The 57,671-nt window shown below is 61.1% G+C and carries 47 protein-coding genes (1 of these 47 only partly in view); 21 read left to right on the top strand and 26 right to left on the bottom strand.

What is annotated here, in order from left to right:
• The 3 genes from Q5H92_RS17910 to Q5H92_RS17900 all read right to left on the bottom strand — a co-directional run.
• Positions 1-641: the 5' portion of a hypothetical protein gene (locus tag Q5H92_RS17910; RefSeq protein WP_305012927.1), read on the bottom strand. 406 nt of this gene lie to the left of the window's left edge; the window shows 641 of its 1,047 coding nt (coding positions 1-641); it begins with the start codon at positions 639-641; the stop codon falls past the left edge of the window.
• Between the two features lie 91 nt (positions 642-732).
• Entirely contained in the window at positions 733-1,035 is a 303-nt protein-coding gene (locus Q5H92_RS17905) for a helix-turn-helix domain-containing protein (protein ID WP_305012926.1), read from the bottom strand.
• Positions 1,007-1,372: a type II toxin-antitoxin system RelE/ParE family toxin gene (locus Q5H92_RS17900; protein WP_305012925.1), complete on the bottom strand. Its 366-nt coding sequence runs from the start codon at positions 1,370-1,372 to the stop codon at positions 1,007-1,009. The genes Q5H92_RS17905 and Q5H92_RS17900 overlap by 29 nt, the downstream gene beginning before the upstream one ends.
• A 502-nt stretch (positions 1,373-1,874) precedes the next feature.
• Here Q5H92_RS17900 and Q5H92_RS17895 point away from each other — a divergent pair.
• The 3 genes from Q5H92_RS17895 to Q5H92_RS17885 all read left to right on the top strand — a co-directional run bounded on the left by Q5H92_RS17895 (position 1,875) and on the right by Q5H92_RS17885 (position 7,896).
• Positions 1,875-2,960: an efflux RND transporter periplasmic adaptor subunit gene (locus Q5H92_RS17895; protein ID WP_305012924.1), complete on the top strand. Its 1,086-nt coding sequence runs from the start codon at positions 1,875-1,877 to the stop codon at positions 2,958-2,960.
• Positions 2,961-3,104: 144 nt separating this feature from the next.
• Entirely contained in the window at positions 3,105-6,296 is a 3,192-nt protein-coding gene (locus Q5H92_RS17890) for an efflux RND transporter permease subunit (RefSeq protein WP_305012923.1), read from the top strand.
• Between the two features lie 151 nt (positions 6,297-6,447).
• Positions 6,448-7,896 carry a TolC family protein gene (locus Q5H92_RS17885; RefSeq protein WP_305012922.1) on the top strand — a complete coding sequence of 483 codons (1,449 nt, stop codon included), beginning with the start codon at positions 6,448-6,450 and terminating at the stop codon, positions 7,894-7,896.
• Between the two features lie 95 nt (positions 7,897-7,991).
• On the opposite strand, the gene Q5H92_RS17880 is transcribed toward Q5H92_RS17885, so the two are convergent.
• The 5 genes from Q5H92_RS17880 to Q5H92_RS17860 all read right to left on the bottom strand — a co-directional run bounded on the left by Q5H92_RS17880 (position 7,992) and on the right by Q5H92_RS17860 (position 13,298).
• Complete coding sequence (locus Q5H92_RS17880; RefSeq protein WP_305012921.1) at positions 7,992-8,999, bottom strand: hypothetical protein; 1,008 nt, start codon at positions 8,997-8,999, stop codon at positions 7,992-7,994.
• A 167-nt stretch (positions 9,000-9,166) separates the two neighbouring features.
• The gene (locus tag Q5H92_RS17875) at positions 9,167-10,048 is read right to left on the bottom strand and encodes an SDR family oxidoreductase (protein ID WP_305012920.1); all 882 of its coding nucleotides are present in this window, start codon (positions 10,046-10,048) and stop codon (positions 9,167-9,169) included.
• Between the two features lie 209 nt (positions 10,049-10,257).
• Complete coding sequence (locus Q5H92_RS17870; protein WP_305012919.1) at positions 10,258-11,178, bottom strand: helix-turn-helix domain-containing protein; 921 nt, start codon at positions 11,176-11,178, stop codon at positions 10,258-10,260.
• A 172-nt stretch (positions 11,179-11,350) separates the two neighbouring features.
• Positions 11,351-12,232 carry an NAD(P)H-binding protein gene (locus Q5H92_RS17865; protein ID WP_305012918.1) on the bottom strand — a complete coding sequence of 294 codons (882 nt, stop codon included), beginning with the start codon at positions 12,230-12,232 and terminating at the stop codon, positions 11,351-11,353.
• Positions 12,233-12,425: 193 nt separating this feature from the next.
• Positions 12,426-13,298 (bottom strand): AraC family transcriptional regulator, encoded by an 873-nt coding sequence (locus Q5H92_RS17860; RefSeq protein WP_305012917.1) that lies wholly within the window; start codon positions 13,296-13,298, stop codon positions 12,426-12,428.
• 124 nt (positions 13,299-13,422) lie between these two features.
• Here Q5H92_RS17860 and Q5H92_RS17855 point away from each other — a divergent pair, with 124 nt between their 5' ends.
• A complete protein-coding gene (locus tag Q5H92_RS17855) occupies positions 13,423-14,589 on the top strand; it encodes an XdhC family protein (RefSeq protein ID WP_305012916.1) in 1,167 nt (388 codons plus the stop codon).
• Between the two features lie 55 nt (positions 14,590-14,644).
• Here the strand turns inward: Q5H92_RS17855 and Q5H92_RS17850 are convergent, their stop codons facing one another.
• The 11 genes from Q5H92_RS17850 to Q5H92_RS17800 form a co-directional block, all read right to left on the bottom strand.
• A complete protein-coding gene (locus Q5H92_RS17850; protein WP_305012915.1) occupies positions 14,645-15,565 on the bottom strand; it encodes a DUF6268 family outer membrane beta-barrel protein in 921 nt (306 codons plus the stop codon).
• Between the two features lie 204 nt (positions 15,566-15,769).
• The gene (locus Q5H92_RS17845; RefSeq protein WP_305012914.1) at positions 15,770-16,048 is read right to left on the bottom strand and encodes a hypothetical protein; all 279 of its coding nucleotides are present in this window, start codon (positions 16,046-16,048) and stop codon (positions 15,770-15,772) included.
• Positions 16,049-16,156: 108 nt separating this feature from the next.
• Entirely contained in the window at positions 16,157-17,545 is a 1,389-nt protein-coding gene (gene preA / locus Q5H92_RS17840; RefSeq protein ID WP_305012913.1) for an NAD-dependent dihydropyrimidine dehydrogenase subunit PreA, read from the bottom strand.
• A 91-nt stretch (positions 17,546-17,636) separates the two neighbouring features.
• Positions 17,637-19,028, bottom strand: a complete 1,392-nt coding sequence (locus Q5H92_RS17835; protein ID WP_305012912.1) for an FAD-dependent oxidoreductase — start codon at positions 19,026-19,028, stop codon at positions 17,637-17,639.
• Positions 19,029-19,121: 93 nt separating this feature from the next.
• A complete protein-coding gene (locus tag Q5H92_RS17830; protein ID WP_305012911.1) occupies positions 19,122-19,988 on the bottom strand; it encodes a nitrilase-related carbon-nitrogen hydrolase in 867 nt (288 codons plus the stop codon).
• 173 nt (positions 19,989-20,161) lie between these two features.
• Entirely contained in the window at positions 20,162-21,535 is a 1,374-nt protein-coding gene (hydA, locus tag Q5H92_RS17825) for a dihydropyrimidinase (protein ID WP_305012910.1), read from the bottom strand.
• Positions 21,536-21,554: 19 nt separating this feature from the next.
• Positions 21,555-21,887: a hypothetical protein gene (locus Q5H92_RS17820; protein ID WP_305012909.1), complete on the bottom strand. Its 333-nt coding sequence runs from the start codon at positions 21,885-21,887 to the stop codon at positions 21,555-21,557.
• 20 nt (positions 21,888-21,907) lie between these two features.
• Positions 21,908-23,260: an aminotransferase class III-fold pyridoxal phosphate-dependent enzyme gene (locus tag Q5H92_RS17815; protein ID WP_305012908.1), complete on the bottom strand. Its 1,353-nt coding sequence runs from the start codon at positions 23,258-23,260 to the stop codon at positions 21,908-21,910.
• Between the two features lie 240 nt (positions 23,261-23,500).
• A complete protein-coding gene (locus Q5H92_RS17810) occupies positions 23,501-24,973 on the bottom strand; it encodes a CoA-acylating methylmalonate-semialdehyde dehydrogenase (RefSeq protein WP_305012907.1) in 1,473 nt (490 codons plus the stop codon).
• 236 nt (positions 24,974-25,209) lie between these two features.
• Positions 25,210-27,213, bottom strand: coding sequence for a WG repeat-containing protein (locus Q5H92_RS17805; protein WP_305012906.1), 2,004 nt, complete (start codon positions 27,211-27,213; stop codon positions 25,210-25,212).
• Between the two features lie 49 nt (positions 27,214-27,262).
• Entirely contained in the window at positions 27,263-27,745 is a 483-nt protein-coding gene (locus tag Q5H92_RS17800) for a DUF6799 domain-containing protein (RefSeq protein WP_305012905.1), read from the bottom strand.
• A gap of 101 nt (positions 27,746-27,846) precedes the next feature.
• Here Q5H92_RS17800 and Q5H92_RS17795 point away from each other — a divergent pair, with 101 nt between their 5' ends.
• The 9 genes from Q5H92_RS17795 (at position 27,847) to Q5H92_RS17755 (ending at position 39,205) form a co-directional block, all read left to right on the top strand.
• On the top strand, positions 27,847-27,987 hold the full coding sequence (locus tag Q5H92_RS17795; RefSeq protein ID WP_305012904.1) for a hypothetical protein: 141 nt from the start codon (positions 27,847-27,849) through the stop codon (positions 27,985-27,987).
• Positions 27,960-28,235: a TolC family protein gene (locus tag Q5H92_RS17790; RefSeq protein ID WP_305012903.1), complete on the top strand. Its 276-nt coding sequence runs from the start codon at positions 27,960-27,962 to the stop codon at positions 28,233-28,235. The genes Q5H92_RS17795 and Q5H92_RS17790 overlap by 28 nt, the downstream gene beginning before the upstream one ends.
• A gap of 393 nt (positions 28,236-28,628) precedes the next feature.
• The gene (locus Q5H92_RS17785; protein WP_305012902.1) at positions 28,629-29,435 is read left to right on the top strand and encodes a phosphatase PAP2 family protein; all 807 of its coding nucleotides are present in this window, start codon (positions 28,629-28,631) and stop codon (positions 29,433-29,435) included.
• A 231-nt stretch (positions 29,436-29,666) separates the two neighbouring features.
• A complete protein-coding gene (locus tag Q5H92_RS17780; RefSeq protein ID WP_305012901.1) occupies positions 29,667-31,319 on the top strand; it encodes a TldD/PmbA family protein in 1,653 nt (550 codons plus the stop codon).
• Positions 31,320-31,478: 159 nt separating this feature from the next.
• On the top strand, positions 31,479-32,798 hold the full coding sequence (locus Q5H92_RS17775; protein ID WP_305012900.1) for a TldD/PmbA family protein: 1,320 nt from the start codon (positions 31,479-31,481) through the stop codon (positions 32,796-32,798).
• A 103-nt stretch (positions 32,799-32,901) separates the two neighbouring features.
• A complete protein-coding gene (locus tag Q5H92_RS17770) occupies positions 32,902-34,554 on the top strand; it encodes a TldD/PmbA family protein (protein ID WP_305012899.1) in 1,653 nt (550 codons plus the stop codon).
• A 144-nt stretch (positions 34,555-34,698) separates the two neighbouring features.
• Positions 34,699-36,033 carry a TldD/PmbA family protein gene (locus Q5H92_RS17765; protein ID WP_305012898.1) on the top strand — a complete coding sequence of 445 codons (1,335 nt, stop codon included), beginning with the start codon at positions 34,699-34,701 and terminating at the stop codon, positions 36,031-36,033.
• A gap of 166 nt (positions 36,034-36,199) precedes the next feature.
• Entirely contained in the window at positions 36,200-37,849 is a 1,650-nt protein-coding gene (locus Q5H92_RS17760) for a TldD/PmbA family protein (RefSeq protein WP_305012897.1), read from the top strand.
• Between the two features lie 30 nt (positions 37,850-37,879).
• Positions 37,880-39,205 carry a TldD/PmbA family protein gene (locus Q5H92_RS17755; RefSeq protein ID WP_305012896.1) on the top strand — a complete coding sequence of 442 codons (1,326 nt, stop codon included), beginning with the start codon at positions 37,880-37,882 and terminating at the stop codon, positions 39,203-39,205.
• Positions 39,206-39,318: 113 nt separating this feature from the next.
• Here the strand turns inward: Q5H92_RS17755 and Q5H92_RS17750 are convergent, their stop codons facing one another.
• The gene (locus Q5H92_RS17750) at positions 39,319-39,948 is read right to left on the bottom strand and encodes a porin family protein (RefSeq protein ID WP_305012895.1); all 630 of its coding nucleotides are present in this window, start codon (positions 39,946-39,948) and stop codon (positions 39,319-39,321) included.
• Between the two features lie 258 nt (positions 39,949-40,206).
• Between Q5H92_RS17750 and Q5H92_RS17745 the strand changes: the two genes are divergently transcribed.
• The 6 genes from Q5H92_RS17745 (at position 40,207) to Q5H92_RS17720 (ending at position 48,661) form a co-directional block, all read left to right on the top strand.
• Positions 40,207-40,830, top strand: coding sequence for a DUF4159 domain-containing protein (locus tag Q5H92_RS17745; RefSeq protein ID WP_305012894.1), 624 nt, complete (start codon positions 40,207-40,209; stop codon positions 40,828-40,830).
• Positions 40,831-40,970: 140 nt separating this feature from the next.
• Positions 40,971-41,948, top strand: coding sequence for an AAA family ATPase (locus Q5H92_RS17740; RefSeq protein WP_305012893.1), 978 nt, complete (start codon positions 40,971-40,973; stop codon positions 41,946-41,948).
• 87 nt (positions 41,949-42,035) lie between these two features.
• Complete coding sequence (locus tag Q5H92_RS17735) at positions 42,036-42,908, top strand: DUF58 domain-containing protein (RefSeq protein ID WP_305012892.1); 873 nt, start codon at positions 42,036-42,038, stop codon at positions 42,906-42,908.
• A gap of 89 nt (positions 42,909-42,997) precedes the next feature.
• Positions 42,998-44,605, top strand: a complete 1,608-nt coding sequence (locus Q5H92_RS17730) for a BatA domain-containing protein (protein ID WP_305012891.1) — start codon at positions 42,998-43,000, stop codon at positions 44,603-44,605.
• Entirely contained in the window at positions 44,602-46,857 is a 2,256-nt protein-coding gene (locus Q5H92_RS17725; RefSeq protein WP_305012890.1) for a DUF4175 family protein, read from the top strand. The genes Q5H92_RS17730 and Q5H92_RS17725 overlap by 4 nt, the downstream gene beginning before the upstream one ends.
• Before the next feature lies 1 nt (position 46,858).
• Positions 46,859-48,661: a hypothetical protein gene (locus Q5H92_RS17720; RefSeq protein ID WP_305012889.1), complete on the top strand. Its 1,803-nt coding sequence runs from the start codon at positions 46,859-46,861 to the stop codon at positions 48,659-48,661.
• A gap of 68 nt (positions 48,662-48,729) precedes the next feature.
• Here the strand turns inward: Q5H92_RS17720 and Q5H92_RS17715 are convergent, their stop codons facing one another.
• From Q5H92_RS17715 to murI, 4 genes are all read right to left on the bottom strand, one after another.
• Positions 48,730-49,821, bottom strand: coding sequence for a pectinesterase family protein (locus Q5H92_RS17715; protein ID WP_305012888.1), 1,092 nt, complete (start codon positions 49,819-49,821; stop codon positions 48,730-48,732).
• 46 nt (positions 49,822-49,867) lie between these two features.
• Entirely contained in the window at positions 49,868-50,227 is a 360-nt protein-coding gene (locus Q5H92_RS17710) for a cupin domain-containing protein (RefSeq protein ID WP_305012887.1), read from the bottom strand.
• A 219-nt stretch (positions 50,228-50,446) separates the two neighbouring features.
• A complete protein-coding gene (locus Q5H92_RS17705) occupies positions 50,447-53,557 on the bottom strand; it encodes a beta strand repeat-containing protein (protein ID WP_305012886.1) in 3,111 nt (1,036 codons plus the stop codon).
• A gap of 143 nt (positions 53,558-53,700) precedes the next feature.
• Complete coding sequence (murI, locus tag Q5H92_RS17700; RefSeq protein ID WP_305012885.1) at positions 53,701-54,552, bottom strand: glutamate racemase; 852 nt, start codon at positions 54,550-54,552, stop codon at positions 53,701-53,703.
• 120 nt (positions 54,553-54,672) lie between these two features.
• On the opposite strand from murI, the gene Q5H92_RS17695 reads away from it, so the two are divergent.
• Positions 54,673-54,900 carry a hypothetical protein gene (locus Q5H92_RS17695; RefSeq protein WP_305012884.1) on the top strand — a complete coding sequence of 76 codons (228 nt, stop codon included), beginning with the start codon at positions 54,673-54,675 and terminating at the stop codon, positions 54,898-54,900.
• A gap of 86 nt (positions 54,901-54,986) precedes the next feature.
• Here Q5H92_RS17695 and Q5H92_RS17690 read toward each other — a convergent pair whose 3' ends face one another.
• Positions 54,987-55,670, bottom strand: coding sequence for an arylesterase (locus Q5H92_RS17690; RefSeq protein WP_305012883.1), 684 nt, complete (start codon positions 55,668-55,670; stop codon positions 54,987-54,989).
• Positions 55,671-55,878: 208 nt separating this feature from the next.
• On the opposite strand from Q5H92_RS17690, the gene Q5H92_RS17685 reads away from it, so the two are divergent.
• Positions 55,879-56,571: an ABC transporter ATP-binding protein gene (locus Q5H92_RS17685; protein WP_305012882.1), complete on the top strand. Its 693-nt coding sequence runs from the start codon at positions 55,879-55,881 to the stop codon at positions 56,569-56,571.
• Positions 56,572-56,609: 38 nt separating this feature from the next.
• Here Q5H92_RS17685 and Q5H92_RS17680 read toward each other — a convergent pair whose 3' ends face one another.
• Positions 56,610-57,491 (bottom strand): OmpA family protein, encoded by an 882-nt coding sequence (locus tag Q5H92_RS17680; RefSeq protein WP_305012881.1) that lies wholly within the window; start codon positions 57,489-57,491, stop codon positions 56,610-56,612.
• Between the last annotated feature and the right edge of the window lie 180 nt (positions 57,492-57,671).

Here is a 57,671-nt window from a genome sequence, read left to right as displayed (position 1 = left end):
TCAATACCTGTTAAGAGAAGCAAATTAAATGCCTTACTAAATTTTTTATCATAGCAGCTTATAGCTTCATTAACAGAATCTATATGAGGCTTATAGTTCTCAAATACTTTAGAATTTGTAAGTAATATTGATTTTATATGGTCAATTTTATCAGGAGTCTTTTTACCTAATTCATCAAGATTAAATTTTCCGCCTGAAATCTCCATCACTTCATACACTGTTAAATCTGCAATCCAATATACATCAGTATAAATCGCACCATAATATGAATTAAGCATTAACAAAGTAAAATCGGGCATAAACGCACCATCCTGCAGGAAGGAAAATGGACCCGTAATTTTCTTACAATATGCTTCAATTTTTTCTTTATCAAGCTCACCTACCAATTCCGCAGTGTATTCCACAAGATTATGCATGCATTCCTTGACTTTAGCCTTTTTCCAATAGCTTAATTCTTTATATGTGAGCCCTGGCTTGTCTATCAATTGGCTCATAATCACTCCGCATATATCAATATACTGTTTTATTCCATTCTCTCGTTGAATACAACGCTGCAGAAATGAGTCTTTAGTATTTTTATCAAAAATTTCTATACTCAGAGCGTCAATTATTTGTCCGATAGTAAGTGTAGAGCTTTCCATATTCATAAAATTTGTGTGTGTGTGTGTTGTGAAATTTCTAGCAAAGTAGAAATATACTTTTGATTGATAGCAATTTGGCTGAATTTCAGAGTTAATCCACCGTCAGCTTCAAATGCTTACCAAATCCCTCCCACACAATCCGCATAAGCGTGGAGAGGCGAATGTCGCTGGCGTTATTTTCGATGCGGGAGATGTACGTTTTCGTCGTGCCGCATTTGGCAGCCAGTTGCTCCTGCGTCATGTTGTTTTCCTTGCGCATTTCTTGGAGCATCGCGCCTAGCTTGAAGGCTTCGTAGCCTTCCTCAAAGGTTTCGCGGGCGGCGGTGCCACGGGCACCATATTGGTTGTCGATGAAATCGTCGAGGTCAACCAGCTTGTTTTGCTTTGTCTTCATAGTATTGTTTTCTAAGTCGTTCGGCACGTTCGATTTCGTTGGGAGGCGTTTTCTGGGTTTTCTTCTGGAAACAATTCAGCACGATAACCAGCCGGCCCTCATCGAAGAAGCAGAATATGCGAAAGATGTCGCTGCCGGCGCTAACCCGGATTTCGTAGAGGCCAACGGTGCCGGTGAGATGCTTGAGGTACTTCTCGGGCACCACCGGGATTTCGCGGATTAAGCGAAAGGTCCACAGGATACGGTCCTGAATTTTCTGGTTTTGCTTGTTGTAAAAAGTCCAGAATTCATCCCCGTAAATTTTGAGACTGCGGATTTGGCCGTTGAAATCACTCACTTCACGAAGTTAGCTAATTGGGTAACACCAAGCAAGCCGCTGGCGTTTCGGGGGCTTCATAAAGCAGCATCCAGCTTCACCAACCCGCCCCGCCCCCAGCCCCAAAAGTGCCTCTGGACGCGGCAGATGCGGGCCGGAAAATAAAAATTCATCTTCATAAACCTTCATTTCCGCTTCATGCCATCGGGGGGAAGTTTGTATTGTCACCCCATGACCCAGGCCGCGCGGCCTCGCCCCTCCCACCCTGCGATGCGCGCTTTTGGCTTGGTTTGGCCCCGGCAGGTTGCTGATGGCCAAGGGCGTTCTGCTAGTTGAGCGGCGCCTTTCGTGAAGTATGAATAATCCCCAAACCGGTTAGCCCGGCCCTACCCATCTGCCGGCCGCGCCCAGCGTCGCGGGCTTCCCCCACTGCATTCTGGGTTTGGCCGGCCGCCGGGTGTCTCCCGCCGCATTACCGCTTTCTATGCAATACCCCCCGCTTGTCACGTTACCCCAGGTTCTTATGAAAAGAGTATTCATGCTGCTGAGTTGCGGCGTTTTGTGCTACACCACCGGCTGCAAGGAAGAGAAAAAACAAGTCGAAGAGCAGATTAGGCTGGTGGCCACCAGCCCCTTGCAGAAGGACACCACCATCACAAAGGAATACGTGGCCCAGATTCACTCCTTCCAGCGCATCGAGCTGCGGGCACTGGAAAAGGGCTACCTGGAGAAGATTTTCGTGGACGAAGGCCAGAAAGTAGCACAGGGCCAGACCATGTTCCAGATTAAGCCCACCGTGTACCAGGCCGAGCTGAAGAAGTCGCAGGCCGAGGCGCACTACGTGCAGATGGAATACCAGAACACCAAGAACCTGGCCGACAAGAACATCGTGTCGAAGAGCGAGCTGGCGCTGTCGCAGGCCAAGTACGACAAGGCCAACGCCGACGTGTCGCTGGCCCAGGCCCACCTGCAGTTCACGACGGTGAAGGCGCCGTTCACCGGCATCATGGACCACTTCCAGGGCCGGCTGGGCAGCCTCGTGGACGAGGGCGACCTGCTGACGACGCTGTCGGACAACAGCAAAATGTGGGTGTATTACAACGTGCCCGAGGCCGAGTACCTGGCTTATAAGGAGCACGCCAAGTCGAACGACAAGGCCGCGCACGTGAAGCTGCGCATGGCCAACAACGAAGTATTCGACCAGACCGGCATCGTGCAAACCATTGAGGCTGATTTCAATAACGAAACCGGCAACATCGCCTTCCGCGCCACCTTCCCCAACCCCGACGGGCTGTTGCGCAACGGCGAAACCGGCAGCGTGCTTATGACCGTGCCGCTGAAACACGCCCTCATCATCCCGCAGAAAGCCACCTTCGAAATCCTCGAAAAGAAGTACGTTTTCGTGGTCGACAAAAACAACGTGGTGCACCAGCGCGAAGTCGGCATCGCCTCCGAAATGCCTGACCTATACATCATTGGCTCCGGCATTACGCCCAACGACCGCATCCTCCTGGAAGGCCTGCGCAAGGTGAAAGACGGCGACAAGGTGACCTATGACTACAAAGCGCCGCAGGGGGTTCTCTCGAATTTGAAGGTGACCGCCGAGTAAGCGTCAGGGCGCCGCCCGGCGGGTTGTAACGTGGACTCTGCGAGTCCGCGCCCGGGCGAACATCCCGCTCATGCGCGGACTCGCAGAGTCCACGCTACAAGTGCCCGGCATCTCTACCAATAATATCCACACAGCCAGAAGAATATGTTTAGTAAATTCATTCGCAGGCCCGTATTTGCCATTGTTATTTCGGTGTCCATTCTGCTCATGGGCGGGCTGGCCATCATGCAGCTGCCCACGTCGCAGTTTCCGGAGATTTCGCCGCCGCTCGTGATGGTGAGCGCCTCCTACCCCGGCGCCAGCGCCAAAGTGCTGACCGAATCGGTGCTGATTCCGCTGGAGCAGGCCGTAAACGGGGTGCCGGGCATGAAGTACATGACCTCCGACGCCGTATCGGCGGGCGAGGCCAACATCCAGATTGTATTCAACCTGGGCACCAACCCCGACCAGGCGGTGGTGAACGTGAACACCCGCATTGCGCAGGTGCTCAACCGCTTGCCGCTGATTGTGCAGCGCGAGGGCGTGATTGTGAACCGCGTGGTGCCTAACATGCTGATGTACGTGAACTTGTACTCGAAAGACAAGAACACGGACATGAAGTACCTGTTCAACTTCGCCGGCGTGAACATGATACCCGAGCTGCAGCGCCTCGGCGGCATTGGCCGGGCCAGCATTCTGGGGAGCCGGCAGTACGCCATGCGCGTGTGGCTGAAGCCCGACCGCATGCGCGCCTACAACATATCGGTGGACGACGTGATGAAGTCCCTTGATGAGCAGAGCGTGATTGGCTCGCCGGGCCGTATCGGCCGCGCCGATGGCAAGAATGCGCAGTCGCTGGAATACGTGCTGAGCTACCAGGGCCGCTTCAACGACGTGGAGCAGTATAAGAACGTGATTCTGAGGGCCAACCCGAACGGGGAAAGCCTGCACCTGAAGGATGTGGCCAACGTGGAGCTGGGCTCGGAATACTACGATATTTACTCCAACCTCAACCAGTACCCTTCAGCGGCCATCGTGCTGAAGCAGACCTACGGCTCGAACGCTTCGGATGTAATTAAGGAAGTGAAGGCCAAGCTGGAAGAGCTGAAAAAGAGCAGCTTCCCGCCCGGCATGGACTACAAAATAACCTACGACGTGTCCAACTTCCTCGACGCCTCGATTGAGAACGTGATTCACACCCTGCGCGACGCCTTTATTCTGGTGGCGTTGGTGGTGTTCATCTTCCTCGGCGACTGGCGCTCGACGCTGATTCCGGCGCTGGCCGTGCCGGTGTCGCTGGTGGGCTCGTTCATTGCGATGCAGGCTTTCGGGCTCACCATCAATATGATTACGCTGTTTGCGCTCGTGCTTTCGATTGGTATTGTGGTCGATAACGCCATTGTGGTGATTGAGGCGGTGCACGCCAAGATGGACGAGCAGCATCTATCGCCCTATAATGCAGTCCGACAAGTGGTTGGGGAAATCAGCGGTGCCATTATTGGCATCACCATCATGATGACGGCCGTGTTCATTCCGGTGTCGTTCATGAGCGGCCCGGTGGGCATTTTCTATCGCCAGTTCTCCATTACCATGGCCACAGCCATCGTGATTTCGGGCCTCGTGGCCCTGACGCTGACGCCGGTGCTTTGCGCCATGATTCTGAAAAACCACCACGGCCAACCCAAGAAGCAGACGCCGCTGCAGCGCTTCTTCGACTGGTTCAACCGCGGCTTTGAGAAGCTGACCAATGCGTATGTGGGTTTGCTGCAGCGCATTGTGGCCAACCGCATTGTGACGTTTGTGATGCTGGTGGCCTTCGGGCTGGGCATCTGGGCCATCTCGGCGGGGTTGCCGGCCGGCTTTATTCCGAGCGAAGACCAGGGCCTGATTTACGCCATTGTGCAGACGCCGCCCGGCACCACGCTGGAGCAAACCAACGCCGTATCGAAGCGCCTGCGCGACCTGGCCAAGGACGTGCCCGGCATCGCCAACATATCGACGCTGGCCGGCTACGAAGTACTGACCGAAGGTCGCGGCTCGAACGCGGGTACTTGCTTGATTGACTTGAAACCGTGGTCGGAACGCAAGGAATCCATTGCCGAGATTGTGGAGGCGCTGGAGAAGAAGGCCCACGAGATTCCCGGCGCGACCATCGAATTCTTCGAGCCGCCGGCAGTGCCGGGCTACGGCGCGGCGGGTGGTTTCCAGCTGCAGATGCTCGACAAAACCAGCACCGGCGACTACAAAGCCCTGGAACGGGTGAACAACGAGTTCATTGCCAAGCTGAAAAAGCGCAAGGAGCTGGCGGGCGTGTTCACCTTTTTCTCGGCCAACTACCCGCAGTACGAGCTCAAGATTGACAACGAACTGGCCATGCAGAAGGGCGTGAGCATCGGCAACGCCATGAATACGCTCAGCATCCTGGTGGGCTCGACTTACGAGCTGGGTTTCATCAAGTACCAGCGCTTTTTCAAGGTGTTCGTGCAGGCCTCGCCGGAATATCGCAAGCTGCCCGAGGACATCCTGAACATGTGGGCCAAGAACGACAAGGGCGAGATGGTGCCGTTTTCGGCCTTCATGAAAATCGTGAAGTCGCAGGGCGCCAACGAAATCAACCGCTACAACATGTACCCCACCGGCTCCATCCGGGGCGGCGCGGCGCCAGGCTACAGCTCGGGCGAGGCCATCAAGGCGGTGCAGGAAGTGGCCGAGACCCTGCCCCACGGCTACGGCATCGACTGGGGCGGCCTGTCGAAAGACGAAGTGAGCCGTGGCAACGAGTCGACCGTGATTTTCCTCATCGTGCTGGTGTTCGTGTACCTGGTGCTGGCTGCGCAGTACGAAAGTTTCCTGCTGCCGTTGGCCGTTATTTTCTCGCTGGTGGCGGGGGTGTTTGGCTCGTTTCTGTTCATCAAAATCTTCGGCCTGGCCAACGACATCTACGCCCAGGTTGGCCTGGTCATGCTCGTCGGTCTGCTGGGTAAAAACGCGGTACTGATTGTCGAATTCGCGGCCCTGAAACACGAGGAAGGCATGAGCGTCCGCGACGCGGCCATCGAAGGTGCCAAGACCCGTTTCCGCCCGATTCTGATGACTTCGTTCGCCTTCATCGCCGGCCTGATTCCGCTGGTGGTGGCCACCGGCGCCGGTGCCATCGGCAACCGCACCATTGGTAGCTCGGCACTGGGCGGCATGCTGTTCGGTACCGTGTTCGGGGTAATTATCATCCCCGGCCTGTACTACTTCTTCGGCACCCTGGCCGGCAACAGCAAACTAATTAAGGATGAGAACGAAGCTCCCATCCTCGAAGGCGTAGAGCCCCGTGTGCAACTAGAAGAAATGGAGCCTTATGCTTAAGGTCTGAACAATGTAGGGGCGGGGCTTGCCCCCGCCCGCTCGTGGAACGGAATCGTTGCAAATGCGCGAACGTCCGGGCGGGGGCAAGCCCCGCCCCTACCGCATACAATCATTTGAATAATTCGGTAAGCCCAAGCTTACCGCACCTAGTATGCTTAAGAAACGAATTTATCAAGTCCTCGGCGCGGCCGGCCTGGCCCTCGCCGTGGGGGCCTGCAAAACGCCCGAGCTGGTGGTGAAGAACGAGAGCCGCAACGTGCCGGCCAGCTACTCCACCGCTACCGCCGCCGCGTCGCTCGACAGCGCCAACACGGCCCGCGTGCAGTGGAAGCAGTTTTTCACCGACCCCAACCTGCAGGCGCTCATCGAAACCGCCCTGCAAAACAACCAGGAGCTGAACATCACGCTCCAGGAAATTGAGATTGCTAAGAACGAAATCCGTGCCCGCCAGGGCGAGTACCTGCCCTTCGTGAGCCTGGGCGCCCGCGCCGACGTGGAGAAAGTGGGCCGTTACACCCTGCAAGGCGCCACCGAGGAGCAGGTCCAAATTAAGGAAGACCGCCGCACGCCCGACCCGCTCACCAACTTCCAGCTGGGCGCGTTCGCCACCTGGGAGGTTGATATCTGGCACAAGCTGCGCAATGCCAAGAAGGCCGCGGCCATCCGCTACCTGGCCACCGTGGAGGGCAAAAACTTCATGGTGACCAACCTGATTGCCGAAATCGCCAACTCCTACTACGAGCTGCTGGCCTACGACAACCAGCTGGCCATCGTGCAGCAGAACATCGGCATCCAGAGCAACGCGCTGGAGCTGGTGCGGCTGCAGAAGGAGTCGGCCCGCGCCACCGAGCTGGCCGTGAAACGCTTCGAGGCCCAGGTGGAGCACACCCGCGCCCTGCAGTTCAAACTGCAACAAAGCATCGTCGAAACCGAGAACAAGCTGAACTACCTGGCCGGCCGCTACCCGCAAGCGGTGACGCGCAGCACGCAGTCGTTCAACGAATTGGCACCGCTGTCCAGCCAGGTGGGCTCGCCCGCGCAGCTGCTCAACAACCGCCCCGACATCCGGCAGGCCGAGCAGCAGCTGGCCGCCGCCAAAGTCGACGTGCAGGTGGCCCGGGCCAACTTCTACCCCTCGCTGGGCCTGACCGGCGGCGTTGGGCTGGCGGCCTTCACGCCCGGCCTGCTGGTGAGCACGCCGCAGTCGATGCTCTACGCGCTGGGCGCCGACCTGGCCGGCCCGCTCTTCAACCGCAACGGCATCAAAGCGGCCTACTACACCGCCAACGCCGCCCAAACGCAGGCCGTGTACCAGTATGAGAAAACAGTGCTGAACGCCTACATCGAGGTATCGAACCAGGTGGCCAACATCAGCAACCTGGCCAAGAGCTACGACGCGAAAGCCAAGGAGGTAGCCGCCCTCAATCAGTCGGTGGACATTTCCAACAGCCTCTTCCGCTACGCCCGCGCCGACTACACGGAAGTCCTCTTCACCCAGCGCGACGCTTTGGAGTCGAAGTTCGACCTCATCGAGACCCGCATGCAGCAACTTAACGCCTCGGTGAACGTGTACCGCGCCCTGGGCGGCGGCTGGCAATAACCGGGAACCGAGAGTAGCTGCAGCAGCTTAGGCCGCAAAAGAAACGCCCCGCAACTGGTTGGTTGCGGGGCGTTTTTGGGTTGATATAAGGTATTTTATCTACAACAGTAACCTCTGGCTTCAAGTACTTCCTTAATGACCCTATCAGCTTTCGCTTTAGTAGTATAGAATCCAAACGTTTTCAGATTATTTGAAAACGTTTGCTCAATGAATTTATCAAAATCAATATTCGTCTGATACACAACCAAAGATTCTAAACCAGTTAGGTTATTCATCCCATTCAACGTTGCAAGTGATTTGCAATTTAGTATTCGTAAATCTATTAAAAGTGGAAATTCATTCTCAAAGCAAATTTCTGACAGTTGTATCTGGTCTTCGACTTTTAGATTTTGAAGCTTTGTAAATCTACGAATACAGGATAAGTCATTGAAACCACGGACCCGAATAATATCAAGATTCTCTATTGAATTTTCTTCTATTTCATTCAGATTCTCTCTACTCCCTAAAATGAAGCTTAAGTTCTTCAAGTCCTTCAACCTATTGATAAATCCCACTGGGACTTTCTTTACAGCATTCAGTGATAAATCATTCAGTTCTACAAGCTCACCAATTGCATCGATATTTTTGGTGTGACCTGCTATTCTTAGCGATTTCAATTTCTTGAATTTTCGCAGGTAGTCGAGATTAAATGCCTTGCTACTGGTATCTGAAATGAATAGACCAGTAAGGTTTTTTAGATTTTCAGAATCCAAAATTTCTGTATCTCGCATTTCAAACACTCCAAGACTCAAAATCTTGAGATGTTTAAGTTCTTTTAGATAATCCAGATTTAGTACGTCATGTAAGCAATCAATATACAAACATTTAACATAAGAAATTTTCAAAAGCGTTTTGCAATCAAATAACTTTGAATGATGGCTGTAAAATCGAATACAAAGATTTTCATCGGACTCACGACAAAGCATGTTTATGTTTGCGAGGACTTCATCCGTGTAAATTCTAGAAGCAAATTGTAAAATCACCTCTTTACCTGATTTGAGTTCATTTTGAATCAAATCATTGTCCTTACTTGTGGGATTATCTATGCGAACGAATCTTTTCATAAAATATTGATTGTGGTCTAATTATCAGAATTACGGCCGATGCGATTAGGCAACGCAATTTAACCGGCTTTCATTTAGTGGCTGCTTGCAGTGAAAGGTAGCCGACAACACCTATAAAGCAACGGCCCGCCACGAATTCGTGGCGGGCCGTTGCTTTTAATTCCATCTTACTTCTCAAAATAGTCGCCCTGCTCCAGGTCCGCCAGCAGGCCGGGGTGCGTGGGGTGCCAGCCCAGCCACTGCTGGGTAAGGGCGCTGGACGCCGACAGGTCCAGTCCGGCGAAGCGCGCCATCCAGCCGAAATGGTCGGCGGCTTCCTCCGGCGTTTTGGAGACGACGGGCAGGTTCAGGTGCCGGCCGATGACGGCGGCGAGGTCGCGCATGGCTATGCCTTCGTCGGCCACGCCGTGGTAGTTGGTGCCGGCGATGCCCTGCTCCAGCACCAGCCGGTAGAGGCGGGCGGCATCGAGGCGGTGTACGGCGGGCCAGCGGTTGAGGCCGTCGCCGATGTAGGCCGCTTCGCCTTTTTGGCGGGCCAGGTCGATGAGCGTCGGCACGAAGCCGTGGTCGCCCCGGTCGTGCACGGAAGCGGCCAGGCGCACCACCATGGCGCGCACGCCCTGCGCCGCCAGCTGCATGGCTGCGGCTTCCGACTGGCGCGGCGAGGCGGCGGGGTTGTCCTGCTCCGTGGCCGGGCGGCCCAGGTTGAAGCCCGCCAGCCCGGATGTGACGATGAGCGGCCGGTCGGTGCCCGCCAGGCTTTCGCCGAGGGCTTCAATGGCCTGCCGGTCGGTCTGGCCCGCGGCGGCGTACTGCGAAAAATCGTGGTTGTAGGCGGTGTGGATGACGCCATCGGCTCCGGCCGCGCCGCGGCGCAGGCTGTCGAGGTCGTCGAGGGAGCCGCGGTGCACCTCCGCGCCGGCGGCCTGCAGCGCCTGGGCCGACTCCTCAGAGCGGGCGAGGCCGAGCACCTGATGGCCCGCGCCGAGTAATTCCTGAACAATGGCGGAGCCGACAAAGCCCGACGCGCCGGTTACGAAAACACGCATGTGATAGTCGTTTTTGATGGGTGATTGATTACCACACAAAGGTCCGGTGCGTGGGTGCTGGTAGCGTTGCGCGAGACAAACGGTTTGCTGAATAAATCAAACAATTGGGTTGGGGTCGGCAGCGGATAGTAGCGCGAACTTTGTAGTTCGCGTGGCAGAACGACAACCGTTGAAACGACGCGGGGACGCGAACTACAAAGTTCGCGCTACTACCCCCGGAAGTCGCCCGGCGTCAGCCCAGTCTGGCGCTTGAAGAAATTGCAGAAGTGAGCCACGTCGGCAAAGCCCAGGCTGTCGGCTATTTCGGAAATATTCCAACTGGTTTGCTTCAGCAGGATTTTAGCTTCCTGCGCCACGCGGCTGCTAATGAGGGCAGTGGTAGTGTGGCCGGTGGTTTCCTTTAGCACCCGGTTGAGGTGGTTGACGTGCACGGCGAGTTGGGCGGCGTAGTCGGTGGCGGTGCGTAGGCGCAGGCGCTGCTGCGGCGATTCTAAGGGAAACTGTCGCTCCAGCAAATCGGCGAACTGAGCGGCGAGGCGGGCCAAGGCGCTGTGGACGGCAGTCGCTGGCTGGATTGGCTGGAGCTTCTGGACGTAGTGAATCATTTCCAGCAGATAGGCCCGGAGCAGGTCGTATTTGTAGGCGTAGTCAGAGGAAATTTCCTGCTCCATTTTCTGAAAAATGGCTTCTATCGCCGCGAACTCAGCATCCGTTACCGATACCACGGGATGGGCACCGGGCTGGTAAAACGGCAGGTCTTCCAGCATCACCCGGCCCTTGGCGGGCAGTAGAAACTCGTCGGTGAAGATGCAGAAATGGCCGGTCTGGTTCTGGTCGTGCGGCAGCCAGCGGTAGGGCACGCGCGAGGAGGCAAACCACAGCGCCCCGGCATCGACTTCCACCACTTGGTCGGCGTACTCGATGCGGCTGCGGCCCCGAATGAGGCTGATTTTATAGAAGGCGCGCCGGTCAAAAGTCATGGGCGGCCGGTCGCGGTTGGCCAGCATCAGGTCGGCCACGTTGAAGACGTTGAACTGGCCGACTTCGCGGGGCTGCTCGGGCAGCAACAGTGCTCCGGCGGCTTCGGGAGCCAGTTTGGCAATGAGCTCGGAAAGCGGGCGAGACGGCATGGCAGGCAGTTGAATAAATCAAAGGTAACCTCCTCTGCCGTACATCCATTATATAGAACGTCATGCTGAGCGCAGCCGAAGCATCTCTACCGCAATACTAAAGCTAATTAGTTACGCGATAGAGATGCTTCGGCTGCGCTCAGCATGACGTTCCTATTTGCCCGCCTACTCCCTAAAACGCCGCCGCAAATTCCCGGGCAAAATCTTCCAGCTTCACCTTGCCCAAAATGGGCCGATGCCGCCAGTAATCCTCACCCAATTTGCCGCTGTTGATGCTGGTATAGATGTCCACAACTTCATCGGCTCTATCAGCCGGCACGCCGTTTTTCACCATTCCTTCTCGCATCTGCTCATCTGTAAAGGCCATCCATTTCAATTCGGGCTTGCCAATAGCGGCACCCAGCACTTGCGCAACTTCATCGGCCGTACGCTCGTCGCTGGCCACATAGCGCACATCTGAGCCAGCCGAGTCGGCGGGTTTCACCAGTTCCTCGGCCGCGGCGGCGGCAATATCACGTGGGTGCACGAAGGAAACGGTGATATCACCCGCATAATTTGCACCCATCATTCCCGCATTTTTTATCATCCCAACGGAAGTATAAAAATTTGTAAAGAAAGAGGTGGGCCGCAGGTGTGTGAGCGCAATACCCGGCACTTGCCGCAGAATTACTTCCACGTCATGCGTGCCAAGAATGCCGCCGGTGCCCTCGGCCAGGTGCGCGCCCCAGCTGCTAAGCTGCACCACGCGCTGCACGCCCGATTGCTGAACAGCCTGGGCATAATTGCGGCCAATTTGCTGGTGGTAAGCCCGCGAATCGGCCACGGCAAAGTGGGGCGGCACCATGAGGTACACCGCATCGCCCCCCGTAAAAGTGGCGGCGAGGAATTCTGTGTCGTCTACTGAGCCGATGGCGGCGGTGGCGCCCAGGGCTTCAATTTCCGCCTGCCGGTCCGGCTTGCTGCTGATGACCGTGACGGCGTGGCCTTGCTGCACCAGCGCGGTGGCCAGCGGCTTGCTGATGTTCCCGAGGGAACCGGTGAGGATGATTTTCATACAGCAAAGCTCCGTCCGCCGGTGGCCCGTGGAAAGGGCGAAACGGCGGGAAGGTTGGGCCGAAGTGCGGCACGTGGCATAAAAAAGAACGTCATGCAGAGCGCAGCGAAGCATTTCGCTTGTGGTAGTAGCTCAATGGCATTGAATAGCGAGAGCACGCGAGATGCTTCGCTGCGCTCTGCATGACGTTCTATCACAAACGCTGTCGGTAAATGGCCGGCGAAACACCAGTACCCTTCCGAAAAAACCGGCCAAACGTGGACTGGTCGGCGAAATGCAGCGTGTCGGCAATCTGGCCAATGGTCAGGGCGGGGTTTTGGAGGAGGACGTGGGCTTCCAGCAGCACGGCTTCGGCCAGCCACTCCACAGCGCGCTTGCCGGTGGCTTCCTTCACGGTTTCGGCCAGGTGCTTGGGGGTGATGCAGAGCTTGTCGGCGTAGAAGCCCAGGTTCCGCTCGGCGGCGTAATGGCTGTTGACCAGCTGTTTGTATCCGGCGGCAATCAGCTGGCTGCGCGACTGAATGACGGTTGCTGACACGTGGTGTTGCGCGCTGTAGATGGGGGCCGTCTCGTGCAGCAGAATCTGGATGAGGCTGCGCAGAATCTCCTCCCGATACGCGTGCGGAACTTCGTATTTCTGCCCGATTTGGTGCAACAGGGTGGCCATTCCGTCGGCTTGCGCGGCCGATAGTTGAAACACGTGCCGGGCATCCCGTTCAAAGAAAGCGAAAGTGTCCGGGTTCAGGCCGCTGGTGGCCGAAATAAATTCCCGAGTAAAAAAGATGCTCAGCCCCTCAAAATCAGCCGACATAAACGGCCATTGCTTAATTACATACGGCGATAAGACCATCAGCGAACTGGGACCGATGTCGTAGGTTTCGAGGTTGACTTTCAGGCGGGCCGCGCCGCGCAGGCAAAGACCGATTTTGTAATAATTGCTCCGGTACGGCAGGTTGATGGGCAGATGCGAAGGCCCGGAGCTCGGCCCCAGGAAGAAAACCGCCGCCGGCGTATCCGTCGTTTCGGCGAGGGACTGTAACTGATAAACGGGGATTGCGGCGGTCATGAAACGAACTTACGATGCGCGGCGCGGGCCAGCGGCTTGCCGAAACCAAACCGCCCCTCCTACCTGACGGTTTACATAACCCCGTCCCGCCGCCCGGCGTATTTCCCCCGCCAACTACCGCCCCATGACCGAACTGCAACGCCTGCTCCTGGCCTACGACCGCCACCGCGAAGCCCGCCGCCCCTGCGCCCTGGCCACAGTGGTGGAGGTGCTGGGCTCGGCCTACCGCCGCCCCGGTGCCCGCATGCTGGTCACTGAAGACGGCGAGCTGACCGGGGCCATCAGCGGGGGCTGCCTGGAGGGCGATGCCCGCCAGCGCGCGCGCCAGGCCATTTTCCGAGGCCAGCCCGCCCTGGTCACCTACGACACCCGCGACGAAGACGACCCTCGCCACGGCCTCGGGCCCGGCTGCCAGGGCGTGGTCCGCATCCTGCTGGAGCCGCTGGATTTTGCCGCCCCCGACAACCCCGTGGAACTGCTGCGCGGCTTCGCCCAACACCCCGAGCCGGCCGTGCTGGCCACGGTTTTTGAAACCGACGCATCGGGCCTGAAAGCCACTGTGGGACAGCGCGTGCTGCTCACCGAAACCGGCAGCGTGCGGGGCACTCCTTTGCTGGCGGCGCCCCTGGCCCAGGCCGCCCGCGCCACGCTGGCCCAGGGCCAATCCCAGATTCTGGACGTCGAAACCGATGCCGGCCCGGTGCGGGCGCTGCTGGAGGTGCTGCGGCCGCCGCTGCGCCTGGTGGTGTACGGAGCGGGCAACGACGCGCAGCCGCTGGTGCATCTGGCCGCCTCGCTCGGCTGGCACATCACCGTGGTCGACGGCCGCCCCCACCTGGCCACCGCCGCCCGGTTTCCGGAAGCTACCAACGTGCGCTTAGTGCCTGTGCGCGAGTTAGAAACGCAGGCACCCGACGCCGGGGCTTACCACGTTCTGCTCAGCCACAACTACGCCTACGACTTGGCCGCGCTGCAAACACTACTGCCCTCCACCGCGCCATACATTGGCCTGCTGGGCCCGCGCGCCAAGGCCGGGCGGCTGCTGAGCGAAGACGAAATGAATTTGTCCGAAGCCGCTATTGCCGATGCGCTGCAGAACCGCCTGCACAGCCCCATCGGACTGGGCCTGGGCGGCGAGACGCCGGAGGAAATTGCGCTAGCTATTGTGGCTGAAATTCAGGCCGTGAAAAACAAGCGGCAGCCACAGCATCTGCGCGACACCACGGCCGCAATTCACAACGACTCGCCCGCAGTGAGCCCGCCGCCAAAGTTTCGCCCGCCACTGAGGTAGCGTAGTCTTCAGCCAGCGCCCCGTTCCGCGATATAAGAAGCATGTGCTGCAAGCCTCACGGAGCCGGCACCCGGTAGCTCAGCGCCAGCCGAAACGCCAAGCCTTTTTCGAGTGGCGAGCTTAGCGGCGTGGGCGCTTTGCCCAACCCGATGTAGTCGATGGTGGCCGGCCATTGGTCGTCGCGGCCGTACACCTCCATCCGCCGCGTCACGGCGTAGGCAGCGGTGGCCCGCAACGCCCAATGCGTGCTTAGGTACGTTTCGGCGAATAGGCCATAGTGCCCCTGCTGGTATTGGAAATACCGGTCCTGCTCCTGCAGGCGGTAAGCCGTATTGATGCCGTTGAGGTTGAACCCGACGTTAACCCGTGGCGTGGCGGCATAGCTGATGTTGAACGTGGTAGGCAGGTCGCCAAACGCCCGCCACCGTTCCCCCAGCCGCCAGTCGATGCCCAGCAGCAGCACATATTGCGGCCCGTAGAACTGCTGCCGGTAGCCCACGGTGAGGCGATAGGCCCGGCGGGCGTTGCTGCGGAAAGCGGCCCGCAGCACGCCGCCCCAGGTCACATCGGCCCCGCGCACTTCGCGCAGGTCCGAGTTGAGCGAAGGCAGCGCCAGAGCAGTCAATTCCCATCGGGGCGAGAGGCGCTGGCGGTAGCCCACCAGCGGCGTGATGCCATAAACATTATTCGCCGTAAACCCCGGCCGGCTCCCGCTGAAACGCAATGTTTCCAGATTCAGACCGACCAACGCGGCGTGCGAAGTATCGGCGGCCACCGCTACCGACACAATGATATTGGCGCGGAAAACATCGCCCCGAAACGTGGCATCGCTGCTTTTCTGTTTGAGCGGCAACACTTCGTAGCTCAGCCCAACCCCTTCAGCGTAGCCCTGCGCCTGGCTGCCCAACGGCCGCAGCCCGGCCATCAGCAGAAAAACCAATAATCGAGAAACTGAAGCGTAATCGAATGAAAGCATGCACGAAATTTAAAGGCAGAGCCCAAAGAAAGGGCGCCCCAAACAATAATACCGCGCACTTCTCCACTTAGAAGACATCCAGACCGGCATTTAGCATGCCCTGAATCGCTCCTCCTCTTGTCTATGCAGCGCCCGCCCGGCCTGGCATGTATGCAAAAAAGGCCGTCCGCTTTCACGGACGGCCTTTTACGATTCAATTAATCCTTACCGACGACGGCTGTGGCCACCGCCGTAGTTCCCGCCATTGCCATGGTAACCGCCGTTGCCGTGGTAGGCATCGCGGTAGCCGCCACGGTACGGCCGGGCCGGCACAATCACGGCCGGACGAGGATTGTAGTAATACGGACGGGCGTAGTAAGGACGAACCGGCGCGTAGTAAGCGCCACCGTAGCCATAGTCGTAGCCCGTTCCCACGGAAGCCACGCAGCCACTCAACAACATCAGGCAAATGCCCAGGGCGAAAATCAACGATTTAGTTTTCATGATATGGGAAGGCGGCCGAAGCGCGTCGATTTAGAGGTGATGTAACTTATACGTCAATCAACAAATTGTGGACCAGGATTAGTGCCGGCCGCCTCCCCTAATATCTTTCTAAGCCTCGGCCGGTACCGTTGTTTCGCCGTTGATAATCCGCGCTTTGCCGGGCAGCGTTTTGTGGCGCTCCTTTCCGAGGGCGGCACTGGGCTCGGGCACCCAGTGGTGGCGGCCGCCGGCCTTTTCGTCCTCAAACTCGGTGGGCGCGGTGCCAGCTTCGGTGCGTTCCTTCCACGTGAGGTGCTCAGTGCCGGAATCCGTTTGCTCCATCGTGATGCACTGCTCGACGGGGCAGACGAGCGAGCACAGGTTGCAGCCCACGCAGTTTTCCTCGATGATTTCGGGCACCCGCGTGCCGGCGTTCAGCTTAATGGCTTGGTGAGCACCGTCTTCGCAAGCCGTGTAGCACAGCTGGCAGCCAATGCACTTGTCCTCGTTGATGTTGGCCGTCACCTTATACTTCATGTTCAGGTCCTCCCAGTGCAGCACGTTGGGCAAGGCCTTGCCCACCATGTCGTAGATGGTATTAAAGCCCTTCTCCATCATGTACTGTTCCAGGCCCGACGTCATTTCCCTAATGATGCCGAAGCCGAAGTGCATGGCCGCCGTGCACACCTGCACCGAGCTGGCGCCCAACAGGATATGTTCCACCGCATCGCGCCAGTTCTCGATGCCGCCGATGCCCGAAATGGGCAGCTTGATGTCGGGATGCTGGGCGCAGTTTTTCACCATGTTCAGGGCAATGGGCTTCACAGCCGGGCCGCAGTAGCCGCCGTTGGTGCCCTTGCCGTCCACAATTGGATATGGCGCGAACTTATCCAAATCAACCCCCACGATGCTCTGAATCGTGTTGATGAGCGAGATGGCATCGGCCCCGCCGCGCCGCGCCGCCAGGGCCGGCTCCGTGATGTCAGAAATGTTGGGCGTGAGCTTCACGATGACGGGCTTCTGGGCCACTTCCATCACCCATTCCACTATCATTTGCAACACTTTGGGCTCCTGCCCCACAGCCGAGCCCATGCCCCGCTCGCACATGCCGTGCGGACAGCCGAAATTCAGCTCGAAGCCGTCGACCCCGGCGTCCTGCGAGGCGCGCACGATGTCGTGCCACTCCTGCCGGCTTTGCACCATGAGCGAGGCGATGACGGCGTGGTTGGGAAAGCGTTTTTTCACTTCCTCAATCTCGCGTAGGTTGTGCGAGAGCGGCCGGTCCGAAATCAGCTCGATGTTGTTGAAACCCACCAGTCGTTTGTCACGATAATTCACGCCGCCGTAGCGGCTCGACACGTTCACGACGGGTACGCCTAGCGTTTTCCACACCGCGCCGCCCCAGCCGGCGTCGAAGGCTTTCATCACCTGGTAGCCGGAATTGGTGGGCGGGGCCGAAGCCAGCCAGAACGGGTTCGGCGATTTAATGCCGGCAAAGTTTATGGAGAGGTCGGGCATATTGTAGCGTGGACTCTGCGAGTCCGCGTATTGTAGGTGAAGTTTGGGTTTGACCGTTCACGCGCGGACTCGCAGAGTCCACGCTACAGTTTTACTTGCTCAAATAAGCGTGAATACCGCGGGCCGTAAGCTTTGCTTCGGCTGCGGCGTTCACCACTTCCGCGCCGCCATTCCAGGCATCGCCGGAGGCGAAATATTTCGGGTTCGACGTCTGCCCGGTATGGGCATTGGCGATGATACGCCCTTTGCCATCCAATTTCAGCCCGGGAATTAACCCCAGGAATTCCGTCTGCTTGGCCTGGCCAGTAGCTTTAATCACCATATCGCACGGTTCCACAAACTCGGAGCCGGCAATTTCCGACACCTTGCCGTCCTTGGTTTCGGTACGAATAAATTTCACGCCCGTCACGTACCCGTTGCCGGTAATTTCCACCGGTGCTACATTGAACAAGCCCTTCACCCCTACCCCTTTGGCCAGGTCGTACTCAAACTCGTAAGCGCCCATTTCCTCCTTGGCCCGGCGGTAAGCCAGAATCACATTTTCAGCACCAAGACGCGACGACTCGGAAGCCGCATCCATGGCCGTGTTGCCGCCGCCAAGCACAATTACCTTGCGGCCCACCGCTACTTCGTGGTGATGCTGGCGCAATTCGGCAATAAATTCAACAGCGCCGGTGCAATTGATTTTATCCTCACCCGGCAAGCCCAATTCATTGGTTTTTCCCAAGCCAATCCCGAGGAAAATAGCGTCGTATTTGTCCTCCAGCTTTTCTAATTCCTCTCGCGAAGAAATAGCCGAATTAAAATGCACATTGTAGCCAAATTGCGCCTGTAAATACGCCATTTCAGCCAGCGTCTCTTCGTTGGTAATTTTGTAGGGCGCGACGCCGTAAACCGTCAGACCCGAAGGTTGGGCTTTAGCCTCATATATATCAACACCATACCCTAGCGAACGCAGCTCGCAAGCCGCCGATATACCGGCAGGACCAGCGCCAATTACGGCCACTTTCTTCCCATTATCCGCGCCGGGGCCAAACAGCTTTTCGCCGCTCTTAATCACTTTCGTGGTGGCAAAGCTTTGCAGGCGACCAATCTCAATCGGCTTCACCTCTTGCAGGTTATACACGCAGGCCCCTTCGCACAGCACTTCCGTCGGGCACACCTTGCCACAGGCATTACCAAAGTAATTAGCCTCGTAAATGGTACGCGCCGCACCGGTGTCGTTGCCCGAGTTTATCTGGCGAATAAACTGTGGAATATCAATCCCCGACGGGCACGCTTTTATACACGGCGCATCGAAGCAAAAGAGGCAGCGGGAGCTTTCATAAAGCGCCTCGGTGCGGTTCATCACCGGCTTCAATTGCGCGAAATTTTCCGCAAATTGCTGCTCGGTGGTTGGTGTAGAAAATTCAGCCATGAACGGGCGGATTAATTCGAATGTTAAGGAGATAAGAAACGGCCATGCTGAGCGCAGTCGAAGCATCCCTACCGCGCAAGTAATTCTCACGAATTGCAACGAAGCGGTAGAGATGCTTCGACTGCGCTCAGCATGGCCGTTCAAATGTCAGCCAAGTGCCTACAATTCCACCAGTTTCTCGTAGGTTTCGGGGCGGCGGTCGCGGAAGAATTGCCAGGTATTGCGTACCTCCTCAATCATATCGAGGTCGAATTCAGCAATCAGCAATTCGTCTTTGTACTCATCGGCCTGCGCAATGATTTGGCCGCGCGGGTCCACGAAATAGCTGGTGCCGTAGAAGCGGCCCAAGTTCCAAGGTTTTTCTTCCCCCACGCGGTTGATGCAGCCCATAAAATAGCCGTTGGCGGCGGCGTGCGCGGGCTGCTCCAGCTTCCAGAGGTACTGCGAGAGGCCGGCCACCGTGGCCGAGGGGTTGTACACGATTTCGGCGCCGTTCAAGCCCAGGATGCGGGCGCCGTCGGGGAAGTGCCGGTCGTAGCAGATGTAGACGCCCACTTTGGCATACTTGGTCTGGAACACCGGGTAGCCCATGTTGCCAGGCTTGAAGAAGAACTTCTCCCAGAAGCCGGTGGTGTGCGGGATGTGGTTTTTGCGGTACTTGCCGAGGTAGGTGCCGTCGGCATCAATCACGGCGGCGGTGTTGTAGAGGAAACCGGCCGACTCGCGCTCGTACACGGGCACAATCATCACCATGTTGTATTTCTTGGCGTATTCGGCCATGCGGTCCGTGGTCGGGCCGGGTACCGATTCGGCCGAGGCGTACCAGGCTTTGTCCTGGCCGGGGCAGAAATACGGAGTGTTAAAGATTTCCTGCAAACAAAGAATCTGCACGCCCTGGCGGCCGGCTTCTTCAATGAGCGGAATGTGCTTGGCTTCCATGGCAGCCATGATTTCCTGGATGGTGCCTTCGCCTTCGGTCATCGGCAAGCTCATCTGGATGAGGCCGGATTTGATAATTCTGGGCATTGGGGTTGTTAGGTGGGGTTGGTTTTTGTGCGTTGATTTCCGGTTTAGAACATTACAAGCGAAGCTGAGGAATCTCGCGTGCTCTCGCTAATCATTGACGTTGCTACGATTGAATTACTACCACACGCGAGATTCCCCGACTTCACTCGGAATGACGGGCTGGCTTCTTCGTTCTAAATATTCGTCTTGCCGCGCTTGATGAACTGCCCATAGCCTTTCGAAACTTTCGGTTCACCAGCGTCTACCGCTACTTGGCCGCGTAGCAAAACGGTTTCAATTTTACCAGTCAGCTCCCAGCCCTCGTAGGCCGAGTAGTCACAATTCATGTGGTGCGTATTAGCCGAAATCGTGTGTTTTTTATTCGGGTCAAATATCACCAAATCCGCATCAGCGCCAATACTAATAGTGCCTTTGCGCGGAAACATACCGAAGATTCTCGCCGCATTAGTCGAAGTCACTTCCACGAATTTCTGCGGAGTGATTTTGCCTTTGTTCACACCTTCCGAAAACAGCAGTTCCATGCGGTGCTCAATGGCCGGGTGGCCGTTCGGAATCTTGGAGAAGTCGTCCTTGCCCATCAGCTTCTGCTCCCACATAAAGGGGCAATGGTCGGTGCCCACCACATTCACCAAACCCTGATTCAAGCCCGCCCAAAGCGTGGCCTGGTCCTTTTTCTCGCGCAACGGCGGCGACATTACCACTTTCGCACCGTTGGCCTCGTCCTCATACAGCGACGCATCCAACACCAGATACTGGATGCAGGTTTCGACCAGCACGCGCTGGTTGCGCTCGGTGGCGCGGCGCACCTGGTTGAGGGCGCCCTCGCAGGTGAGGTGCACGATGTAGGCATTCACGCCCGTGTAGTTGGCGATGTCGGCAAATCGTCCTGACGCTTCGGCTTCCGTCACTTCGGGCTGCGAGAGGTAGTGGTAAAGCGGCGTGAGCTTGCCCTGCGCCCGGTGCTGGGCGATGAGCGTATCAATCATATCGCCGTTGGTGGCGTGGGCCGTCACGAGGCCGCCGTGCTTTTTTACCTCCTGCATCAGGCCCACCATCTGCGCGTCGTCAATCATGAGCGCGCCCTTGTAGGCCATGAAGGTTTTGAAGGAGGTGATGCCTTCGGCAATCATGTCCTTTATTTCCTCTTTGGTGCCGGGGTTGAAATCGGTCACAGCCATGTGGAAGCTGTAGTCGCCCACGGCGTTGCCAGTGGCGCGCCCGCTCCACTCCTCGAAGGCTGAGCGCAAGGAATTGCCCTGCTTTTGCAGGATGAAATCGATGACGGTGGTAGTGCCGCCGTGCAGGGCCGCGCGGGTGCCGGTTTCGTAGGTATCCGACGAAAACGTGCCCATAAAGGGCATTTCGAGGTGCACATGCGGGTCGATGCCGCCGGGCATCACCAGCTTGCCGGTGCAGTTAATCACCTCCGCCCCCTCGGCCGACAAATTGCGGCCAATAGACATGATGGTTTCGCCTTCAATCAGAATATCGCAGACGGCGTCCGAGTCGGCGGTGACGACGCGGCCGTTTTTAAGAAGGATGGACATAAACGGCTGAATGCTTAGCCTATTTAAAAATGTTTTGAAATTCGTTTAAGGAAATTACCCCCAATCTGCTCAACGCTATTGAGAAATAGGGCTCTAAATCCTTGCTGCTCTCTTGCTGCCTCAATCTATTCATCATTGGCAGCAAATCAGCGTGCCTTTTGAATAAATGGATTCTTTTCAAAGCAGTAAATTTTACATCTTTATCAGTGCCTGATATAATGGCGGACTGGTAAAGTTTGAAGTCATCAAGGTCAGCATCTTCCTTCTCCGCTAATCTGATAAGGACAATCATTTGCTCATCAGGTGACAGTCTCAAAAAACCTTCCTCAGAAATTCTCTCATGGGATTTCATTTGCAGAATCCTTTAAGGCCTTAATTCACGTACTTATCCGCAATGCTTATCGCCTCGCTGATAATAGCCAAGCCCTCGTCAATCTCGTCCTTGGTGATGGTGAGCGGGGGGCAGATGAAGATATAGCTCCAGCGCACGAAGGTGTACATGCCCAACTCGCGGATTTTGGCGGCCACTTGGTTCATAATGTCCATTTGGGCGGGCGTGGCGTTCCAGGGGGCCATGGGCTCTTTGGTATCGCGGTTTTTCACCAGCTCCAGGCAGCCGAAGAGGCCGGTGTTGCGCCAGTCGCCGATGCTGGGGTGATGGCGCATGAGCTGGGCCACTTGCTCGTCCATGTACTTGCCCATTTCCACGGTGTTTTCGAGCAGGTTGTCCGACTCGTAAATATCGAGCACGGCCACGGCGGCGGCGCAGGAAACCGGGTGGGCTGAGTATGTGAGGCCGAGCGGCAGGGGCTTGTCGTCGAAGGACTTGGCGATTTTTTCGTCCACCATCACGGCGCCCAAAGGGAGGTAGCCGGCGGTAATGCCTTTGGCCATGCACATGATGTCGATTTTGACATTGTGGTGGTCGGAGCCGAACCACTTCCCGGTGCGGCCGAAGCCCGACATCACCTCGTCGGCAATGAGCAGGATGCCGTGCTTGTCGCAGATTTCGCGCACCCGCGTCCAGTAGCCGGGCGGGTATTTGATGCAGCCCGACGTGCCCGACTCGCCTTCCATGATGATGGCGGCCACGCTGCCGGGATTTTCGTATCCTATTATGCGCTCCATGGCGTCGGCGGCGCGTTGAGCGCACTGCTCGGGCGTTTCGGAGTACCAGGGGCAGCGGTAGAAGTAGGGGTTCTCGACGTGTACCGTGCCGGGCATGGCCTGGCTGTCGACGGCAAACTTGCGCGGGTCGCCGCCAACGCTCATGGCGCCATAGCTGGCCCCGTGAAACGACTGGTACAGCGACACAATCTTGTGGCGGCCGGTGTACACCCGCGCCAGCTTGATGGCGTTTTCAATAGCCTCAGCCCCGCCCAGCGTGAAAAACGCCTTGGTGAGGTTGGGCGCGGTAATTTCGGCCAGGCGCTTGCCGAGGTCGCCGCGGGCCTTGGTAATCATGCCGGGATACACGTAGCTGAGCTCGCGCATCTGAGCGGCCACGGCTTCGGTCACGCGCTGGTCGCCGTGGCCGATGTTCACGTTCATGAGCTGGGCCGAGAAGTCGAGGTAGCGCTTGCCGTCGCGGTCGTACACGTACACGCCTTCGGCGCGCTCGGCGTTGATGGGGTTCAGGCCCGTTTGCTTCGACCACGAGAAGAGCGTGTGGTCGAGGTTGTCGTGCAGGATTTGGTCTTTGTCGGTGGCGAAAGTGGTTTCCATTTGACGAATAAGTTGCTGACTGCAGTTTAGCGCGAAGCGCGTAACTGCTGGCTGATGGGTAAAGCGAGTTTGTAACTCGCTGCCGCTGAGCGGCAATTCTTGATTCAAGTTAAGGCCGGTGACGCTTGTGGCCCTCGCGTCGTGAGTCACAGACTCACGATTACCATCGGCCAGCAGTTACGCGCTTCGCGCTAAACTGCGGCCAGCGTGCTTCGGTCTGACGTTCTTTTGCTGACTGTTCTAGCTCATCCAGTTCACGCGCGACTCGGGGTTCCACTTCGTTGTGGTCTTCTTGAGCTGTGTCCAGAATTCGATGGAACTTTTGCCGGTGATGTCGCAGGCGCCGAATTTCGAGTCGTTCCAGCCGCCGAAGGAGAAGGGCTCACGGGGCACAGGCACGCCGATGTTCACGCCAATCATGCCGGCGTTGGCGTGGTCCATTACGTAGCGGGCGCTGCTGCCGCTGCTGGTGAACACGGCGGCGGCGTTGCCGTAGGGGTTTGCGTTTTCGATGGCCAGGGCCTCGTCCAGCGTGTTGGTGCGCATGATAGCGAGGACAGGGCCGAAGACTTCCTCTTGGGCTATGCGCATGTCGGGCGTCACGTAATCGATGACGGTGGCGCCCACATAGTAGCCGTCTTCGTGGCCGGGCACTACGGCGTTGCGGCCGTCGAGCAGGACTTTGGCGCCAGCCGCCTCGGCTTCGCTGATGTGCTGCTCGATGCGCGCCTTGGCTTCTTTGCTAATGACGGAGCCGAGGTTCTGGCCGGCCACAATCTTCTTAGCCTCCTCCACAATTTTGGCCACGATGCCATCGACCGCGCCCACGCCTACCATGGTGGAGCCGGCCATGCAGCGCTGGCCCGCGCAGCCGCTCATGCTGGCGGCTACGTTCGAGGCCGTCATGTCGGGGTGGGCGTCGGGCAGCACCATCAGGTGGTTTTTGGCGCCGCCGAGGGCCACGCAGCGCTTGAGGTTGCTGGTGGCGCGGATGTATACCACTTTGGCAATTTTGGTGGAGCCCACAAAGCTCACGGCCTGAATATCGGGGTGGTCGCAGATGGCTTCTACGATTTCCTTGTCACCGTTCACCACGTTCAGCACGCCGTCGGGCAGGCCGGCTTCTTTCAGCAACTCGGCGATACGCACGGCGCTCAGTGGCACCTGTTCCGAGGGTTTCAGAATCATGGTATTGCCCAGCACAATGGCGTTTGGAATGGTCCAGTGGGGCACCATATTGGGGAAGTTGAATGGGGCGATGCTGGCCACCACGCCCAGCGGCTTGCGCTCGGCGCGGGCCTCCACGCCCTTGCTCACTTCGAGGAATTCGCCTTGGATGAGCTGCGGCATGGAGCAGGCGAATTCGGTCAACTCGATGGCTTTTTCGACTTCGGCGCGCGCCTCGTCGTAGGTTTTGCCGTTTTCCTCGCGCACGAGGTCGGCGAGGGCTTTCATGTCGCGCTCCAGCAGCGTTTTGTAGCGGTAAAAAATCTGCACCCGCTCCTTGATGGGCGTGGCCGACCACGCGGGGAAGGCGGCTTTGGCGGCTTGCACGGCGGCGTCGAGCGCGGCGGCGTTGCTGAGCGGCAAGGTGGAAATCAACTGCCCATTAAGGGGGCTAAATACGTCCATAGTGGACGCAGAGGCACTTTCTACCGCCTGGCCAGCCACGTAGTTGCGGATGGCCGGATACTTTAATGTTTGGACTTCCATGTTACCTTAATGTTAAGCGGGGTGCAAGCTAAGGGTTTTGCGGGAAATGAAACAGCGCCGCAATCGTTTCCGGCAAAAATATTTCAACCGCGCCTCGCGCAACCGGCAAGGTTGTGGAAGCAGTTTGCAAAGTAGCCAAACCGCCGCAGAACCCAGTAAACGGATTTTATTTGTTCACATTCGCCCCCACCATTTGCCCGGTGCCTGGCACCGCACGGGCCTCTAAGCACAAGAAGCTATTTCACCTCTTCTCCCTGCTTGTCAATCTCGAAGCGACGGCCGCCCTGCATCACGCGGGCCTTGCCATCGGCAAAATCGGAGGCTTGCTGGTAGCGGCCGAAGGGCTTGGTGCCTGCTTCAGGCTCGTCGAGGTAGTCGGGGGTGATGTAAGTAAAGCCGTCTGACAGTTTCACCCGGGCCAGACCGCCGGAAAAAGAATACGCTTCCTTAAAAATCACCGGCTTCACGGGCGCCTCGGGGCCGCTGAGGTAGTACCAGCCGCGGTGGTCGAGCACGGCGGCGTGGCTTTCCGCGAAGTCGCGGGCATTGAAGTAATAGGTATCAAACTCCTCGCCTTGCTCGTTGATAAACGTGTAAGCATCGCCTACCCGCACGCGGGCATAGCCCCCGGCATAAGGGTTCATGGCGTCGTAGGCGGGCGCAATCACCTCTTTGCCATCCTCGTCTACGGCCCCGTAGGCACCGTCTTTGGCCACCACGGCCCGGCCTTCTTTGAACGGCTCGGCCGCCGTGAACTGCGCCGGAATCACGAGCTGGCCGTTGGCATCGGCAAAGCCCCAACGGCCGTTTTCCTGGTGCGGCACCGGTGGGCTGCCGCCCAGATGGCTCAGGCCCCAGGCTCCCAGAGCCAGTACTGCCACACCGCCCGCCAGCACGGGCACCTTTGGCACGCGCAAGCGCCGGGCCCGCAATTGGCCGAGCCAGGGCCCGGTCAGGGTGCGCAAGCTGGCTTGAAGCGCGGCAAACGCCCGACGCGCCGAAGCGGGCGCTGACCAGGTCGGCACGGGTGCCGACGAGGCTGGCGCGGAAAAGTCCGGGATTGGCGAGGCGGTGGCCGGTGCCGCAGGCCTGACCGGCACCACGGGCTTCGGAGGCGTCACGGGGACGCTGGCAGCAGCGGTTGGCGGCTGCGTGCTGAGCCGCTCAATGAGCTGGCTGAGCTGCTGGATTTTGGCGTCCAGCTCCTGGTTGCGGGCGGCCGATTCGGCGCGTGAAGCCTGCATCTCGGCTTCGAGGGCGGCTTTCTCGCGGGTTTCGGCGGAGAGGCGCGAAACCAGCGCGGTGGCCTCGGCGGCCACGGGCGGGGCCTGGGCCAGCTCGGCTTTGAGTTGGGCAATGCTACGCTCGCGCTCAGCTTCGCGGGCTTCTAGGGCGCTGAGCTGGGCGGCCATGTCGGCCTGCATTTGCTGGCGCAGCTGTTCGAGGTGCTGTTTTTGGTCGCGGCGGGCGGCGGCGCCGGTGGGGTCGGCGCCGTAGGCCGGGTCGTCGTCGGGGATGTCGGCGGCACCCAGCCAGCCCCACAGGGCGCGGGCTTTTTGGGCCAGAAAGCCGGGGGCTTCGGAAGGCTGCGCGGCAGCACCGGCAGGCGTCGGGGCCGGACGCGCGGCCGGCTCATCATCCGGGCCGGCTGTTGCCGGAGCGGCGGCGAAGGCGGCCCATTCGGCGGTCCAGTCGGCCAGGTCGGCCGGGCTGAGGCTGATTTCGGGGGTGGCCAGCTGGTCGAGCACGCGCGGCAGGGCAGCGGGGCGGTCGACCAACTTAAAGCCGGCCGGGGCGGTGCTGAGCGCGGCGGCCACGTTGGGCGCCGAATCGATGGGCGCGGCAAACAGCACCACGCCGGAAACGCACTCCAGGTTTACCTGCTCGGGTCGGAAGCGGGGGCGCAGCCAATCGGCCACGGCCTTTTTCTGCTGGGCAAACTGCTCAAACGGGTTATCGAATTCTTCGGCCACCGGCAACGGGGTACCGGCCAGCTGCCAGCGGCCGTAGCCCAGCTCGGGCACGCTCAGGCTGCCGCCGCCGGGCACCAGCACCAGCAGCGTGAGGCTGTGCGGGCGCACCACCAAAGCGTGGATGGAGGCGGCCCCGTCCTCGAGCACAAGATTGCCGAGCAGCAGGGTGTCGGTGGCGGCATCGGCTTGCAGGGTGTCGCGCACGGCCTCGAACTGGGCGGCACGGGCGGCATCATCAAAAGGAGCAGCTAGAAAATGGTGAACCATGGAATGAAAACAAGCACTGAAATGGGGCAGCGGCGACAACGGCCCGCACTCAGTCGTCTTCCCCTTTCCAACGGCCGTGCCCTTTGCCTTTGCCGTGTTTCTTTTTTGCTTTTTTGATTTTATAGCCCCGGCCTTCGTCGTCATCGCCAAACAAGGCGTCGAGCACCGAGCGCGAGGGAACCGGCCGGGAAGCCACCCGGGCCCCACCGCTGGGGGTAGCCAGGGCCAGTTGGCCATTGGACGCGGTGCGCACGGCCACGGGGCGGCCGCGCAGGTCGCAGCCCTGGCCCTCGCGCAGCTCGGTGCGCTCGCCGGTGGGGCTCACCACGAAGCCGTCTTTGGTGACGGTAGCACCGGTGGGCAGGTGGGCGTCGCGGGTCATGGGCCGGGCCTGGCCGTTGCGCACCACTTCCATCTGGCCGTTGCGACGCCGGAAGCCGTCGTTGTTGGCCGCCGACGACTGGGCATGCGCCGGCCAAGCCGAGGCCAAGCCCAGCAAGCTGGCGGCACAGTAAAGCCGAAGGGTCCGCATAAGCATAATTCAAAAGCGCAGGACGCGCGGCGGGACATTGGTGCGGCCCCGAACGGCGCTATACGTCAAATACGGCGCCAGGCTGCCTTTTTCCGCCAAAGGTGGCTGATTTCGGTTCATCGGGGCGGGGAGGCCGGCCGGAGCTACGGCCGCCGGCCGCCGTGGCCAGTAGCACGCCGCCCACCGTCGACAACCCGCCCGCGCCCGGCAACTCGTGGAGCTCTTCAACGATGCCGGCCTGAACACGCTGGAGCAACAAGCCACGGCTCAAAATTTCAGTCTGCAGGCCGCAGTGGCCCGCGTGGAAAGCGCCCGCGCCAACGTGCGCGTGGCAAGCTCCCACCGCGCGCCGCGCGTGACGGTGGACCTGCAGGTATACCGCTCGCGGCTGTTGGCGCGGCGGCCGCTGCTGTTTCCGGTGGCGTCCAGCAACCTTGGGGTGGTGCAGTCGCAAGCAATACATTCCCATTATTGCCAGCAACGAGGTTGATATGTGGGGCCGCATCCGGAGCAGCATCGCGCCGCCCGCCTGGCCAGCCCCCTCACCAAGGAGCGGTATCGCACCGGCCTCATCACCTATTTCGAAGGGTGGACGCCGACCGCCAGACCCTAGACGCCGCGCCCCTGCTGACACAGGCTCAAAGCAACCTGCTGGACGCGGGCGTGGCCTTGGTGCGGGCGCTGGGTGGCGGCTGGGAATAGCCACAGAATCAACAGATTTCGCACAGAATTCAAAGACCTCGACATCTGAGCGGGGATTTTTCATATAATAATTAGCGCCTGTTCAAAGACTTAAGATTTTCCTCAGAATCGACTATTACGTTTATGTTACCAAGCCCGTAGTAATAAGCTCTTCCCCTGCTTACCCCCAATTTTCTATTTCATGCGTTCCTTTCTAATCACCCGTTTCGCTGCCGCTATGCTGCTGTTCGGGGCCGTCCATCCGGCACGGGCCCAGGTTAACCCCGCCCCTACTGACACGACCAAAAAATACGCCAATCCCGGCGGCGTTTCTACGCCCGGCAGCAAGCCGTTTTTCAAAAGCAAGCTTTTCAAAGCCGTGGCCATTCCGACCGTGATGATAACCTACGGGGCCATCACGGCGCAGGGCAATGCGGGCATCAACCGCGACGCCCGCACGTTTGTACAGAAGCAGTTCCGGCCGGTGAGCACCAACCTGGATAACACATTCATTTTTCTGCCCTACCTGGAGCTGGGCGCCGTGGCGCTGGCCGGTGTCGAATCGCGCAACGACCGCATCAACACGGTGCTCATCATTCTCAAAGGCGAGGCCATTATGCTGGCCAGCACCTTCGCCGTGAAATACCTTGCCAACGAAACCCGCCCCAATGGGGCTGATAACCTGTCGTTTCCGTCGGGCCACACGGCGCAGGCATTTCTGGCGGCCAGCATCGTGCACACCGAGTTTCGCGACAAGAGCCAGTGGTACGGCGTGGGCGCCTACACCATTGCCACCAGCGTGGCCGCCCTGCGCATGATTAACGACAAGCACTGGCAGTCCGACGTGGTAGCCGGGGCGGGCTTCGGCATCCTATCGGCTCACTTGGCCTACCTGAGCCACCGCAACCGCTGGGGTCGCAAGTCCATCGGGCGCGACATTAGCATGGCGCCCGCCTATTTTGGCAGCGGCGCATCGGGCATGACCCTTACATGGCGGCCCACGAAATAGGCGCCGCTTCCCCATTAAACACAGCCCCGAGTCTGAGAAGATTCGGGGCTTTTTGGTGAGCTTCCGCGCCGGTGTTTAGGTTGAAAGCGGCCTTAGCGACCAATAATATCGAACAAAACAGACTTTTTTAATCAATAGCGCAACGCCGGCCGCAACAGCTGGTCTTTTTCATTAAGATTTGTACCCATCTTTACGAATCTGCTGTCCCTATTCTAAAATAACTACGCTGCTTTGAAACGACGCGATTTTGTGGGACTGTCCGGCCTGGCGGCCGGGGCCCTGTTCCTGCCCCATTTCCCCAGCCTCGGCGGCACGCCCGTCGACGCCGCCCGCCTGCTGGAGCCCGGCCTCGACCCCGCCCAGAAAAAGCGCCTAGCCGACGCGGCCCTGAACGCCGCCAAAGCCGCCGGGGCCAGCTACGCCGACGTACGCATCGGCCGCTACCTCAATCAAAGCATCTTCACCCGCGAAAAGCAGGTGCAGAACATCGCCAGCGGCGAGAGCTTCGGCGGCGGCGTGCGGGTGCTGGCCAACGGCACCTGGGGCTTCGCCGCCACCAACGTGGTGACCGAAGCCGGCCTGGCCAAAGCCGCCCAGCTGGCCGTGGCCATTGCTAAAGCCAACTCGAAAGTACAGAAGGAGAAGGTGCAACTGGCCCCGCAACGCGGCTACGGCGAAGTCACCTGGAAGACGCCCATCAAGCAAAATGCCTTCGAAGTGCCGGTGGCGCAAAAGGTGGAGTTGCTGCTGGCCGCCAACGCGAAAGCCACCGACAACGGCGCGAGCTTCGTCAATTCCTCGCTCTTCCAAATCAATGAGCAGAAGTACTTCGCCAGCACCGAAGGCTCCTACATCGACCAGGACGTGCACCGCATCTGGCCTACGTTTTCGGTCACGGGCATCGATAGAGCCAGCGGCAAGTTCCGCTCGCGCGATGCCCTGAGCGCGCCGATGGGCCTGGGCTACGAGTACCTCACGCCCCAGGCCGCCGACAAGATTCCGGGGGCCGCGGGCACCGGCCTCATTGGCTACCGCAACTCCTACGACATGCTGGAGGATGCCGCCCTGGCCGCCCGGCAGGTGAAGGAAAAGCTGACCGCGAAGTCCGTAACGGCCGGCAAGTACGACCTCGTGCTCGACCCCAACCACCTGGGCCTCACCATCCACGAGAGCGTAGGCCACCCGCTGGAGCTCGACCGCGTGCTGGGCTATGAAGCCAACTACGCGGGCACTTCGTTTGCGACGTTGGAGTGGAAGGCCAAGCAAATTCCTTACGGCTCGAAACTGGTGAACATCGTGGCCGACAAGCTGCAGCCCGGCTCGCTGGGTGCCGTGGGCTACGATGACGAGGGTGTGAAAACCAAGCGCTGGGACCTCATTAAGGACGGCGTGCTGGTGAACTATGAGAAGATTCGCGACCAGGCGCACATCGTCGGCCAGACCGAATCAGACGGCTGCTGCTACGCCGATTCCTGGGACTCGGTGCAGTTCCAGCGCATGCCCAACGTGAGCCTGCAGCCCGGTAAGGCCAAAATGAGTGTCGATGACATGATTAAGGGTGTCGACAAGGGCATCTACATTGCCGGGCGCGGCTCCTACTCCATAGACCAGCAGCGCTACAACTTCCAGTTTGGCGGCCAAGTGTTCTACGCCATCGAGAAAGGCCAGATTGCCGGCATGATTGAGGACGTGGCCTACCAGGCCAACACCCAGGAATTCTGGAACTCCTGCGCCGCCATTTGCGACGAATCGGACTACCGCTTATTCGGCTCCTTCTTCGACGGTAAGGGCCAACCCAGCCAGGTTTCGGCCGTGAGCCACGGCTCGGCCACCACGCGGTTTAATGGAGTGAACGTCATCAATACAGCGCGCAAGCTTGGGTAGTTGAACATGCCTAAAACGTCATGCAGAGCGCAGCGAAGCATCTCGCGTGCCACTACTAATTATTGATGTTTCCACGATTTAGTAACTGCCCCGAGCGAGATGCTTCGCTGCGCTCTGCATGACGTTCTGAAATCCTTCAGCATTTCCACATTTGAAAATATGGCCATTCTCTCCAAAGACGAAGCCCAAACGATACTCAAGAAAGTCCTCAGCTTCAGCACCGCCGATGAGTGCGAGGCCACGCTCAACGGCAGCACCGGCGGCAACGTGCGCTCGGCCCGCAACTCCATCAGCACGGCGGGCGCGAGCGAGAACGTGGCGCTGGCCGTGCAGGCGCGCTTCGGCAAGCGCAGCGGCACCGCCACTTGCAACGAATTTGACGAAGCCTCGCTACGTCGCTGCGTGCAGCGAGCGGAGGAAATTGCGCGGCTTGCCCCCGAAAGCCCGGAATATGTGCCGCTGCTGGGGCCACAGACGTACCTGCCCTCGCCGGGCTCGTTTGCCCCACGCACGGCTGCCATCACGCCCGATTACCGGGCCGAGCAGATTGGGGCCAGCATGGCGCTGTGCGAGCAGAAGAAGCTGAGCTCCGCCGGTTTCTTCAATGACTCGGCGGGCTTCGTAGCTAAGCGCAATTCTAAAGGGCTGGAGGCTTACCAGCAGGTGAGCAGCGTGGATTTTTCCATCACCGTGCGGACGGCCGACGGCACCGGCTCGGGCTACGCCATTGCCAATTACACCGATTTGGCGAAGTTCGACGCAGCTCGCCTCACGCGCGTGGCGGCCGATAAGGCGGCTTCGTCGGTGGGCGCGAAGGCCATCGAGCCGGGCAAGTACACCGTGATTCTGGAACCGGCGGCGGCCATTGATTTGCTCAACAACATGATGGGCGCCATGGATGCCCGCAATGCCGACGAGGGCCGCAGCTTCCTCAGCAAGAAGGGCGGCGGCAACAAGAAGGGCGAAAAGGTCTTCGACGAGCGGGTGACCATCTACTCAGACCCCACCAACCCCGACGTGCCCGACCTAACCTTTGCCAACGACGGCCGCCCGCAGCAGAAAGTGACGTGGGTGGAAAAGGGCATCGTGAAAAACCTCTACACCTCCCGCTTCTGGGCCCAGAAATCGGGCGTGCCCGACATCCCGCCCCCCGGCGGCTGGATTATGCAGGGCGGCACCCAAAGCACCGCCGACCTCATCAAGGGCACGGCTAAGGGCATTCTCGTGACGCGCCTCTACTACATTCGGGCCGTCGACCCGCAGACGCTGCTCTACACCGGCCTTACCCGCGACGGGACGTTTTACATCGAAAACGGCGTCATCAAGTTCCCGGTGAAAAACTTCCGCTTCAACGAAAGCCCGGTCATCATGCTCAACAACCTCGAGGCGCTGGGAAAGCCCGTACGCCTGAACGGCAGCCTCGTGCCGCCGCTCAAAATCCGGGATTTCACCTTCACCAGCTTGTCCGACGCGGTTTAGGCTTGTAGCGTGGACTCTGCGAGTCCGCGCATCGGCCGGTTAGTATTTTATTCAAATCCTTCCACGCGCGGACTCGCAGAGTCCACGCTACATTTTTCACCACATGAAACGACGCGACTTTGTGGGCCTCTCCGGCCTTGCCGCCGGGGCCCTGTTCCTCCCCAGCTTCCCCAGTATCGGCGGCGTGCCGGTGGACCCCGCCCGCCTGCTGGAACCCGGCGCCGACGCGGCCATGAAAAAACGCCTCGCCGATGCCGGCCTGAACGCCGCCAAAGCCGCCGGGGCCAGCTACGCCGATGTGCGCATCGGTCGCTACCTCAACCAGGGCATCTTCACCCGCGAAAAGCAGGTACAGAACATCGCCAGCACCGAGAGCTACGGCTGCGGCGTGCGCGTGATTGCCAACGGCACCTGGGGATTCGCCAGCACCAACAATGTGACCGAGGCGGGCATCGCCAAAGCCGCGCAGCTGGCCGTGCAGATTGCCAAGGCCAACTCGAAAGTGCAGAAGGAAAAGGTGCAGCTGGCCCCACAAAAAGGCTACGGCGAGGTCACCTGGAAAGCCCCCATTCAGCAAAACGCGTTTGAGGTACCCATCAAGGACAAGGTGGATTTGCTGCTGGGTGTGAACGCCAAGGCGCTGGATTTGGGCGTGTCGTTTATCAACTCGGTGCTGTTTCAGGTGAACGAGCAGAAGTATTTCGCCAGCACCGACGGCTCCTACATCGACCAGGACATTCACCGGATTTACCCCTCGTTCGGCGTCACGGCCATCGACCGGGCCAGCGGCAAGTTCCGCTCGCGGCAGGCCATGAGCTCACCCGTGGGCATGGGCTACGAATACCTCACGCCCAAGGCGGCCGATAAGGTGGCCGGCCCGGCCGGCTCCGATATCATCGGCTACAAAAACAGCTACGACATGCTGGAAGACGTGGCCGCCGCCGCCAAGCAGGTGAAGCAGAAGCTGACGGCCAAATCAGTAGTGCCCGGCAAGTACGACCTCGTGCTCGACCCGCACCACCTGGGCCTGACCATTCACGAATCGGTGGGCCACCCGCTGGAGCTCGACCGCGTGCTGGGCTACGAGGCCAACTACGCGGGCACCAGCTTCGCCACGCTGGAGTGGAAGGCCAAGGGCATCCCCTACGGTTCGAAGCAGGTGAACATCGTGGCCGATAAGGTGACGCCCGGCACGCTGGGCGCGGTGGGCTACGACGACGAGGGCGTGAAAACCAAGCGTTGGGACCTCATCAAAGAAGGCCGGCTGGTGGATTACGAGAAAATCCGCGACCAGGCGCACATGGTGGGCCAGAAGGAATCGGACGGCTGCTGCTACTCGCAGAGCTGGCAAGACGTGCAGTTCCAGCGCATGCCCAACGTGAGCCTGCAACCCGGCAAGGACCGCCTGAGCGTGGACGAGCTGGTGAGCAAGGTGGATAAGGGCATTTACATTGCCGGCAACGGCTCGTTCAGCATCGACCAGCAGCGCTACAACTTCCAGTTTGGCGGCCAAGTGTTCTACGCCATCGAGAAGGGCAAAATCACCGAAATGCTGGAAGACGTGGCCTACCAAGCCAATACCCAAGAATTCTGGAACTCCTGCGCCGCCACCTGCGACGAGCGCGACTTCCGCTTCTTCGGCGCCTTCAACGACGGCAAGGGCCAGCCCAGCCAAAGCTCGGCCGTGAGCCACGGCTCCAGCACCACGCGGTTCAACGGCGTGAACGTGATAAACACGGCGCGCAAGATTGGGTAACAGGTAACCTCACCCCCGGCCCCTCTCCATAGGAGAGGGGAGCCTGACGTCAGCGCAGGACCGGTGTCCCCTCTCCCTTTGGAGAGGGGGTCAGGGGGTGAGGCGCCACGCCTAAACGACAACTTTAAATCAGCTCCAAATAAAATGGCCATTCTCTCCAAAGACGAAGCCCAGACAATACTCAGGAAAGTCCTCAGCTTCAGCACCGCCGACGAGTGCGACGCCACCCTGAGCGGCAACATTGGCGGCAACGTACGCTCGGCGCGCAACTCCATCAGCACGGCCGGGGCCAGCGACAACGTCTCGCTGGCCGTGGAAAGCCGTTTCGGCCGCCGCGCCGGCGTGGCAACGTGCAACGAGTTCGACGACGCCACCCTGCGGCGCTGCGTGCAGCGGGCCGAGGAAATTGCGCGCCTCGCCCCCGAGAGCCCGGAATATATGCCGCTGCTCGGACCGCAGCAGTACCTCGACGGCAGCCGCTCCTACGTGGCGGCCACGGCCGGCATCACGCCCGACTACCGGGCCAACCAAATCGGAGCCAGCATGGCGCTCTGCGACCAGCGCAAGCTCAGCTCGGCCGCCTTTCTGGACGATTCGCACGGCTTCGTGGCCAAGCGCAACTCCAAGGGGCTGGAAGCTTACCAGCAGGTGAGCAACGTGACGTTCTCGGTGACGGTGCGCACGCCCGACGGCACCGGCTCGGGCTACGCCTCGGGCGACTACGTGGACGCGGCCAAGATGAACGCCGCCCGCTTCACCAAAATAGCGGCCGACAAAGCGGCTTCATCTATGAATGCGCGGGCCATTGAGCCCGGCAAGTACACCGTCATTCTGGAGCCCAACGCGCTGCTGTCCAACGTGGATACCTCGCTCATCGGCGCGCTCATGGGTTCGCTCGATGCGCGCAACGCCGACGAGGGCCGCAGCTTCCTGAGCAAAAAGGGCGGCGGCAACCGCAAGGGCGAAAAGCTGTTCGATGAGCGGGTCACCATCTATTCCGACCCGTTGAACCCGGAAATCAGCGACCTCACTTTCAGCGGCGACGGGCGGCCGCAGCAGCGCACCACCTGGATTGAAAAGGGCGTGGTGAAGAACCTCTACTCCTCGCGCTACTGGGCCCAGAAGGCCGGCATCCCCGACCTGCCCCGGCCCAACGGCTGGATTATGGAAGGTGGCACCCAAAGCACCGCCGACCTCATCAAGGGCACGGCCAAAGGCATTCTCGTCACGCGCCTGTGGTACATCCGCCCCGTCGACCCGCAGACACTGCTTTTCACCGGCCTCACGCGCGATGGCACGTTCTACATTGAAAACGGCCAAATCAAGTTCCCGGTGAAGAATTTCCGCTTCAACGAAAGCCCGGTGATTATGCTGAATAACCTCGAAGCCATCGGCAAGCCGGTGCGCCTGAATGGCAACTTGGTGCCGCCGCTCAAAATTCGGGACTTCACGTTCACGAGCCTGTCGGACGCGGTTTAATATCCTCTTAAATTTAAACGAACAAAAAGAAAAACGTCATGCTGAGCGCAGCCGAAGCATCTCAACCACGAGAGTAATTATTTACTATTGCGGTTGAGATGCTTCGGCTGCGCTCAGCATGACGTTTTTTTGATTCTAACCACACCTTTACCCTTCTGCAAACCTTATGAAAAGACGTGACTTTGTGGGTCTCACTGGCTTCGCCGCCGGGGCCCTGTTTCTGCCGAGCCTGCCGGGCTTCGGCCACACGCCCGTCGACCCCGCCCGCCTGCTCGAGCCGGGCGTGGACGTGGCCATTAAAAAACGCCTGGCCGACGCGGCCCTGAACGCCGCCAAAGCCGCCGGGGCCGACTACGCCGACGTGCGTATTGGCCGCTCGCTGAATCAGTATGTGTTTACCCGCGAGAAGCAGGTGCAGAACATTGTGAGCACCGAGAGCTACGGCGTGGGCATCCGGGTGCTGGTAGGAGGATGCTGGGGCTTTGCTTCCACGAGCGTGGTGACGGAGGCCAACCTGGCCGCTACCGCCCGCGAGGCCGTGGGCATTGCCAAGGCCAACAAGCTGGTAATGAAAGAGCCCGTACAGCTGGCCCCGCAAAAAGGCTACGGCGAGGTGAGCTGGAAAACCCCGATTCAGCAAAGCGCCTTCGAGGTGCCCATCAAGCAGAAAGTGGACTTACTGCTGGCCGCCAACGCCGCCGCGCTCGATGCGGGGGCTAACTACGTGAACTCGGGTTTGTTCCAAGTGAACGAGCAGAAGTACTTCGCCAGCACCGACGGCTCCTATATCGACCAGGACATTCACCGGCTCTGGCCCACGTTTTCGGCCACGGCGGTGGATACCAAGTCGGGCAAGTTCCGCTCGCGCGAGTCGCTGAGTGCGCCGGTGGGCCTAGGCTACGAATACCTCACGCCCAGCGCTTCGGAGCAGGTGCGCGGGCCGCAGGGCACCGACACCGTGGGTTATAAGCTGCGCTACGACATGCTGGCCGACGCGGCGCTGGCCGGTAGGCAGGCCAAGGCCAAGCTGACGATGAAATCCGTCACGCCCGGCAAGTATGATTTGGTGCTCGACCCTGGGCATCTGGGGCTGACGATTCACGAATCCGTCGGCCACCCTACCGAGTTGGACCGCGTGTTGGGCTATGAAGCCAACTTCGCGGGCACTTCGTTCGCCACGCTGGAGTGGAAGGCTAAGAACCTGCCCTACGGCTCGAAAGCCGTGAACATCGTGGCCGACAAGCTGCAGCCGGGCTCGGTGGGCAACGTGGGATACGACGACGAGGGCGTGAAAACCCGCGAGTGGGACCTCATCAAGGAAGGAAAGCTGGTGAACTACCAGAAAATCAGGGACCAGGCGCACATCGTGGGCCAGAAGGAATCGGACGGCTGCGCCTACGCCCAGAGCTGGGAAGACGTGCAGTTCCAGCGCATGCCCAACGTGAGTTTGCGCCCCGGCACCGCCAAAATGAGCCCCGACGAAATGGTGAAAGGCGTGGACAAAGGCATCTACATCGCCGGCGCGGGCTCGTTCTCCATCGACCAGCAGCGCTTCAACTTCCAGTTTGGCGGGCAGCTGTTTTTTGCGATTGAGAAGGGTAAAATCACCGAGCAATTAGAGGACGTGGCCTATCAGTCGAACACCCAGGAATTCTGGGGGGCCTGCCAGGGCTCGTGCGATGCGTCGGACTACCGCCTGTTCGGCACCTTCTTCGACGGCAAGGGCCAGCCCTCGCAGGTGTCGTCGGTGAGCCACGGTTCGGCCACCACGCGCTTCAATGGCGTGAACGTCATCAACACCGCCCGTAAAGTTTAGCTCTTTCTTCCCTCCTTTCTGCAAATTATCATGGCTATCTATTCCAAAGACGAAGCCCAGGCCCTCCTGAAAAAAGTCCTCGCCTACAGCACCGCCGACGAGTGCGAGGCCTCGCTGCGGGGCCGCACCACCGGCAACATCCGCTACGCCCGCAACAGCGTGAGCACGGCGGGCTCGCAAAATTCCGTGTCGCTGGCCGTGGAAAGCCGGTTTGGCAAGCGCAGCGGCATTGCTACCTGCAACGAGTTCGACGAGGCCGCTTTGAAACGCTGCGTGCAGCGGGCCGAGGAAATCGCCCGGCTCGCGCCCGAGAGCCCGGAGTACGTGCCCTTCATCGGCCCGCAAACCTACCTGAACCCGCCCTCTTCGGCCACCACGCAGCTCACGGCCGCCACCCGCGCCCAGGCCGCCGCCGACAGCATGACGCTGTGCGCCGCCAAAAACCTCACCGCCGCCGGCTTCCTCGACGGCGGCACCAGCTTCATCGCCAAGCGCAACTCCAAGGGCCTCGAAGCTTACCAGCAGTCCACCAACACCGACTTTTCGGTGACGGTGCGCACCGCCGACGGGCGCGGCTCGGGCTACGCCATTGCCGACGTGACCGACCCGGCCAAGCTCAACGCCAAAGCCCTCACCCAGCGCGCCGCCGACAAGGCCCTGAGCTCGGTGAACGCCAAGGCCATTGAGCCGGGCAAATACACCGTGATTCTGGAGCCGGCCGCGCTGATGGACGGCGGCGATTTGTCGCTGCTCGGCGGGCTCATCTTCGGCATGGGCGCCCGGGAGGCCGACGAGGGCCGCAGCTTCCTGAGCAAGAAGGGCGGCGGCAACCGCAAGGGCGAAAAGCTGTTCGATGAGCGGGTGACCATCTACTCCGACCCGCTGAACCCAGAAGTGCCCGGCAATGCCTTCGACGGCGACGGCCTGCCCACCAAGCGCCAAACCTGGATTGAAAAAGGCGTGGTGAAAGACCTGTTTTACACGCGCTTCTGGGCCGAAAAAAGCAAGGTGCCGGCCACGGCCTACCCCAACGGCTTCATCATGGCGGGTGGCACCCAGAGCACGGCCGAGCTCATCAAAAGCACCGCTAAAGGCATCCTAGTTACGCGCCTGTGGTACATCCGCGAAGTGGACCCGCAGACGCTGCTCTACACCGGCCTCACCCGCGACGGCACATTCTACATCGAAAACGGGGCCATCAAATTCCCCATCAAGAACCTGCGCTTCAACGAAAGCCCGATTATCATGCTCAACAACATCGAGGCCATTGGCCGGCCCCAGCGCCTGGCCGGCTGCCTGATTCCGCCGCTGAAAATCCGGGACTTCACGTTCACGAGCTTATCGGATGCGATTTAGAACTGTAGCGTGGACTCTGCGAGTCCGCGCGTGAGCATAGCAAACGGCCGTGGCCATGCCACACGCCTGATGCTCGCTGCGCTCACGCGCGGACTCGCAGAGTCCACGCTACATTACTTCCGTCCACCAAACTGCAGCGCGGCGTACACCTGAAACACGCGGTTTTGCAGGCGCGGGTCGTTGATGCCGCTCAGGTTTTTGGCGTCGTTGATATCGTTGAGGCCGGCCACCAGGCGGCCGCCGAGGGAGAAGCCGCTGGACAGCTTGAGGCCCACGCCGCCCACCACGCTGAAGTCGCCGCGCTTGAACTCGCTGGTGGCCGGGCGCGACACGTTGCCGTAGGCCGGCTGGCCATCCGGGGTGAAGCCCACCTGCAGGTTGCCCGATTGGTTGGCGCTGAGCAGCACGCCGAATTGCGGGCCGGCTTCCACAAACACCGGCCCCACGGTGAGCTTGGCCAGGATGGGCACCGTGAGGTAGTGAAGTTGGCTGTCGTAGTTGGTGAAGGCCGATTTCAGGTTGCCGCCCTGCAATGAATACTGCACTTCGGGCTGAATAGCCAGCGGCCCGAGGATGTTGGCCTGATAGAAAACGCCGACGTGGTAGAAGGCTCGGTAGGAGGCATCTTCGCCGGTGCGGCCCTGCAGCTCGGCCACGTTCAGGCCACCTTTGACGCCGAATTGGGCTTGCGCCAGCGGCGTCAGGCCCAGGCTTAGGAATGCGATAATCAACAGCTTTTTCATAGCGGATAACGGGGACGGGGTGATTGGGGGCAGTAGGAGAATCCTGAAAATCGGGCGTAGCTTGGGCCGGCGGAGCCGCAAAATTTGAAGAATAAATACCGCCGCGCCCCCCCGAAAGGTTGCAGCCCGGTTAACAATAAATAGCAGCGGCGGCGAATAAGCCAACGACTCACGCAACCGGTTTATTTTTAGCCCGACTATCGAACAAGCGTTTCATTTGGCTTCCCGCAAGCCGTTTTTTCCTTTATCCGCCTGCCCGTGCCCGCTGCTCCTTTCACGTTTGTGCGCCTGAAATACCACTCCGGCGACTGGGACGCGGTGGACGAGCGCATGCCCGCCAACCTGCTGCACTCGCTGGTGCAGTACACCAAAGTACCCGTCGACCCCAAGGAAAAAGTGGTGGCCCTGGATAGCCCCGAGCTGTTCAATTACCCGTTTTGCTACCTGAGTGGGCACCGGCTGGTGCAATTCTCAGGCGCTGAAAAACAGAACTTTACCCAATACGTGCGCAACGGCGGCTTCGTGTTCGTCGACGACTGCAACCACGACATCGACGGCCTGTTTGCCCGCTCCTTCGAGAAGCAGATGCGCCAGTGTTTCGGCGCGGGCGCCCTCAAGAAAATCCCCAAAACCCATCCCATCTACTCCCAGTTTTTCACCTTCAAGGACGGCCCGCCCAACACGGGGTTTGAATTGAATGGCTGGGGCGACGACCTCGTGCACGACTACCTCAAAGCCGTCGAAATCAAGGGCCGCATCGGCGTGCTATATTCCAATAAAGACTACGGCTGCGAGTGGGACTACGACTTCCGCAACAAGCGCTTTCTGGCCGAGGACAACACGAAGTTTGGGGTGAATATTTTGCTGTATGCTTTGACGTGAACGATGACTGCAGAACGTCATGCTGAGCGAAGCCCAAGCGTCTCTACCGCAGTAGTAATCCAATTAAATAAGTTAGTTGTGCGGTAGAGATGCTTTGACTGCGCTCAGCATGACGTTCTTTTTTTCCTTCTGATACCCGAATGACCGAACAAGAAGTAAACACGCTCCTGGCCAAGCTCCCGGTGCTCAAAGCCGAAATTGCCAAGGTCATCGTGGGGCAGGAAACCGTGCTCGATGAGGTGCTGGTGGCGCTGCTGGCCGGCGGGCACGCCCTGCTCGAAGGCGTGCCCGGCCTTGCCAAAACGCTGCTGGTGCGCACGCTGGCCGCCGCCACCGATTTGCCTTTCCGCCGCATCCAGTTCACCCCCGATTTGATGCCGACCGACATTCTCGGCACCGAGGTGCTGGAGGAAGACCACGGCACCGGCCGGCGCTCGTTCAAGTTCAACCCCGGGCCGATTTTTGCCAGTTTGGTGCTGGCCGACGAAATCAACCGGACGCCGCCCAAAACCCAGGCCGCCCTGCTGGAGGCCATGCAGGAAGGCCACGTTACCTACGCCGGGCAGGAACACGCACTGCCCAAGCCGTTCTTTCTGCTGGCCACCCAAAACCCCATCGAGCAAAGCGGCACCTACCCCCTGCCCGAAGCGCAGCTCGACCGTTTTTTGCTCTACGTGCGCATCGGCTATCCCACGGCCGAGGAGGAGCTGGCGGTGCTGCGCGGCACCACCGGCGCGGCCGGCCAAACGGTGCAGCCCGTGCTGGGCGGGGCCGATATCCGGGCGCTGCAGGCGCTGGTACGGCAGGTGAGTTTGAGTCCCGAGTTGATGGATTTCGTGAACCGGCTGGTGCGCGCCACGCGGCCGGCTATGTCGGAGGTGAAGTTCATCAAGGACTACGGGCGCTGGGGTGCGGGGCCACGCGCCGGGCAAGCGCTGATACTGTGCGCCAAGGCGCGGGCGCTGCTACACGGCCGCTTCGCCGCCACGCTGGAGGATATTCGCACGCTGGCGCCGCCGGTGCTACGACACCGGGTACTGCTGAATTTCAATGCGGAGGCTGAAAATCTGACGCCGGATAATGCCGTGGCGGAGCTGCTGAAAGCGGTGATGGTGTAGCTTGTAGCGTGGACTCTGCGAGTCCGCGCATCGAATGGATTTTCTACTCAAGTCATGCGCGAACTCGCAGAGTCCACGCTACAATTTATGCTTACCCCCGAACTCCTGCACGGCCTGCGCAACCTTGCCCTGGCTGCCCGGCAAGCGGCCGAAGGCTTCCTCAATGGCGCGCATGCCAGCCGGCGGCACGGCGCGGGTATGGAGTTCAGCCAGTACCGCCCCTACCAGCCCGGCGACGACCTGCGCCGCCTCGACTGGCGCCTGGCCGCGCGCTCGGACCGGTATTACCTGCGCGAGTCGGAAATCGACACCAGCCTGACCGTGCACCTGCTGCTCGACGCCAGCGCCAGCATGAACCACCGCGACGACAACGGCCTCACCAAGCTCGACTACGCCCGGCTGCTGCTTGGGGCGCTGGCCTACCTGGCCACCCAGCAGGGCGACGCCGTGGGTTTGAGCATCCTCAGTCCCGGCGGCCTGCGCCACCTCGCGCCCCGCGCCGATGCCCGCCAGCTGCCCCGCCTCTACCACGCGCTGGAAACGGCCGAAGCCTCCGGCCACTTCCCGACGGCCGAAACGCTGGCCCCGCTCACGGCCCGGCGGCAGCGCGCCCTCACGGTGTGCGTGAGCGACTTATATGAGGAAGGCACTGAAATCAACAGCCTGTTCACCCGCCTGCGCGCCACCAGCGGCGACGTGCTGCTTCTGCACCTGATGGCGCACAACGAGCTGGCATTCAGCTACCAAGGCGCGGTGACGTTTCGGGATTTGGAAACCGGGCAAACGCTGCAAATTGATGCCGGCTCGCAACGCGCCGCTTACCAGCAGCAGCTGCAGGAGTGGCTGCGTACCACGGCGCAACAAGCCCGCCGCCAAGGATTCGACTACCATTTGCTCGATACTTCGCAGCCGCTGGATGCGGCGATGCGAGAGTTTCTTCGGCGGCGCGGCAACAGTTAAGAGTTAAAAGTGAAGAGTTAGAACACGCCAGTTCACTGTTCGCTACCAACCTTGACACTTCACTTTTAACTCTTCACTTTTAACTGACTTTGTTCACCCTGCTTAACCCTGCCGCGCTGCTGGCCCTGCTGGGGCTGCTGGTGCCGGTAGCCATTCATCTCTGGAACCGCCGGCCGGGCCGCGAGGTGGCCGTGGGCAGCCTGCGCTGGCTAGCCGCGGGCGCCAACCGCCGGTTGCGCAACCTGAAGCTGGAGCAGCTTGGGCTGCTGCTGTTGCGGGCGGCGCTGCTGGCGGTGCTGGCAGTGGCGGTGGCCGGGCCAGGGTGGCGGCGGGCGCTGCCGGCCGGGCGCGGACAGGTGCTGCTAAGCCCCGAAGTGCTGGGCACCCCCGCCCTGGCGGCCCTGCGGCCGGGCATCGACTCGCTGCGGCGGCGCGGCTACGGGCTGCGCTGGCTGGCGGCGGGCTTTCCTAAAATGTCGGGCGCCGCGTGGCGGGCCGATGCTGTGGGGCCGCGCGACAGCGCCCGTCTCCTGCGCATGGGCGCTGGCTTTGGCTGGGCCCGCGTGCAGCAGGCGGCCGAAGCCTTTGCGGGGCAGCCGCTGTATGTGCTGACGCCGGCCACGCTGGCCGGTTTGCAGGGGCCGCATCCGCCGTTGCGGGCCGGCATTACCTGGCAAACGCTGCCTGGCACCACCACGGCCACCTGGGTGCAGGAAGCGGCCGGGCGCGGAGACAGTATCGGTGTGGTAATTGGCCAAAGCACGGAAACCCGCACCAGCTTTTCCCGCAAAACAGCCTTGAAACCGCAACCCGGCCAGTTACTCCGTGCGCCGGGCGTCCAGCCCATGCGCTTGCAGCCGGGCCCGGGGAGTGCCCAAAAACTGGTGGCGTTGGCCCCTGATACAACGACGAACTCAACCCTGGCAGTGGCGGTGACCCCGCCACTGACGGTGACCATTTACGCCGCCCCGGCCTACGCCCCGGATGCGCGCTACCTACGGGCGGCTATTCGGGCCGCGGGGGCAGGCCTGGCTTCGAGCCCGAGTATCGAGCTGGCTACTTCCGTGCCGACCGACCCGAAGGCGCAATGGCTGTTCTGGCTTTCGGATGCGCCGCTCCCCGAAAATTGGCGCACGGCGGTGCAGCGCGGCAGCCAGGTGTGGCAGGAAGCAGCCGGACCAGGTGTGCCGGACGAAGCGCGGCTGGTACCGCTGGCCGCCGCCGAAACACCGGCCACCATCTTTCGGCGCGGCAGCGAGCCGGCCGCATCCGGTAGCCAGCCCGTGTGGGTTGATGGCCGGGGCCGGGCGGTGCTATCGCGCCACTCGTTTGGCGCGGGCGCGTTCTACCAGTTGCATACGCGCCTGAATCCGGCCTGGAGCAACCTGGTCGACAATGCCACGCTGCCGGCTCGCCTGCTGGCGCTGCTCCACCCGACTACCTTTGAAGTACCGCAGCTAACGGCTGATAATCAGACCCTGGCAATGCAGGACCAACGCGCCATCGACCCGGCGCAGCTGCCGGGTCGGCAGTCCGGGTCGGCAGCTGCGCCGGGCGACCTTCTGAAAACAGCCCCAACGGCTTTCCAGGTTGCCGACCTGCGGCCGTGGCTGGTGCTGGTGGCGGGGCTGCTGTTCGCGCTCGAACGCCTGCTGGCCCGCCGTCGGGAAATACGCTCAGCCGCCTCCGCCCTATGATAAGCTCAGCCGTCGATACTTCGTCTCAGGTAGCCCAGGCGCGGCAGCTGCTGCACGCCACCGCTAAGCGCTATGCACTGAGGCACGCGCCCATTTTTCTGCCACTGCTAATCGTGAGTTTGATTTGCGGGCTGGTGGCGCGCGTAGTGTGGAATGACCCGCTATTCTTTCGAGCCTTTTTCCTGGCCCTGGCCGCTTACACGGCGTTTCGGGCGGTTCAGCTCTGGCGCCGGATTTGGCTGACGCGCTTACCCAATGCCGTACAGACACTCGACCGGCACCATCCCCAACTCGAAGACAGCACTTGGTTGCTCCTCCAGCCGGACGAGGAGCTGGGTTTGCTGGGCGGCCTGCAACAACAGCGAGTGGCGGTGCGATTTGTGCAATTAAGCAGTTCGGTCGAACCCGTATTGCCGCTGAAACTAACCCGCTGGTGGTGGCAATCAGCTGTTTTTTTACTGCTGGCGGCTGTCGTTTGGTGGTTTCCGATGCTGCGTAAGAGCTCCAAAGAGGCCGGCGTGCGCGTTCATTTCACATCCGCTGCCAAGCCGCCCAAGCCCGGCCGGTCGGCCCCGCCCCACATCCGCGAAACCCGGCTGCTGGTGACGCCGCCGGCCTACACGCGCCAACCGGCTTTTGCGCCCGCGCAGGCGTCGTTTCAGTGCCCGGAAGGCTCGCGGGTGCGCTGGCTGGTACGGGTGAGCGGCGCGGGCAAGTCGGGGCCGGTGCTGGAGACGGGCCGCCAGCGCCACCTGATGCAGCCGGTGGCTGGGCAGCCCGGCGCGTTTTTCATTGAGTTGACGCTTACGCGCTCGACCCTTTACCGCCTGCGCCTAAGTAGCTCGGTATCGGACGACTACGCCATCGACGTGCGTGCCGACCAAGCGCCGGTGCTCCGCATTCAGACGCCCAAACCCTACACGCTGGTGCCCGCCTACGGCCAGCAGCCCGAGGTAACTATTCGAGCCACCGCGCACGATGACTATGGCCTGAGCCGCACCGAATTGGTGATAACCGTTGCCCAGGGCCAGGGCGAGGCCGTGAAATTTCACGAAGTGCGGCGCGACCTGACGGCGGCGCTCGCAAGCGGCTCCGCGCCCACTAACCTGCGCAGCGCCCTCAATCTGCCCCGCTTGGGGCTGACCTACGGCGACGAGCTGTATTTCTACCTCACCGCCCGCGACAACGCCGGCCACACTGCCCGCACCGATGCCTACCTGGTGCAATGGCAGGACACGGCCGTGGCCGATAGCCCCGCCGACCTGGGCATGGGCGTGAAAGTGGCGCCAGCCTATTTCCGGAGCCAGCGCCAGATTATCATTGACACCGAAAAGCTAATCGCCGAAAAGCCCCGGCTGGACGCCGCCACCGTGGCCAGCCGCGCCAACGCCCTGGGCTTCGACCAGCAGACGCTACGCCTGCGCTACGGCAAGTTTATGGGCGAAGAAGCCGAGGCCGGCATTGGGGCGCAGGCGCCGCATTCGCCCATTGCGGAGGACGAGGAAGCGCCCGCTTCCCCCACCGCCGAAGCGCCGGAACACGACGAGCACGACCACGCCGCCCCGTCCACCTCGCCCGCCAAAACCTCGCCCACGGCCGAAACCGATGCCCTGATGGAGCCCTACATTCATAAGCACGACGACTCGGAAACGGCCGATTTCCTGGAGCCCGCCGTGAAGGCCAAGCTGCGCACCGTGCTCGACCAGATGTGGGCGGCCGAGTTGCGCCTGCGCACTGGCCAACTGGCGGCGGCCCGCCCCTACGAGTACCGTGCCCTGCGCCTGCTGAAGGAAGTGCAGCAGCAAACCCGCGTGTTTGTGAAGAAAGCCGGCTTTACGCCCCCGCCCCTGCCCGAGGCCACCGTGCGCCTCACCGGCGAGCTGGCCGGCGCGGCCGTGCCCCACCGCCAGCAGCAGGTGGCCGCCCCGGCCACGCAGCCGGCCGTACGGGCGGCGTTGCGCTGGCTGGCGGCCCACTCGCCCACCCAGCCCGCCGATGCCCGGCTGCTCGACCAGGCTGGCGCGGTGCTGGCGGGGGCCGCGCTGCAGCGGCCCGGCGTGTACTTGCCCGCCCTGAAAGCCCTGCGCCAGCTGGTGGCCGACGTGCGGGCCGGCCGCCCGGCCTGCGCCGAGTGCCGCCCCCCCGTGGAGCGTGCCCTCACCGACCTGCTGGCCACCCCGGCCCCCACTCCGGTTTCGGCCGCTGGCCCTGACCGGCTGGGCCGCCGTTACTTCCAGGAATTAAGCCGCTAGCATGCCCGCCACCCTTCCGCATCCGACCTCCTATTTTGTGCTAATGGCTTTTTGTGGGCTGCTGGGGCTGGGACTGCTGGCATTGGCTTGGCGCAGCCGGCGCCGACGCGGCGCCCGGGCACTGGTGGGGCTGGTGGCGGCGGGGGCACTCTGGTTTACCGCATTTCCGCCCGCCCGGCTGGTGCCAGCGGCTGGTAGCCAGGCCATTCTGCTCACTGGAAATTATTCACCGGATACGCTACGCCAATTGCTGCGCCAGCTGGGAGTGGGCACGCCGGTGTGGCGCTACGGCGGGGTGCCCGCGGCGGCCCCAGGCTGTGCGCTGGCTTCCTTGCTGACGTTGGCGGAGCAGCGGCCGGCGCTGCGGGGCGTGCATATCCTGGGCCAGGGCCTGAGCCCGGCCGAACTGCCGATACTCGGTGCGGTGCCCATCAAGCTGCACCCCACGGCGACTTCGGCGGGGTTCAGCACAGCTTTTTGGAACGAGCAGCTTACACTGGGCGAGGGGCTGGAAATAGAAGGCTCGGCGTTCTTGCCCCCGGCGGCGGCGCCGGCCTGGGCGTGCCTGCGGGCGGCCGGCGCGGTGCGCGATTCGGTGCAGGTGCCGGCGGGTGGGGGCGCGTTTCGCCTGCGCTACCAACCCAAAACAACCGGGCGGGCTGTCTATGAGCTGGAATTGCACCGGGCGAGCCAGCGGCTGGCTTCTGAGCCGGTGCCCGTTGAAGTTGTCCCGCCGCAGCTACCCGCCGTGCTGTTGCTGACGGCCACCCCCGCCTTTGAATTCAAGTACCTCAAAAACTACCTCGCCGAAGCCCACTACCCGGTGGCCCTGCGCACCACCGTGAGCCGGGGCTTAGTGCAAACCGATTTTGTGAATCTGTCCACCGCACCGCTCGACCCCCTCACCCCGGCCCTGCTGGCGCGCTACGCCATTGTGGTAGCCGATGCCGCCACGCTGGCAACGCTCACACCAGCCGAAGCCAGCGCCCTGCAAGGCGCCGTAAGCGGCGGGCGTCTGGGCCTGGCCGTGGTGGCCGAGGCCGGCCCGCTGCCCCGCGCCGTGCCCGGCCGGGCCGGCTTTGGGGTGGTGCCGCGCGCCGCGGCCCAATCGGCAGCGCAGCTGCTCACCTGGCCCGGGGCACCGGCCGAGGCCCGGGGGCCGCTGCCCGCCCACCTACGGCCGACAACCACCTTGCAGCCCCTGGCCACCGGACCTAACCAAGCTTTGGCCGCTGCCAGTCAGCGGGTCGGGATAGGGTTTGTAGTGGTGTCGATGGTACCCGAAACTTTTCAATGGGGCTTACAAGGACGCACGGCGCTTTACAGCTCCTTCTGGAACCGGCTGCTGACGGCCGCCCGCCCGCCTGCGCCAGTGGTAGCGGCCTGGCGCACCGGCACACGGTGGCCGCGCCCGCATCAGCCGCTCACGCTGCATCTGGCGGCGCCGTTTCCCGAAATGCTGCCCAGCGTGCGGGCCGAGTTGGGCGGCCCCTCGGTTCGGCTGGCTCTGCGCCAGGATACCCGCCTGCCCGAATGGAGCACGGCCCAGTTCTGGCCGCAGGCGCCGGGCTGGCATCAAGTGGCCGGGCCGGGCCGAACCGTGCACCACTTCTACGTGTACCCCGCCGCAGCCTGGGCCGGGCCCGCGCAGCTGGAGCGCCAAATGGCGATTACGCAACGCGCCACCATTGCCTTGCCCGCAAGTAGCGCCTCTGAAACGGTGGCGCAACCGTGGCCGGCGGGGTGGTTTTTCGGGCTGTTTTTGCTGGCAGCCGGTTATCTGTGGCTGGAAGAAAAACTGTAGCAGTTTCGGATTCGGCGCACCATCGAACGATGTAGGGACGGGTCGTCCCTACCCCAAACGGCCATGTTTTACTTAGCCACTGCCGGAACGCTAGGCGCCGAGCCAGCCACAGCCCCGGTCAGCGGATTCCAGCGGCCGCCGAAAGTCCAGGCGGCGGTCAGGTCTTTGGGTTTAGGGGCGCCCTCGGCGGTGGAAAGGTTGTCCTTCATCCAGGCGTAGTCGCCGCCCTGGCGGTGGCAGCCGGCGTAGTACACGCGGCGGCCCCACTGCTTCGGCCCGGGTCCCGAGGCGGCTTGGTAGATATCGGCATCGGCCATGTTGCGCGCAAACTTGCAGTCAATCAAATAAAATTGTGCCTCGCGGTGGAAGCGGCCCAGTTTGAAGCCGTCGTCGCCGCTGAAGGTGCAGTTGCGCAGCACCGTTTTCGAGTCGCGGCTGCCCGAGCCGTCGTGCCAGATGGCGGCCTCCTTGCTGTGGCAGATGAAGCGGCAGTTTTCGGCATAGGCCCAGCCGCGCGGGCAGTAGAAATCCACGCCGCCTTCCATGGTGCAGTCCTGGAAATAATAGGCACCGGCTTCGGTGTCCCAGGGACTCACCGTATCGCCGCCCAAGGCCCGAAAGGTGCAGTGCCGCACGATGAGCCGCGTGGCGCCGGGCAGGGCACGCAAGGCCATCTGGTGGCCGGTTTTGCGCACGGTTTTGTGGCCGTCGGGCGCAGTGGGGCACTCGATGGTGACATCACCAGCCGCCTCGAAACCGTAGCTGTTGACGACGCTCAGGTTTTCGAGGGTGAGGTCAGGGCAGTTGCGCAGGTTGAGAGTGGCCACGCCCCAGTCGCCGGCCGTGGCCTCGGGGCTGCACAGCCACTGGTCGCGGGCTTGGGCGTAGGTCAGCACCACGCCCTTTTCGCTCTGGCCTTTCAGCACAAGGTTGGCCTTGCCATCAATGGATACCTTCTCGCGATAAGTACCGTTTTTGATGAATACCGTGCGCGGCCGGGCGGCCGTAGCCGGCAGGCTGTTGATGGCTTCCTGGATGGTGTGGAAATCGCCGGAACCGTCTAGGGCTACCGTCACGGTCTGGGCCAGGGCCGGGCGCAGGCACAAACCCAGCAACAGCAGAATCAGCAGCCCCAGCAGGCGTAATGCAGTTGTTTTCATTTGGTAAAAGCAGGAAGGAAGGAAGGAAGGAAGGAAGGAAGGAAGGTTACCCCAGAAAGTCGTCGCGCCGCGGCGTGAACGCATCGACCAACACACCGGCTTCGAGGCACACCACACCGTGCCAGGCGAGCGGCGGCACGTAGCAGCTGTCGCCGACGCGCAGGGTCTGGGTTGCCTCGCCGATGGTGTAGTCGAACGCGCCGCTTTCCACGTAGCTCAGCTGGGCGTGCGGGTGGTGGTGCCGCGCGCCCACACTGCCCGTTTCAAAAGCCACGCGCGTGAGCATCAGGTCGGGGCCGTGGGCCAGTACCTTGCGGCGCACGCCCGGGCCGGTGGTTTCCCAGCCGGCTTGGCCATCGGGCACAAAGGAATGGGGCGTGGGTTGGTCGGGGGCGGAGGAGTTCATGCAGCGCAGGCTTTGGAATAGTAAGGGCCGCTAAAAGTCCGACGAGTTTGCACTCCAGCCAAACCGTGGGCAGCATTTACTTGCGCAATCGTTCCCGACCGCAACACCGCGCCCCGCTTCTGCTTCCACAAATTCCAGGCAGAACCGGCCACAAAAAAAGCCCTCGCAAACGCGAGGGCTTTTTTTCAACTGCAACCGGGCAAAACCCGGCGTCAGCATTTAGTTTTTCACGATGCGGCGCACGGCGAACACCTCGCCCTGGCGCACTTCGAGCACGTACACACCGGCGGCCAGGCCAGCTGGCAGCACTACCTCTTTGTTGGCACCCAGCGTGGCGGGGGCCAGCACCAGGCGGCCCGCCAGGTCGCGCAGGGCCACCGTGGCAGTGCCCGCGCCGGGCAGGGTCAGCGTCACGCGGTCGGTGGCGGGGTTCGGGAACACCGTGAGGCCGGGCAGGGCCTGGCTGGCCGCAACGGCCGATACCAGGTTGAACGTGCCGGTGCTGGTGGCCGTGCCGCCAGCCGTCACCACCGTGATGAGGCCGGCCACGCTGCCCGTGCCGCCGGGCACCACAAACGTGATGCTCGTGGCCGATACCACCGTGAAGTTAGTCACGGTGAAGCTGCCGATGCGCACGGCCGTAGCCCCCGTGAAGTTGGTGCCCGTCACCGTCACCGTGGTGCCGGGGCCGCCCGTGGTGGGCGTGAAGCTGGTGATGGTGGGCGCGGCCGGAGCCGTGAAGTTCGAAATCGAGATGTCGTCGATGTTGATGCGTTGGGTGGTGGCGGTGGCTGTGCTCGTGATGCGGAAACGCACGTTACCGGCCTGGTTCACCGTGAAGGTGTAGGGCGTCAGCACGTTGGTGAGCGTGGCCGGTGCGCCGGGCACCGTGGTGAAGGTCGTGCCGCCATCGGTCGATTTCTCGAGAATGAAGGTGGCGCCCGTGTCGTTGCCGAACGTGCCGGCGTTCACGATAACCGTACCGGCACCGGTCGGCTTGTCGAAGTCCATGCGGATGAAGCCCACGCGGATACGAGCCGACTTCAGGCCGTTGGCCCGGTCGTTGAACGCGTTGCCAATCAGCGCGTCGGAGAACGTCCACGAACCGCTGGTCAGCACCACCGAACCAGCGGCGTAGCCCGTTTTGGTGCCGGATTCGAAATCTTCGAAAGCGCCAGCCGTCGTGGCGTTATTCACCGTGAAGGTGAAGGCGTTGGAAGTGCCGGCCGAGTTCGTGACCGTGACAGGGAAAGAGCCCGCCGTGGTGAAAGCGCTGGCCGGAATCAGGGCCTCAATGCTGGTAGCCGTGCTGGTGGTCTGCGGGTACGAAACGCCGTTGAAGTTCACGGTCGACGTGGACGTAAAGCCCGTCCCCGTAATTACCAACGTCACGGCGCCGCCGCCAATCACTCCTACGCCAGGTGCGAGCTGCGTAATCGTGGGCGTCACGGCAGCGGGCGTCACGGTGAAGGTGGCGGTGCTGGTGGCCGTGCCGCCGGGCGTAGTCACGGCAATCACGCCGGAGGTAGCGCCGGTGGCGGGCACGGTGAAGGTGATGGTCGTGGCGTTCACCACCGTGAAGCCGGTGATGGCCACGCCGTTCAGGGTCACCGCCGTGGCGCCGGTCAGGTTGGTGCCCGTGATGGTCACGGTGGCGCCGGCCGCGCCGCTGGTGGGCGTGAAGCTCGTGATAGTGGGCGCAGCAGTGGCGGCCGTCACGGTGAAGGTGCTAGCAGCCGAAGTGCCACCGCTGGCGGCGGGGTTGGCCACCGTTACGCTATAAGTACCCGCCGTGGCAATGGCGCTGGCCGGCACGGCCGCCGTGAGCGACGTAGCCGAAACAAACGTGGTAGTCAGGGCCGTGGTACCGAAATTCACCACCGAAGCGGCTACGAAACCCGTGCCGGTCACGGTGAGGGTGAAGCCCGCGCCGCCAGCCACGGCCGTAGCCGGGCTCAGGCTCGTGATGGTGGGTGCCGAAGCTGCCGGCGTCACCGTAAAGGTGCCGGTGCTGGTGGCCGTGCCGCCGGGCGTGGTCACGGCGATAACGCCGGAAGTGGCGCCGGTGGCGGGCACGGTGAAGGTGATGGTCGTGGCATTGACCACCGTGAAGCCGGTGATGGCCACGCCGTTCAGGGTCACGGCCGTGGCGCCGGTCAGGTTGGTGCCCGTAATGGTCACGGTGGCGCCGGCCGCGCCGCTGGTGGGCGTGAAGCTCGTGATGGTGGGCGCAGCAGTAGCCGCAGCTACCGGCGCGAAGGCCGCGCCGCGGAAGGCCGTCATGCTGGCCGCCGTGGCAATGGGAGCAGGCAGGGTGGTGGTGCTGGGAGCGGCGTTGTAGCCGGCGTTGTCGCTCAGCAGGTACACGCCGCCGTTGCCGGACGCCACCAGCGACACCGTGGTGCCGGTGGTCTGGCCGTCGAGGCCGCGCACGGCCGTAGCGTTGGTAATGGTGCCGTTGAGCGTCCAGGTGGTGCCCACGAGGCTCCATTTCTGAATACCGCCGCCGGCGGCAGTGGCGCCATCATCGGCCACGTACACCACGTCGACGCCGGGCACCGTGGCGCTCAGGTCGGCAAAGTAGAAGGCCAGCGGGCTGATACCGTTGGTGGTAGAAGTGGTGCCCTGCATGCCGGGCAGCAGCGTGGTCGTTTGACCAGCGGTGGTGGGCAGGCCCGTGCCCACCTGGCTCAGGCCAATGAAAGGTGAGGAACCGGTGCTCACGTAGAGGTTGCCTCCGAACGTGTTGACGTAGCGCAGCGTGCTGGGGGAAGTGGTAATAACCACCGAACCCGCTGCATTGCCGAAGGGCACGTAGCGCACGCCCCCGGTCGAGCCGGCCGTGTAGAAGCTGGTGCCATCCACCGAAGCGGCCGAACGCAGGTTGCCCGTGGCGTCGGTCAGGCGGGTGCTGGTGTCCACGGTGCCGTCGGCAGCCACGCGGCCCACGATGCGGTTATTCAGCGTGGGGTCGAGGGCGGCCACGCCAGTCGTGCCAGGAGCAGCGTCGTAGCCACCCACCACGAGGTAGGCACCGTTGGCCGAACGGGTCAGGCCGCCGTCGGTGCTCGACGAGCCGGCTACGGTCAGGATGCGATTATTGCCCGATACCGCGGTGGGCAGCGGAATGGTTTGCACCAGCACCCCGGCCGGGGTGTATTCCTGCAAATAAGCGACCGTGGCGGCCGACGTCAGCGAGGCCGTGCCGTCGCCAACGCGCATTATCACGAGGTTACCAGGGGTGAACGGCGCGGCCGAGCCCACCATGGGCCACAAGCACGCCAGAAACATCAGGCATTTAAGCAGCCTGCCAGCGAAGAATTGCTTCATACAAAAAGGGAGTAAAGTGAACGGAAATATGAAAAATGAAGAAGTGATGAAAAACGTGGTTGTGTGCCGCAAAGGTAGGCCCAGGCGGCGGCTGGAAAGTTACGAAATAATGACCCCGTGCCGGGGCGAATGGTTGCCCGCGCTTATTCCCACAATGGATAATGCTCCAGGTGCACTTCCTGCTCAAAGAAAATGCGCGTGCTTTCCTCAAACGAGCGGGTGAAATCCGATACGTAGAAATGGTGTGACGGTAGCGTAGTGGCAGCGGGCGCCAGCAACCCGTGCGCCGCCAAGTAGGCCTCGGCCTCGGCGGCTACCACGTCGGAAGCATCCAGCACATCGACCCGGCCGGCGTAGTAGCGCGCAATCTGCTCCTTGATAAGCGGGTAGTGCGTGCAGGCCAGCACCAACGCATCGATGTCGGCCAGAGCGACGTTGCCGAGGTAGGTACCGATAATATCGTCGGAAATGGCGTTTTTGAAGAAGCCTTCCTCAATCATGGGCACCAGCAGCGGGGTGGCCAGCGACTGCAGGTCGACGCCCGCGTCGAGGTCGTCGACCTTCTTCTTGTATACGTTGGAGTTCACCGTCTGCTTCGTGCCGATGAGGCCCACGCGCCGGCCGGCGTAGGCGCGGCCCAGGTGCGCCACAATGGGGTCTATCACGCTCAGCACCCGGGCTTTGCTGCCCACGTACTCGCGCACCAGCTCGTAGGCGGCGGCCGAGGCCGAGTTGCAGGCAATCACAATCAGCTTGCAGTTTCGGCGCAGGAGCAGGTCGCAGATTTTGACGGAATAGGCCTGAATGGCGGCCGCACTTTTGTCTCCGTAGGGCAGATGGGCGGTATCGCCGAAGTACACGATACGCTCGTGGGGCAGGCGCCGGGCCACCGCCCGGGCCACCGTGAGCCCGCCAATGCCGGAGTCGAACATGCCAATGGGCCGGGCCGCCAGGGCCGCCGAGGCAGCGGGCGCAACAGGGGTAGCAGTTGTCATGGGGCAAAGGTAGGCGCGGCCACCGGGCCGGGGCACCGGCGCGGCCGCTGTTGATGGCGCATTTTTGGTTATTGGAAAACCTCGTTATATTTCTGCCCCGTTTTAGCTCGCACTCCGCTCATGAGCACCATATTAGCCGAAATCGACCACGCGTTGGCGGCCCACGATGCCCGCCAGGGACGTCCTGTGGCCATCTACCTCGGCACCCATAAGCTGACCCAGCTCACCCTCGACGCTGCCCGTGAAGCCCTGCCCGACCTCAGCACTGACGCTGGCCGCCCCCTCGCCTACCGCAACCTGGAGCTTCTACGCGACGAGGTGAACACCGACGGGGTGCGGGTGATATAGTAGCGCGGACTCTGTAGTCCGCGTCTCGGGCGGAAACCCGGAAGACAATCAAACGGTACGGGGGTTCGCGGACTACAAAGTCCGCGCTACTGCAGCAGCGGTTCCAGCACAGCCCACACGGTGCGGGCCACAATGCGATGCCCGGCCGGCGTGGGATGAATGCCATCGGCCTGATTAAGCGCCCGGTCGCCGCCCACGCCTTGCAGCAGGAAGGGAATGAGGACGAGCTTGTTTTTGGTAGCAATGTCCTGGTAAATGGCCTTGAAATCGCGGGCGTAGGCCTGGCCCAGGTTGGGCGGAATCTGCATGCCGGCCAGCACGATTTGGGCGCCGGGGCTGCGCCGCCGCACCGTGTCGATGATGCCCTGCAGGTTTTCGCGGGTGGCCGAAAGGGGCAGGCCGCGCAGGCCGTCGTTGCCGCCCAGCTCCAGCACGAATACGTCCACGGGCTGCTTCAGAATCCAGCCCACGCGGCTGCGGCCGCCGGCGGTGGTTTCGCCGCTCAGGCCGGCGTTTATGACCTCGTAGGGCAGCTTGAGGGAATCGATTTTCTGGCCGATGAGGCCGGCGAAGGCCTGTTCGGGCTCCACGCCGTAGCCGGCCGTCAGGCTGTTGCCGAAGAATAGCAGACGCTTTTTGCCGGTTTCAGCAGCAGGAGCTTGCGCCACGGCGGGGACTGAAGCGGCCGGCTTTTCGGCCGTGGGGCTGGAATTGCAGGCCGTGAGGGCCAGGCCGAGGAGGGCAGCTAAGGGCAGGTTCAGGAATTTCATAAGCGGCATTTGGAACATGAAACCGTAAAGCGGAAAAACATGTCGGCGGTTTACACGTCTTGGGTAACGAACGGGTGGCGGCGTAGTTGTGCGACAAGTGGGATGTAGCAACGCATCATTGCGTCTCGTCGTCAACACCCGCCCCAACAGGTCGTCCTATTATCGTTCAATGACGAGACGCAAATATGTGTTTCTAGTCCTTTACTATATGTCCATCCTCCGCGTCGATAATCTCACCAAAACCTATCCCAGCGCCGGCCAGCCGCTCACCGTGCTCCACGCCGTGAGCTTCGACCTCAAAGCCGGCGACACCTTCGCCATCGTCGGGCCGTCAGGCTCGGGCAAAACCACGCTGCTGGGCCTCTGCGCCGGCCTCGACCGCGCCACCTCGGGCAGCGTCTGGGTCAACGGCATTCAACTCGACCACTTGAGCGAGGACCAGCGCGCCGCCGTGCGCAACGAGCACGTGGGCTTCATTTTCCAGAACTTCCAGCTCCTGCCCACCCTCACGGCCCTCGAAAACGTGCTGGTGCCGCTGGAGCTGCGCGGCCAGCGCGGCGCCACCAAAACGGCCCTGGAGCTGCTCGACCGCGTGGGCCTGGCCGCCCGCGCCGGCCACTACCCGGCCCAGCTTTCGGGCGGCGAGCAGCAGCGCGTGAGCCTGGCCCGCGCCTTCGCCAACCGTCCCGCCGTGCTCTTCGCCGACGAGCCCACCGGCAACCTCGACCCCGACACCAGCGAGCGGGTGGTAAATTTATTATTCGACCTCAATCGCGAAGCCGGCACCACGCTGGTACTGGTGACGCACGACCTGGAGCTGGCGGCCAAGACGCAGCGCACGCTGCGGCTGCGCGGCGGCAAGGTGGTGGAGGAAGTGGCGCGGAAAATCAGCGGGAAATAGCAGCAGGCTGGTGGTCATTGCCGCGTTGCTCAAACCCATTACTTAATAGGCAGTCTTTTCAGATGGCGGATAGTTGGAGCCGGCTTATTTCCAGAGTATTTGTTGACGGATGAGGATGATTGCAGATAGGGGAAGACCCGGCCGCCGAATAAATTGGGCGCGAAACCACCGCTGCGGTATTTGGAAATATAGCTCAACAGCGAAAATTTCAATTCGACCCGGCGGTTAAACCTGCGATACTCAGCTGTGGTATTAGGTGCGGCCGGACGCTGGGCCCCGTAGCTTACCACGAATAACTTACTGGCCTGAACCCCATTCTTTTCCAGATAGGCACAGGTTGCCCGGGCCCGCTCCCAGCCTATTCCCATCAAGTATTGCTCGGTTTTACGGTGGCCGTTGGGAACTTCTCCTGGCTCGGCGTGGCCTTCGATGATTATGGCGAGGCTATCGGAGTCAGCGTCCTTAAACCGCTTAATGAACTTGTCTACCCGAGGCAAAAACTCCGGTTTTAACGTAGCCCGATTTACATCAAAAAAAGTTTGATATATCGGCATATCTTCCTCTTCTACTTCATCATAGTTGAGGTAGAAATTCTGCACTACGCCAAGGGAATCGATACGATTGTGGCGAAGTGAAACTTCCAGTAACTCAATGGTGAGGCCATCCTTCATGAGTGCCACCTGATACAATGGTCTTTCAGTCACGGCTACATTGTACTCGCCCCTGGCGTTGGTGGTGCTTTTCCGGCTTTCCAGGACGGAGTCAGAACTTAGGCTTCTGAAAACGACATCGAGGCCCGGAAACCCGCGAGTTGAATCGCCGGGATGAGAAACCCTTCCGTGGACCGCTAAAGTCTGCTCCACAAGGTTGACCGTGGTGGGCAGCGCCTGCGCGGCACCCGCTTCGGGTGCGGTTGGCATGGCGGTTTTGCAGGCATTCAGCGTCAGCCAACTCAATCCCCAAACCATTGTCAACCAATACCAACGCCTCCAACCTCTGCTGCCTGATTTGCTTATTGGGCGACTCCCTTGTGTAGTCATTTGGCGTAAGTACTGGTTGCTGGGCATCGTGGCCTACGGGGTAGAAGATGCAAGATGCTT

This window comes from Hymenobacter mellowenesis (genome assembly GCF_030581005.1).
Taxonomy (GTDB): Bacteria; Bacteroidota; Bacteroidia; order Cytophagales; family Hymenobacteraceae; genus Hymenobacter; species Hymenobacter mellowenesis.
The sequence above is the reverse complement of the archived record's forward strand: the minus strand, read 5'-3'. Positions and strand labels throughout refer to the sequence as shown.

What these genes read in the sequence shown, in the direction of transcription:
- Q5H92_RS17705 (WP_305012886.1), bottom strand. Translation starts at nt 53,557, where the DNA reads ATGAAGCAATTCTTCGCTGGCAGGCTGCTTAAATGCCTGATGTTTCTG.
- Q5H92_RS17770 (WP_305012899.1), top strand. Translation starts at nt 32,902, where the DNA reads ATGAAACGACGCGACTTTGTGGGCCTCTCCGGCCTTGCCGCCGGGGCC.
- Q5H92_RS17760 (WP_305012897.1), top strand. Translation starts at nt 36,200, where the DNA reads ATGAAAAGACGTGACTTTGTGGGTCTCACTGGCTTCGCCGCCGGGGCC.
- Q5H92_RS17805 (WP_305012906.1), bottom strand. Translation starts at nt 27,213, where the DNA reads ATGGTTCACCATTTTCTAGCTGCTCCTTTTGATGATGCCGCCCGTGCC.
- Q5H92_RS17720 (WP_305012889.1), top strand. Translation starts at nt 46,859, where the DNA reads ATGCCCGCCACCCTTCCGCATCCGACCTCCTATTTTGTGCTAATGGCT.
- hydA (WP_305012910.1), bottom strand. Translation starts at nt 21,535, where the DNA reads ATGTCCATCCTTCTTAAAAACGGCCGCGTCGTCACCGCCGACTCGGAC.
- Q5H92_RS17775 (WP_305012900.1), top strand. Translation starts at nt 31,479, where the DNA reads ATGGCCATTCTCTCCAAAGACGAAGCCCAAACGATACTCAAGAAAGTC.
- Q5H92_RS17735 (WP_305012892.1), top strand. Translation starts at nt 42,036, where the DNA reads ATGCTTACCCCCGAACTCCTGCACGGCCTGCGCAACCTTGCCCTGGCT.
- Q5H92_RS17855 (WP_305012916.1), top strand. Translation starts at nt 13,423, where the DNA reads ATGACCGAACTGCAACGCCTGCTCCTGGCCTACGACCGCCACCGCGAA.
- Q5H92_RS17710 (WP_305012887.1), bottom strand. Translation starts at nt 50,227, where the DNA reads ATGAACTCCTCCGCCCCCGACCAACCCACGCCCCATTCCTTTGTGCCC.
- Q5H92_RS17880 (WP_305012921.1), bottom strand. Translation starts at nt 8,999, where the DNA reads ATGAAAAGATTCGTTCGCATAGATAATCCCACAAGTAAGGACAATGAT.
- Q5H92_RS17765 (WP_305012898.1), top strand. Translation starts at nt 34,699, where the DNA reads ATGGCCATTCTCTCCAAAGACGAAGCCCAGACAATACTCAGGAAAGTC.
- Q5H92_RS17690 (WP_305012883.1), bottom strand. Translation starts at nt 55,670, where the DNA reads ATGAAATTCCTGAACCTGCCCTTAGCTGCCCTCCTCGGCCTGGCCCTC.
- Q5H92_RS17680 (WP_305012881.1), bottom strand. Translation starts at nt 57,491, where the DNA reads ATGCCAACCGCACCCGAAGCGGGTGCCGCGCAGGCGCTGCCCACCACG.
- Q5H92_RS17695 (WP_305012884.1), top strand. Translation starts at nt 54,673, where the DNA reads ATGAGCACCATATTAGCCGAAATCGACCACGCGTTGGCGGCCCACGAT.
- Q5H92_RS17685 (WP_305012882.1), top strand. Translation starts at nt 55,879, where the DNA reads ATGTCCATCCTCCGCGTCGATAATCTCACCAAAACCTATCCCAGCGCC.
- Q5H92_RS17860 (WP_305012917.1), bottom strand. Translation starts at nt 13,298, where the DNA reads ATGACCGCCGCAATCCCCGTTTATCAGTTACAGTCCCTCGCCGAAACG.
- Q5H92_RS17845 (WP_305012914.1), bottom strand. Translation starts at nt 16,048, where the DNA reads ATGAAAACTAAATCGTTGATTTTCGCCCTGGGCATTTGCCTGATGTTG.
- Q5H92_RS17725 (WP_305012890.1), top strand. Translation starts at nt 44,602, where the DNA reads ATGATAAGCTCAGCCGTCGATACTTCGTCTCAGGTAGCCCAGGCGCGG.
- Q5H92_RS17755 (WP_305012896.1), top strand. Translation starts at nt 37,880, where the DNA reads ATGGCTATCTATTCCAAAGACGAAGCCCAGGCCCTCCTGAAAAAAGTC.
- murI (WP_305012885.1), bottom strand. Translation starts at nt 54,552, where the DNA reads ATGACAACTGCTACCCCTGTTGCGCCCGCTGCCTCGGCGGCCCTGGCG.
- Q5H92_RS17835 (WP_305012912.1), bottom strand. Translation starts at nt 19,028, where the DNA reads ATGCTTCGACTGCGCTCAGCATGGCCGTTTCTTATCTCCTTAACATTC.
- preA (WP_305012913.1), bottom strand. Translation starts at nt 17,545, where the DNA reads ATGCCCGACCTCTCCATAAACTTTGCCGGCATTAAATCGCCGAACCCG.
- Q5H92_RS17885 (WP_305012922.1), top strand. Translation starts at nt 6,448, where the DNA reads ATGCTTAAGAAACGAATTTATCAAGTCCTCGGCGCGGCCGGCCTGGCC.
- Q5H92_RS17905 (WP_305012926.1), bottom strand. Translation starts at nt 1,035, where the DNA reads ATGAAGACAAAGCAAAACAAGCTGGTTGACCTCGACGATTTCATCGAC.
- Q5H92_RS17820 (WP_305012909.1), bottom strand. Translation starts at nt 21,887, where the DNA reads ATGAAATCCCATGAGAGAATTTCTGAGGAAGGTTTTTTGAGACTGTCA.
- Q5H92_RS17715 (WP_305012888.1), bottom strand. Translation starts at nt 49,821, where the DNA reads ATGAAAACAACTGCATTACGCCTGCTGGGGCTGCTGATTCTGCTGTTG.
- Q5H92_RS17785 (WP_305012902.1), top strand. Translation starts at nt 28,629, where the DNA reads ATGCGTTCCTTTCTAATCACCCGTTTCGCTGCCGCTATGCTGCTGTTC.
- Q5H92_RS17815 (WP_305012908.1), bottom strand. Translation starts at nt 23,260, where the DNA reads ATGGAAACCACTTTCGCCACCGACAAAGACCAAATCCTGCACGACAAC.
- Q5H92_RS17875 (WP_305012920.1), bottom strand. Translation starts at nt 10,048, where the DNA reads ATGCGTGTTTTCGTAACCGGCGCGTCGGGCTTTGTCGGCTCCGCCATT.
- Q5H92_RS17895 (WP_305012924.1), top strand. Translation starts at nt 1,875, where the DNA reads ATGAAAAGAGTATTCATGCTGCTGAGTTGCGGCGTTTTGTGCTACACC.
- Q5H92_RS17740 (WP_305012893.1), top strand. Translation starts at nt 40,971, where the DNA reads ATGACCGAACAAGAAGTAAACACGCTCCTGGCCAAGCTCCCGGTGCTC.
- Q5H92_RS17750 (WP_305012895.1), bottom strand. Translation starts at nt 39,948, where the DNA reads ATGAAAAAGCTGTTGATTATCGCATTCCTAAGCCTGGGCCTGACGCCG.
- Q5H92_RS17830 (WP_305012911.1), bottom strand. Translation starts at nt 19,988, where the DNA reads ATGCCCAGAATTATCAAATCCGGCCTCATCCAGATGAGCTTGCCGATG.
- Q5H92_RS17800 (WP_305012905.1), bottom strand. Translation starts at nt 27,745, where the DNA reads ATGCGGACCCTTCGGCTTTACTGTGCCGCCAGCTTGCTGGGCTTGGCC.
- Q5H92_RS17850 (WP_305012915.1), bottom strand. Translation starts at nt 15,565, where the DNA reads ATGCTTTCATTCGATTACGCTTCAGTTTCTCGATTATTGGTTTTTCTG.
- Q5H92_RS17870 (WP_305012919.1), bottom strand. Translation starts at nt 11,178, where the DNA reads ATGCCGTCTCGCCCGCTTTCCGAGCTCATTGCCAAACTGGCTCCCGAA.
- Q5H92_RS17890 (WP_305012923.1), top strand. Translation starts at nt 3,105, where the DNA reads ATGTTTAGTAAATTCATTCGCAGGCCCGTATTTGCCATTGTTATTTCG.
- Q5H92_RS17865 (WP_305012918.1), bottom strand. Translation starts at nt 12,232, where the DNA reads ATGAAAATCATCCTCACCGGTTCCCTCGGGAACATCAGCAAGCCGCTG.
- Q5H92_RS17810 (WP_305012907.1), bottom strand. Translation starts at nt 24,973, where the DNA reads ATGGAAGTCCAAACATTAAAGTATCCGGCCATCCGCAACTACGTGGCT.